Here is a 57,671-nt window from a genome sequence, read left to right as displayed (position 1 = left end):
CTGGGCCGCAAGTCCCTGAACGAGATCAAGGATGTGCTCGCTGCCCGTGGATTGACCCTTGGCATGAAGCTGGAAAACTGGCCTCCCATGGGCCTGGACAAGGCCTGATCCCCATCTGGCCCCGATATAAAGGTAATAAAAAATGCGTCATCGTCTCTCGAACCGCAAACTCAACCGCACCAGCAGCCATCGTGCTGCCTTGTTGCGCAACCTGTCCAATGCCCTGCTGAAGCACGAGGCCATAAAGACCACGCTGCCCAAGGCCAAGGAACTGCGCAAGGTGGTGGAGCCCCTCATCACCCTGGGCAAGAAACCCACCCTGGCCAACCGGCGTCTGGCCTTCTCCCGCCTGCGTGACCGGGACATGGTGGTGAAGCTGTTCGACGACCTGGGCCCCCGCTTCATGAGCCGTCCCGGCGGCTATTTGCGCATCCTCAAGTTCGGCTTCCGCCAGGGCGACAATGCCCCCATGGCCTTCGTCGAACTGGTGGACCGCGCACCTTCCGCCGAGGAAGCCCCCACCGCTGAATAAGCAACCAGACCAGGTGTGATAAAAAGCCGGCAACAGCCGGCTTTTTTATTGGTATTTCGCCATGCTCATACTGTTTACTGATTACGGTTGGCAGGACCCTTATGTGGGCCAGATCAAGGCTCGACTCGCCCAGGCCGCGCCCCATGTTCCCGTCATCGACCTGCTCCATGGGGTGCCGGACTTCAACGCCCATGCCGGCGCCCACCTGCTGGCCGCCCTCGTTGCGGGCTTTCCTCCCGGGGCCGTATTCCTGTGCGTGGTGGATCCGGGGGTGGGCGGTCCCAGGGAAGCGGTACTGCTGGAGGCGGATGGCCGTTGGTACGTCGGCCCGGACAACGGCCTCCTTTCCGTCGTCGCCATCAGGGCCGATGATGCCCGGGTCTGGCGGATCAACTGGCGGCCCGAGGGACTGAGTGCCACCTTTCATGGACGGGATTTGTTCGCGCCCATCGCTGCGGACATTGCATCAGACCGTTTCCCAGAGGCAAGACTCGTCCCAGCCAGTCTGGACGTTCAGTTTGATGCCGCCGACCTGCCACGCGTCCTCTACATCGACCATTACGGCAACGCCTGGACCGGCATCCGGGGCGGGCTGGCAGAAACGGACTGCAGCGTGGAGGTCAAGGGAAAGTCGCTGGGCTGGCGCTGCACCTTTTCGGAGGCCGCTAAGGGCGAGGCCTTTTGGTATGTCAACAGCGTTGGTTTGGTGGAGATCGCTGCCAACCGGGTCAGCGCGGCCGCCCTGCTGGGCCTGAAAGTGGGGGACCAGGTCAGGCTAGCAGGATCGCCCGAAAGTCATTTGCATTAGTGAGGGTGGGCCCGGTTACCAAGAGGTCACCCAGGGCGGCGAAGAAACCGTAGCCGTCGTTGTCATCCAGGCAGGCCCGGCCGTTCATCCCCAGGGCTTCGGCCCTGGCCAGGGTGTCCGGGGCCAGCAGAACGCCGGCGTTATCCTCCGTGCCGTCAATCCCGTCCGTGTCAGCCGCGAGAGCGTGGACTCCTGCCATGCCGTTCAATTCCAGGGCCAGGGCCAGCATGAACTCGGCGTTGCGCCCGCCCCGGCCCCGGCCGTGCACGGTCACCTGGGCCTCGCCACCTGACAGCAGTACCCGGGGAGGCGTGCCGGTCTGCTGGCGGGTCTGTGCTCTGGCCAGTACTGCGAACTCCCGCGCCAAGTTCCGGGCCTCGCCTGAGAAGTGGTCTCCCAGCACCACCGGATCCAGGCCCCGGGCTCGCAGATAGCCTGCTGCCCCTGTCAGGGCGGTGCCCCCATTGCCTATGACGCGGGAGTCAATCCTAGCAAAGCAGGCATGCCCGGCCTTGGGGGTGTCCTGTACGGCGCCGGAGTTGCCGAGTTCCAGGTAGGCCAGGACTGGGGTTGGCACGACGACATGCCATTGTTCCAGGACGGCCAGGGCATCGGCGAAGGTGGTGGCGTCTGCCGCGAAGGGCCCGGAGGCGATGACGCCCGGGTCGTCTCCCGCCACGTCGGAGAGTAGCAGGGCGGTTACAGACGCGATGCAGGCCTGGGCCATGCGCCCACCCAAAGTACGTGACAGGTGCTTGCGTACGCAGTTGATGTGGGCGATGGGGGCGCCCGAAAGCAACAAGCCCCGCATCGTGGCCTGAATGTCAGCCAGGGTGAGTTCCTCTACCGGCAGGGTCAGCAGGCTGGAGCCGCCGCCGGAGATGAGGGCCAGTACCCGGTCCTCCGGCCTCGCGTCCCGTACCAGATCCAGAGCCGTCTCGGCCGCGGCCAGGCCATCACGGTCAGGCAGGGGGTGGCCGGCCTCCACCACCCGGATGCGCCGGGTTGGCTTGCCGTGGCCGTGGCGGGTGATGGCGATGCCTGCCATGGAGACATCAGGGGGATAGTGGCGTTCCACGCAGGCGGCCATGTCGGCGGCGGCCTTGCCCCCAGCCACGACGATGAGTTTTCCTTCAGGGGGCGGAGGCAGGTGTGCCGGCAGGAGGGCCTCTGCCTTCACTGCCGCCAAGGCGGCATGAAAGGCGCCGATCAGAAGTTCACGGGGCGATGTTGCCTGCATGGCGACCCCACCTGGTGAAGACGCCACGTCCCCGCCGTCCCATGAACAGCCAGTACAGCAGGGGAATGACGAACAGGGTCAGGAGCGTGGACACCGCCAGGCCCCAGACGATGGCGGAGGCCACGGGCCCCCAGATGAGAGACTTGCCCCCCAGGCCCACAGCCAGGGACATGAGTCCGCCGATGGTTGTGGTGGTGGTGATTAGGATGGGCACCACCCGGCGGCGGGCGGCATATACGGCGGCATGGAGCACGCCCATGCCCGATCCCAAGCGGTCGTTGGCGGCGTCGATGAGAACGATGGCGGCGTTAACGGCGATACCCGTGAGGGCGACGATGCCGTAAAGGCCATAAAGGGAGAGGGGGTTGGCCGACACCAACAGGCCGAAGACCACGCCGGTGAAGGCCATGGGCACTGTGGCCAGGATCATCAAGGGTTGCCAGTAGCTGCGGAACAGGGCCGCCAGGATCACGTAGATGAGTCCAACACCCAGCAGGAACAGGCCCGGCATGGCGTCCAGGCTTTCCTGGATGTCATCCAGTTCGCCGGAAAAGTCGATGTTCACGCCGGGGTGGCGGGGTGCAATGCGGGACCACTCCGTTCTGATGAAGTCGTTGGCGGCCAGGGTGTCGGTGATGGCCTTGTCCAGGTCCGCTTCCACGGTGATGGCCCGGCGCAGGTCGTAGCGCTTGATGACCCCCTTGGCGATGCGGGCCTCGGCGGTGACCAGGCTGCCCAGGGTCGTGGTGGCGCCAGTGGCCAGGGCCACGGGGGCGTCCAGGGCCTGGGCCACGTCGCCGAAGCTGCGCTGGGGGCCCAGCACCCGGACTTCCACTCTCTCCCCCGCGTCCCTGGCCACGGCCACGATCTCGCCGTCGGTGTGGAGGCGGGCCAGGCGGGCTACCCGCGACGGGTCCATGCCCGTGGCCCGTACCGCGTCCGGGTCCACCCGCAGCACGAACTCACGGCGCCCCGGCAGGTCGTCGTCGGTCACGTCCCGGCTGCCGGGTACTCTGGCCACGATGCCCCGCAGATCATCCGCGGCCCGCCGCAGGGCCGGGTAGTCGTCGCCCCGCAGTCGTACCTTCACCGGCTTCTGGGACGGCGGGCCGCCGGACAGCATGGTGAAGCTGATTTGGCCCCCCAGTGGCAGGGCCTCGATGTCCCGGCGGATGCCCGCGATCACCGCGTCCGTGGTCCGCATGGCCCCCTCCCGGGGCAGCAGGGATACCACCACCTGGCCGTAGGCGTCGCCGTAGAAGGGCTCCGTCTCCGTGAACTTGAGGCCCGCATAACTGGCGGTGGCCCGCACTTCCTTTCCGTCCAGGCGGTTGGCCACGGCCTGCTCCAGCACCTGGGTGCGGGCCAGGGTCACGTCCAGGGCCGTGTCCGGCGGCATGTCCAGGTTCACGTAGAAGATGCGGATGGGGTCCATGGCGAAAAACTGCTGCTTTACCCAGCCCCCGGCCACGGCGTAGATGGCCAGGGCCAGGGCCAGCAGCAGGGCGATGGAGGTGGCCCAGGCATGGCGCAGGGAGAGCAGCAGCAGGCGGGCGTACTTGATCCGCAGGCCGAGGTTGAAGTGGGCGCGCCAGGCCGCCAGGCGGGAAGGACGGGAGAAGTCGGGCTTCAGCACCGCCACGTGGGCGGGCAGCATCCAGAAGGCCTCCACCAGGCTGATGGCCAGGGCGATGGTCACCACCAGGGGCACCACCATCATGAACTTGCCGACGATGCCAGGCAGCAGGATCAGGGGCAGGAAGGCGGCCATGGTGGTCATGACCGAACTGAGTACTGGCAGGCCCACGCTGCTGACGGCCCGGGTAGCGGCCGCCAGGGCCTCGGTACCCCGGTTCATGCGGTAATAGATGTCCTCCAGGATTACCACCGCGTCGTCCACCAGCATGCCCAATACGATGATGATGCCCAGCAGGACGGTCATGTTCAGGGTGAAGCCGAAGCTGGAGAGCATCCAGAACGTGCCTGCCAGGGAGAAGGGCACCCCCAGGCTGATGAGGGCGGCCATGCGGGTGCCCAGAAACAGCCAGGACACCAGGAACACCAGGGCCAGGCCCAGCAGGGCATTGTTCTGCATGACACCGATGGCCTGGCGGGTAGGAACCGTCTGGTCGTCCAGGAGGGACAGTACCAGGCCGGTGCCTTTCAGGACCTTGTTCTGGTCGGCCCGGTAGGCGATGATCCGTTCCACCAGTTCCAGGGTGTTGACCTGGGATTTCTTGTTGATGGCCAGCAGCACGCCGGGGTGGCTGTCGGTGGTGACCAGGGTGGTGGGCCTGGCCCGGGCCCGGGAAAGCTCCGCCAGGTCCTCCAGGGGCAGGCTCTCGCCCTTGGGTGAGGGCACCGTGAGCCTGGCCAGGTGGGGCGGCGAGACCTCCTGGCCGAACACCCGCAGCAGCCATTCCGTGTCACCCACCCGTACCCGGCCCGCCGGCGTGTCCTGGAACCAGCCGGCCACGGCGTCCGCTACCCGGGTAGCATCCAGGCCCCGGGCTGCCAGGGCCTCGGGCCGCAGGGTGACGCGTAGTTCCGGGTCCGCCAGGCCGGTGGCGAACACGGTATCCACCCCGGCCATGCGTTCCAGATCCACCTTGACCCGGCGGGCAGTGTCCCGCAGGGTTTCGTCGTAGGCAGGGCCTTCCACCAACAGCATTGCTGAAGGGAAGCCGTTGTTGGTGGTGATCTCCTGCACCAGGGGGTCGTCCACTTCCGGCGGCAGGTCCCGGTCCGTGGCGGCCTGGACTTCCCGGCGCAGGTCCGTCACCCGCTTGTCGAACACCCGGGGCGATATGTCCCGGAAACGCACCAGGATGGTGGATACCCCTTCCCGGCTGGTGCTGGAGATGAAGCGGATGTCGCCTATGCGGGCGATGGCGTCCTCCAGGGGCTGGGTGACCTTCTTCTCCACGTCCGCAGCCCCTGCACCGGGCAGGATCGCCGTTACCGCCAGCCAGTTGAAATTGATCTCCGGGTCCTGCTCCCGGGGCATGGCCCGGTAGGCCAGCACCCCCATGGTGAGCACTACCACGAAGGCGATGTTGGCCAGGGGATGGTTGCGGATGAGGGCTTCGTAGAAGCGCATCGTCAAGGCGGCCGGGGCTTTCTCAGCGGAGTTCGCCCGCACCGTTCACAACGATGGCGGCAGCCTTGCCCAGGCCGCCGGCCGGAGCAGGCCTGCCTTCCTGGGCCTCGGGCAGGGCTACGAAGCGGATCGTGTTGCCATCCGCCACGAAGACCCCCAGGCGGCCGTCACGGCGTACCACCACGTTCGCGGGCAGGTAGGGCTGGGGTGAGGTCCAGCGGACCTGGCCGCTGGTACCAGGGGCCGCCGACCGGGACTGGAACGCCAGCCGGGCCTCTGACAGCCGCGTGGCGCGGGCCTGGGCCGGGGAGATGCGCAACAGCCGGAGGGGATGGTTGCCCGAGGGAGACACGAAGGTGATGTGGCGGGCCTGGAACAGTCCCGCCACATCACCTTCCTGGACTTCCGCCCTGACCTGTATGCGGGAGCGGTCCAGCAACCTCACCAGGGGCGTGCCTGGCACGGCCATCTCGCCCACCTGGGCCAGGCGTTCAACCACCACGGCAGGGAAGGGGGCCCGCACCACGCACTTGTCCTCCTGGCGCTTCGACGTCTTCAAAACGGCCCGGTTCACGGCCACGCTGGCCCGGGCCGCGTCCAGTTCCGTGGCGCGGGTGTCCAGCAGTTCCCCGGAGATGAACTTTTCCCGGGCCAGTTGTGACGCCCGCCGGTGCTGTTGCTCCGCCAGGCGGACCTGGGCCTCGGCGGCTGCCAGGGAGGCCTGGGCGCTTTCGGTGGCCAGCATGTAGTCGCGGCAATCCAGTTCTGCCAGTACCGCGCCCTTTGAAAGGATCTGGCCCGGTTCAGGCGGCAGGCGCAGGATGGGCGCGGATATCTCCGCCGCCACCTGGCTCTCGTTGAGGCTCACCACCTGGGCCTGGGCGCTGCGGGTGGGGTAGACGGCGATCTCGGACAGGGGTTTTGCTTCCCAGGCCAGGGCAGGCAGAACCATGCCGAGAGACAGGAAGGCAGGGATCAGGATACGAAGGGTCTGCATGGATAAATGGTAGCAACTTGGCCCCCATTCATGATGACAGGCGTTAGAAGCGTTCTCCCGGCTGCAAAGGCCGCCATTGGCCCAAAGGCAGGTGGCCCAGGCTCACCTGGCCGATGCGGACCCGCTTAAGGCCCACCACCTTCAGGCCCACCAGCTCGCACATGCGGCGAATCTGGCGCTTGCGGCCCTCCCTCAGGATGAACTTGAGCTGGTCTTCGTTCTGCCAGCTGACCTTGGCGGGGCGTAACTGGCGACCGTCCAGCTCCAGGCCGTGGTTGAGCAGGGCCAGGCCCCGCTCCGAAAGTAGCCCTTCCACCCGTACCAGGTATTCCTTGTCCACCTGGGAGTCGTCGCCGATGAGCTGCTTGGCCACGCGGCCGTCCTGGGTGAGCACCAGCAGCCCGGTGGAGTCGATGTCCAGTCGTCCGGCGGGGGCCAGTCCCTTGAGCATGGCGGGGGAGAAGCGGGGGCCCCCACCTTCCTGCCACTGGCTCTCCGGGCGGATCAGTGTGACGGCGGGCTGATAGCCGGGCTCCGGCTGGCCGGAGACGAAGCCCACGGGCTTGTGCAGCAGGATCGTCACCCGTTGCTGCTGCTGTTTCTGGGCCTGCTGGGCCAGATGGATCTTGCAGTTGGGGTCCACCCGGGTGCCCAGCTCGGAAATGCGCTGGCCGTCCACGAACACCAGGCCTTGCTCGATGAAGGCGTCCGCCTCCCGGCGGGAGCAGATACCCCGCTCGGACATGAGCTTGGACAGGCGAATGAGTTCGGTCATGCTGGGTTTCCTGGTCCTGGAGTGGGCGCCGAAAGACTGGGCAGTGCCAGGGACTTCAAGCCGTTCGATGCACCCAGTCCGCACCCAGTCCGCCCCGCAGTCCCTCCAGGTAGGCGGCAGATTCCACTTCCGACAGGCGGGCCTTGGCCCGCAGGAGACGGGCCTCGCAGTGCACCCGCAGGTCGGGTTCGCAACAGGTGGTGGAATTGAGGAAACTGTCCAGGTAGGCCACCTGGTGACGGGCCATTTCCAGGTCCCGCTGCTGCTTGATGACGAGGCGCTCCTGGTACCATTCGCTGGCCAGCAGGTACTCCCTGGTGAACAGGGCGCGAATGTCCGGGTGGGCCAGGTCCTTACCCTCGTATTGGCCTTCGGCCATGATGTGCAGCAGGGCCTTGAGAGGGGGGCAGGCGTCTTCCACGGAGCCATCGGCCAGGTACCCCTGGGCCACCTTCTGGTGCATTTCGGCGATGTGCAACACGCCGTCGGCGAAGTCGTCCAGGTTCTGGGTCTCCGGTCGCAGCATGGCCTCGTCGAAGATGCCCACCGGGTCGTCGAACAGCTTGCCCAGGTAGGCGTGAAGGAAGCGGGCGGTGATGCGGTAGCCCAGGCGGCTGGCCGGCACGTGCAGGCCGTTGTGGTCGAAGTCCCGCACCTTTTCCAGGTAGCCCTTGTCGATGAGCCACTGGGCGCTGCGCTCCTTGGGTGACAGGCGGCACCAGATCTCCGGCACCAGGAAGCTGACGTCGTGGTCCACGCGCCTGTTGGCGCCGATGAAGCCTGCGGCGCTGGAGAAGCCGTCGTGGCCGCAGAGCATGAAGGACACCAGGGCGTTGTTCAGGTCCGCCGTATAGGTGAGGGCGTTGAAGGGGCCCTTGGTGAGGGCTCCCTCGGAACCCGCGCCGGTGGTGGAAGGGGATTTGCCAGACAGGCTGGCGATGAAGTCCATGAACAGTTCGGGCAGGTCCTGGTAGTGCAGGGGGCCGTAAACGGCCAGGGGGCGGATGCCGGGTCTGGCCGGATTGTTGCGGCGGCCGGGCAGCATGGCGTCCACGGGCCAGTGCACCGGGGCGTCGGCGGGCATGCGCCGGGCCAGGCGGGCGCCCATCTGGGCCACGTGGCTTTCCCGGGGTGCCAGCAGGTCCGGACGCTTCTGCAGGTAACGCACGTTGGGGCTGGGCTTGCCGTTCACCAGGCGGGCGTGGGCGGAAGAGACGAAGTAGCCGTCCTCCTGGGCCGCCTCCCGGATGAAGCGCTGCATCTCCGGGGTGTAGTGGTGGAAATTCACTACGTCCTCGGTGAGCTCGCTGGCGTCCTGGCGGGTGAGGGGCTCGAAGTTGGAGATGAAGTTGTCCGCTTCGGTGAGGTCCCGTTCCGTCTGGGCGTCCACGCCCCGCAGCTTGGCGTCGTCCGGGCGCTGGAACAGGCGGGCTTCGCAGTTGGCCACGATCTTCACCGCCGGTGCGTTGAGGCTGTTGGGCCGGGGGTGGGCCATGTGGCGCGCAGGCAGGGTGGTGGACACGGCAATGTCGTCCGCCAGCTGGATCTTGCCGGCACGCACGAAATCCTGGCGCAGCTTGTACACTCGCCAGGTGTTGTCCTCCAGGCGGCCCAGGCGCATGAAGCTGGCCACCAGCTCCCGGCGGTGATACTTAAGTTCATGGGCGGGGTGGTTATTCACCAGGTCAACGTGGAAGTGCTCGCGCCAGGCGTTTTCCCCTTCCTGGCCCCATTCCTCACGGTAGAAGCGCTTGATGACGAACACCAGGGCGCGGATGTGTTGGGGAATGGTGGTCAGCCAGGCGTTGTACTCCTGGGAGTATTCCTCGGATGGCGTCAGCAGGCGGATGACGGAGCCCAGGGTGCGGCTCATGTCCAGCAAGCCCCGCTGATCGGAGGTGTCGCCGGACTTGTAGCGGGTGGAGAAATCCCGCTGGAAGATGACTTCCACCTGGTCCAGATCCTCTTTCAGGTTCTGCACGTAGTAGGGACCGGACAGCAGGGCGCTCACCAGGGATTTGGAGATTTCCGACTTGCCGCCACCGGACACGGTGCAGGGCTTGTAGCAGAAGGTGCCTTCCGCCTCGGTGCCCACCAGGCGCCAGGAAGGGGCGTGGGGGTGCTTCTGCAGGTGCACCTTGAGGCCGCAGGGATAGAAGTAGGTGTACCCAGCCAGCAGCTTGAGGCTTTGGGCTTCGCCATTGGTCTGCCAGGTGGCACGCTGTTCCAGCAGGTCCAGGCGGGCATCCTCCGGCAGGAAGATGACCTGGCGCCAGTTCCGGTCCACGCCATAACCCTCGGGGCGGAAATCGATGAGGTCGGCATAGCTGGTCTGCAGCTCGGCATAGGTGTGGCCATCCGCCAGGTACTTGGAATCCAGGATGTAGCTGTCACCCAGGTTGAAGCGGGGGAAGGCCAGGGCGCCGCCGGAGTGTTCCTCCTCGCAGCCGCCGAACAGGTTGGTGGCGTAGGAGATCTGGGACTTGATCTCCTTCTTTGAATAGCCGAAGTAGTTGTCGGCAATGAGGGTGACGATGACGCCGTTCAAGTCCCGGCATACCACCTTGAAGGCGGAGCCGTCGTTGTATTTCTCGTTCTCGTCCTGCCAGCACATGCCGTCCCGGCGCTGGCGTTCCGTGGCCTGGTCCCAGTGGGGCAGGCCCACCGCCTTCTTGGTGAGCTCGATGAGGTGGGGGGCCAGGATCACGCAGCCCGTGTGGCCGGACCAGTGGTCCACATCCAGGCCCGCGTCGTTCTGGGGCAGGTAGGGGTCGCCGCCGTTGCCGAAGATGCGTTCCACGAAGTCCAGGTTGGATACCAGGCCACCGGGGGCGAAGAAGCGGGTTTCCATGCGCTTCTCCGGCATGACGCCGGGCACGGCAGGAGACACCAGGGGGCGCAGCAGCAGGGACACCCACATGTGGGCTTCCCGTTCCTGGCCGCTGGTGAAGGGCAGGCGGGTGAGGGCTTCCGGCGGGTTCATGGCCGCCTTGAACAGGGCGGCGAAGGTGGCCACGGGGACGACCTTCTTGTCCCAGGCGACGGGCAGGCCGCCATCCACCACGTGGAACACGCCCTCCGTGGTGCGGCGGTCCTTCTGGGGGTTGTGCAGCACGCCCTGCTTCACCCGGTAGGATGTGATCCAGGGGGATTCGAAACGGTCGTCCTCCACGGGCAGGGAGAGTTCCGCCGCCAGGCCGGGGCCGTCCAGCACGAAGCTCACGGCGGGCAGGGCCACATGATCGTCGTTGCCGTTGCGCAGCAGGTAGCCGTTGACGAAGTCCTGGATGCGCTGGTCGGCGGGGCAGCGGTAGTCCTGGAGCAGGCGCCGGTGCTGGCGGTAGTTGCGCAGCAGATCGTCGGCGATCTCCAGCCAGTGGTCCTCGTCACCTAGCCAGCCCGGCTGATCCAGGGCGGCCAGTTGCAGATTGATCTGGCGCAGCCGGCGCAGGCGCTCGGGCGCGATGGGTCGGTGTGCCCGCTGAAAGGCACGCGTCAGGTCATTTCTCATGGGAATTGAAGCTTGGATGCATACGACCCGGAATTTTCGCATTGAACGGCTGCCAGGGCAGCCAAAAAATGCGGGATTTCCGGGTCCGAAATGGGTAGGAACGGTCCGGACCGTATTTAGACCGCGTTATCTTGGGGCTTGGTCAGGGCCAGTTCGGCGGCGCGGATGACGGCCCGGGCCTTGTTGCGGGTCTCCGTCCACTCATTTTCCGGCACGGAGTCGGCGACGATGCCCGCTCCCGCCTGGACGTAGAGGGTGCCGTCCTTCACCACGGCGGTGCGGATGGCGATGGCCACGTCCATGTCGCCGTTGAAGCCCAGGTAGCCCACGGCACCGGCATAGATGCCCCGCTTGCTGGGCTCCAGTTCGTCGATGATCTCCATGGCCCGGATCTTGGGGGCGCCGGACACGGTGCCCGCCGGAAATGTCGCCCGCAGCACATCCATGGCCGTCAGGCCCGGTTTCAGCTTGCCTTCCACGTTGGAGACGATGTGCATTACGTGGGAGTAGCGTTCGACGGTCATGTTCTCCGTGACCCGCACGGAGCCAACCTGGGCCACCCGGCCCGTATCATTGCGGCCCAGGTCCATGAGCTGCACGTGCTCGGCACGTTCCTTGGGGTCCGCCAGGAGCTCCTGCTCCAGTCGCTGGTCCTCTTCCGGCGTGGCGCCCCGGGGGCGGGTGCCGGCGATGGGGCGGACGGTGACCAGTTGCTTGCCGTTGTCTCCCTCGACCTGGTGTTCCAGGCGGACCAGGATCTCAGGCGAGGAGCCGACGACATGGAAGCCGCCCATGTCGTAATAGAACATGTAGGGCGAGGGGTTCAGGCGGCGCAGGGCCCGGTACAGGGACAGGGGGTGGGCATGGAAGGGCCGGCTCATGCGCTGGGCCAGCACCACCTGCATGATGTCGCCCTCGGTGATGTAGTGCTTGGCCTTTTCCACGGCGGCCTTGAAGGCGGCCTCGCCGAACTCCGACATCGCCTCGTGGCTTTCGCCGGACTCAGCGGGAGGCGGCTTGACCGGGTTCTCCAGTTCCTGAGCCAGTTCGTTCAGGCGCATGTGGGCCCTCAGGTAGGCCTCGTCCTCCAGGGGGTCGGCATAGACGATGAGGGTGATGGTGCCCGTGAGGTTGTCCACCACCGCCAGCTCGTCCGTCAGCATGAGCAGAATGTCCGGCGTGTTCACGTCATCCGGCTTGAAGGTCCTGGCCAGCTTCTTCTCGATGTAGCGCACCGTGTCGTAGCCAAAGTAGCCGCACATGCCGCCGGGGAAGCGGGGCATGCCGGGCACCGGGGCTGCCTTGAAACGGCCCATGAAGCTTTCGATGAAGGCCAGGGGGTCGTCGCAGTCGGACTGCTCCACGGGCAGGCCGTTGGTTTCCACGCTGGCGAAATGGCCGTATACCCGCAGCACGGTCCTGGCCGGCAGGCCGATGAAGGAGTAGCGGCCGAAGCGCTCGCCCCCTTCCACGGATTCCAGCAGGTAGGTATAGGGCTGGTTGGCCAGCTTCAGGTAAAGGGACAGGGGGGTGTCCAGGTCCGCCGGCAACTGGCGGATGACCGGGATGCGGTTGAAGCCCTGGCGGGCCAGGCTGTTGAACTTGTCTTCGTTGAACATGAGGTACTCCGGAAAGCGTGAACGGGGAAACATGAAAGGGATTGGGCCTCAGCCACGCCATCGCATGGCGGGGCGTTCCGTTCTTCCGGTTTCCAGAGTGTTCAGGTTCATTTCCTGACGATCAGCTTCGCTGCCTCGGCCAGGCTTTCCACCACGGCATCCAAGTCAAGTTCGGTGACGGGCCGGCCCCGGTTGTAGCCGTAGGGCACGCAGAACACGTGGCTGCCGGCGGCCCGGGCGGCCTGGGTGTCATTGAGGGAGTCGCCGATCAGCAGCAGTTCATTGGGCTCGCAATCGAACACCGCGCAGGCATGCAGCAAGGGCAGGGGGGAGGGTTTCTTCTCCGGCAGGGTGTCGCCGGACAGGATGAGCTCGAAGTAATCGAACAGGCCCGTGTCCTTCAGCAGCGGGTGGGTGAAGCGTTCCGCCTTGTTGGTGATGCAGGCTACGTGGATGCCGCTGGCCTTCAGTGCCTTCAGGCCATCCTCCACGCCGGGGAAGGAGCGGCTCTTGCGGGATACCCAGGCGGCGTAGTGTTTTTCGTAGATGGGCAGGGCCTTGGCAAACAGTTCCGGGGCCGGATCCGCATGCATGTCCCGGGTGAGCACGCGCTTCACCAGGCGGGAGACGCCGTTGCCGATGTAGGTCTTGACCTCGGCCAGGTCGATGGGCGGCAGGCCCAGATCGGACGCCATGGCCATGGCGGCATCCGCCAGATCCGGCGCGGTGTCCAGCAGGGTGCCGTCCAGGTCGATGACGACGGCTTTGATGTAAAGGGGGAAGGGGGAAGGGGGAAGAGTGTTCCCCGGTTGCCCTTCCCCCTTGAGCGCCTCAGGCGCGGTCCCTTCTCCCTTCACGCTCATCATGCCTTGGCCAGTTCCGCGCGCATGGCGGCCACGACGCTGTCGTAACGGTTGGGGTCCGTATCCTTGGCGGCACCGAAGATGGCGGAGCCGGCCACGAAGGTGTCCACGCCGGCCTTGGCCACTTCACAGATATTGCCGGGGCCCACGCCGCCGTCGATCTCCAGGCGGCAGGTGTGGCCGCCGGCCTTGATCATCTGGCTCACCTTGCGGGCCTTGTCCAGCACGTAGGGGATGAACTTCTGGCCGCCGAAGCCGGGGTTCACGGACATGAGCAGCACCATGTCCAGCTTGGGCAGCATGTATTCCAGCACGTCCAGGGGGGTGGCGGGGTTGAACACCAGGCCGGCCTTGCTACCGCTTTCCTTGATCAGGCCGATGGTGCGGTCGATGTGCTCGGAGGCTTCCGGGTGGAAGGTGATGTAGGTGGCGCCGGCCTTGGCGAAGTCGGGGATGATGCGGTCCACGGGCTTGACCATCAGGTGCACGTCGATGGGAGCGGTGACACCGTGCTTGCGCAGGGCCTCGCACACCAGGGGGCCGATGGTCAGGTTGGGCACGTAGTGGTTGTCCATCACGTCGAAGTGGACGATGTCGGCGCCGGACTTGAGGACGTTGTCCACTTCCTCGCCCAGTTTGGCGAAGTTGGCGGAGAGGATGGAGGGGGCAATCTGATAGTCGGCCATGGCGGTTCCCTGAAACGGACAAAACCCCAATATTAACCGCGCCGGCCGGCGGAATACAGGCCAAGACCCCATTGGCATCAGGCTGGACAGGCGGGCCCGATTCGTGTGCAATCCGGACGGACGGGTCGGCAAGGCCCGGTCGCAACCCTTCCAACACACTCCATTCAGACCATTCCTTCGAGTTCCATGGCAGAGAGCAGGAAGTACCACATCACCGTCACGGCCCAGGCCACCTTCGTGCCTGACCAGTCGGATGAAGCCGCCGGGCGCTACGTGTTCTCCTACACTGTCCAGATCGCCAACACCGGCCAGGTGGCGGCCCAGTTGATCTCACGCCATTGGGTGATCAGCGATGCCCATGACAAGGTCCAGGAGGTTCGGGGCCTGGGCGTGGTGGGGGAACAGCCCTTCCTGCGCCCCGGGGAGAGTTTCGAGTACACCAGCGGCACTTCCATCGCCACGCCCGTGGGGGCCATGCGTGGGACCTACCAGATGGTGGCGGAGGACGGCAACCAGTTCGACGCGGAGATACCGGAGTTCATTCTGTCCATGCCCCGCGTGCTGCACTGATGTTCCGGTTTTACCCCTTTGTATTGCTGGCTTTCCTGGCGGGCTGCGCCCAAGTGGGGGTGCGTCCCTCACCACAGCCGGAGCCGGTGCCTGAACCCCTGCCCACCCGGCCCGAGCCCGTGTTCGATAAACCGGTGGTGCCCGCTCCGCCGAGCCCTCCAGTAACCCAGCCATCGCTCCCCGCCGAGCCGCCAGTGGAAGCTGTCAAGCCGCCGGTGACCGCCATGAGTTGGCTCAAGCCGGCATCCTGGGACCAGTTGCCGGGCTGGCAGAATGACGATGTGGCCCAGGCCTGGCCCGCCCTGGCGCAATCCTGCGCGGGCCTGCGCGCCAATGGCGCCTGGAGCGTGGTGTGCCAGGCAGTGAACGCCATGCCTTCCTCACCGGACGAGAAGACCGCCCGTACCTTCTTCCAGGCCGCCTTCCAGCCCTGGCAGGTGTTGCAGCCTGACGGCGGCGCCGAAGGCCTGGTGACGGGCTATTACGAGCCCCTGTTGCGGGGCAGCCGGCAGTTCAACCTCAAATACCGCTATCCCCTCTACGCCGCGCCGGACGACCTGCTGGTGGTGGATCTGGCCGCCCTCTATCCGGAACTCAAGAGCCTGCGCCTGCGGGGCCGTCTCCAGGGCAACAAGGTAGTGCCCTACTGGACCCGGGAGGAGATCGAGGCGGGGGCCGCTCCGGTTCGGGGCAAGGAACTGGCCTGGGTGGACGATCCGGTGGAACTCTTCTTCCTGCAGGTACAGGGCTCGGGACGCATCCAGCTGGAAAATGGCCAGATGATGCGGGTGGGTTACGGGGACCAGAACGGCCATCCCTACCGGTCCATCGGCAAATGGCTGGTGGAAAACGGCGAACTGACCCTGGACAAGGCCTCCATGCAGGGCATCAAGGACTGGGGGCGGCGCAATCCGGAGCGGCTTCCCGCCCTGCTGAATGCCAACCCCAGCTATGTCTTCTTCCGGGAGTTGAACAATCACGGCGCAGGCCCCTTCGGCTCCCTGGGGGTGCCCATCACGCCGGAGCGCAGTATTGCCGTGGACCCCCGCTTCATCCCCATGGGGGCCCCGGTCTGGCTGGCCACCACCCGGCCAAATTCCAGCGAGGCCATGAACCGGCTGGTACTGGCCCAGGACACGGGGGGCGCCATCCGGGGGAACGTGCGCGCCGACTTCTTCTGGGGCTTCGGCGACGAGGCGGGCAAACTGGCCGGGGCCATGAAGCAAAAGGGCCGCATGTGGGTGCTGCTGCCGAAGGACTACCCCATGACGGGTCAAAATGGCGCAAGTGGCAAAATCGGCCTAAAGTGAAACTCTAGTCAGTCCCTAGCGAGGCAGATCATGATCGACGGCGTGTCTTCAGCCGAGCAGAGCCAGGCCACCAGCCAGGTTCAGGCCAACCTGATCGCGGTGCGCAATGAAGCGCAGAACCAGCAGCAGCTGGCCAATGTGCTGCAACAGGAGTCCCAGCGGGCCCAGGATCAGGTCCAGGCCAGCTCCAATCCCGAAGGTGTGGGCCAGAACGTGGATACCTACGCCTGACCAGGTGGTTTCAGCTACTCCAGCTTGAATTCCACCCGCATATAAGCTTCGTAGCGTACCGGCTGTCCTTCCTTCATGGCCGGTTGGAAGCGTGCGTTCCGGAAGGCCTCCAGGGCGGCCTCGTCGAATACCCCCGGGGGACTGGCCTCCACTACTTCCACATCCCGGACCTGTCCCAGGTCGTCGATCTTCACCATCAGCTTCAGCGATCCCTCCTGGCCACGTTGGCGGGCCAAGTCCGGGTATTTTGGGGTAATGGAGCCAATGGCCTTGGGGTGACTGTCCACATGTCGCGCCAGATACCACGTGGTGTCCACAGGGGATGGAATCAACAGTGCTGGCCTGGGCGTCGGCGCCGGCAGGGGCTTGGCAAGGTTCGCGGCTGTTGTGTCCTGGACCGCGACCTTGACGGGCGTATCCGGCGCGCTGGCCGCTATTTCCGGTGTCTGGGCTTGGGCCGGAGGCGTCAACGGGGGCGCCGGCATCTGGATGGGGGCGGGCTTGGGTACGTTCAGTGCTTCACGCTGGGGCGGCGGGGTGTCGGGCGGCCTGGTTGCCACCGGAGTCACAACCGGCTTGGTCGGCGTTTCAGCCTGTACCGGCTCGGCCGGTGGGGGGGGCTCCGTGGTCGTCGAGGGCTGCAGGCGGGCGTTTATGACCAGGGTCTGGGGGCCGTCCGTGCCACGCCAGGGCTGCACGAAGGCCAACAGGGCCAGGTGGATGCTGGCCGACAGCACGAGGCTTTGGACCAGGGGCTGTCGGGGGAGCTCTGACCAGGCGGGCATGGCAGATCAGGGGGTTGGGCCGATGGCCCGGCAGGCAACCCCCACGCATCACTCCGCAGTCTTAAGCATGGCCTCCAGTTTGGCGGCCGGCACGTAGCCGGGTATGCGCTTGCCATTGGCCAGAATCATGGCTGGGGTGCCCTCCACGCGAAGACGGGCGCCCAATTCCAGGTTCTCGTCGATGGGGTCGTTGCAGGTGGCATTGCCCTCTGGGACCTTGCCTTTCAGCATGAGGTCCAGCCAGGCCTGGCTCTGGTCCTTGCTGCACCAGACCAGCTTGGCCTTGCGGGCGGCGTCCTTGTGGAAGGCCAGGGGGTAGAGGAAGGTGTAGATGGTTACGTTGTCAATCTTGCTGAATTCCACTTCCGCCTTCTTGCAGTAGGGGCAGTCCGGATCGGAGAACACGGCCACCTTGCGCTGGCCGTTGCCACGCACCACCTTGATGGCGTTTTTCAGGGGCAGGCTCTCCCATTTCACCTCGGTGAGCTTGTCCATGCGTTCCCGGGTGAGGTTGCGCTTGTTCTTCACGTCCAGCATGTCGCCTATCAGGAGGAACTGCCCCTGATCATCCGCGTACACCACCATGGGGCCCTGGTCGCCGTCGATGGTGACTTCCATCATGCCTTTCACGCCTGTTTTGCTGATCTGGGTGACTTTGGCGCCCGGCGCCAGGGTCTGCACGGCCTGGCGGATTTCCGTGTCGCCGGCTTGGCAGGCTGCCATGCCCAGGGTGAGGGTGGCGGCGAGAATCGTCGTGAGCAAGGGGAGTTTCATATGCGTTTCCATGGAAGTTTCAAAGGATTGCGTGGCGTGTGAGGGCCTGATTGAGGGGGTCGATGAACTGGGTCAGGCTCATGCCCGTATTGCGCAGGGCCTGGGTAAGTCCGTCCTGGCGGGCGAAAAGTTTCTTCAGACCACCGGTGGTGAACTGCATGGATACCACATCTTCCCGACGTCGGGAGGCGTAGGCGGTGAGGCGGCTGATCTCTCCCGGGTCGCCGCCGCTGGCCAGCATGGCCGCCAGGAGGCGGGAATCCCGGAAACCCAGGTTGACCCCCTGGCCCGCCAGGGGGTGGACCGTATGGGCGGCGTCCCCCAGCAATACCAAGCCGGGCCGCACCCATTCCTTGGCCCGCCGGCGTTTGAGCGGGAACCCGGCGGCGGGGGTGATGTTGGTGAGTTTTCCCAGGACGTGGCCGCCGGCCTCCGTCACTATTACCGCCAGTTCCGCCGGTGTCATGGCCTGTAATTCTGCCGCGTGGTCCGGCGGGGTGGACCAGACGATGCTGATGCGGTTGCCCGGCAGGGGCAGGTAGGCCAGGACGCCATCCGGACGGAACCATTGGTAGGCGCTGCCACGGTGGGGGCGCTCCGTGCCGAAATTGGCCACCACGCCTATGTGTTCGTAGTCCTCCAGGTCGAAGCCGATGCCCGCCTGCTGGCGCAGCCAGGAATTGGCCCCGTCCGCCGCCACCAGCAGGCGGGCCTTCAATACGGAGCCGTCCGCAAAATGCAGGACATGGCCATCCGCAGCGCCCCGGCCCCAGGAAACGGACTGCGGGGACATGGCAATGACCTGGAGGTGGGGGCTGTCCTGCCAGGACTGCCACAGGCTCCACTGCAGGCGGTCGTTCTCCGCGATCCAGGCCAGTTCGGGCAGGCCTGCGTCCAGGGCGTCGAAGGTCAGACGACCATCCGTGTCGCCATGGATGCGCATGCGGTGCACGGCCTGGGCACGGACCGGTTCGTTCCAGGCGCCGAGGGACTTGAGCCACTCCACATTGCCCGGGCTGTAGGCATAGATGCGGCTGTCCCAGGCTTCATCCGGCTCAGCGGGAGGGCGTGGCTCCACCAGCGCCACGCTGTAGGGACTGTGGCGCAGGGCAGCCGCCAGCGCCGCGCCGTTGAGGCCGCCCCCCAGGATGACGATGTCCGCGCTCCTCACCATGACTGGGCCCCGAACATCATCTTGCGGGCGAACAGGGTCTTCAGGGGGGGGAGCACGTCCAGGGCCCCCAGGGCCAGGCCACGGCCGATACGCAACAGTGGGTGGTCATTGGAGAAGCCGGCCACCAGCACGTCAGTCATGAGGCTGCCGCCGATGATGTCGAAGCGGCGCTGGCTCGCATAGCCGGCCAGGGGGGCAGAGCCCAGCTTCTCCCTCGGCAGGTCGGCGATGGCCTCGGCCAGTTTCCAGGCGTCCCGCAGGCCCAGGTTGAAACCCTGGCCCGCCACCGGATGCAGCACATGGGCGGCGTTGCCGATGCGTACCAGGCGGGCACTGGGGCTTTCCTTCGCCAGGCTGAGCTTGAGGGGAAAGGCCGCCCGGGGGCCCGTGCCGAGGAAACGCCCCTGGCGGTTGCCGAAGGCCGACTGGAGCTGGTTCAGGAACTCCGCGTCGGACAGCGCCAGGCGGTCTGCCACCTGGTCGGACGGGGTGGTCCACACCAGGGCATACACTTCCTGCAGGGGCAGCAGGGCGATGGGGCCTTCCGGGGTGAACCGCTCGTAGGCCCTGCGATCGTGGGGCTGGGACGTGCGTACGGTGCAAACCACGGCGGACTGGCCGTAGTCCTTGTCCTGGCGCAGGTCGGGGGGCAGGGCCTTGCCCCCTTCGGACAGCACCACCAGGTTGGCGGTGAGCAGGTGCTCGCTCCCGTCCCGCTCGTAGGCCACCATGCCATAGGCGGCGGTGGCGCCAGCCCGGGTGACCCGGGCGCCGGTGAGGACCCGGGCTCCCGAAGTGGTCATGCGACCGGACAAGGAGGCATAGAGGTCGCCGTATTCCGCCACATAGCCCAGGGCGGGTACGCCCATGTCAGTGGCCTCGAGTTGAGCCCGGCCGAAGCCGCCCCGCTGGGAAACATGAATGGTCTCGATGGGGGTCGCCCGCTCCGCCAGGGCTTCCCATACACCCAGGCGCTGCAGGATCAGGTGGCTGCCCTCGGACAGGGCGATGGCCCGGGGGTCCGGGGCTACCAGGCTGGTCCGGGCCTCCAGCACCACCACTTCCAGGCCGCAGCCCTCCAGACCCGCGGCCAGGGCTGCGCCCACGGGGCCGCCGCCCACGATGGCGACATCCGCATGAGTGGGCAATGATGAGCGAGGCCAGAAGTGGACGTCAGCGGGCATGCATGGCCTCCTCGATATCCTTGATCGTCTTGGGGGCGGCGGCAGTGAGCACGTTGCAGCCCCGGTCAGTGACCACCACGTCGTCCTCGATGCGGATGCCGATGTTATGGAAATGCTCGGGCACGTCGTCGGCGGGGCGGATATAGAAGCCAGGTTCAACGGTGAGGGCCATGCCCGGCTCCAGGGTACGCCACTGACCTGCCTGCTTGTATTCGCCCGCGTCATGCACGTCCAGGCCCAGCCAGTGGCCCGTGCGGTGCATGTAGAAGCGCTTGTAGGCCTCGGATTCCATGAGGCCGTCCACCTCGCCCTGGAGCAGCGCCAGATCCACCATGCCCTGGGTGAGGACCTTCAGGGCCGCCTCATGGGGAGAATTGAAGGTGTTGCCGGGCCTTACCGAGGCGATGGCCGCCAGCTGGGCCGAGAGGACGATCTCGTAGACATCCCTCTGGGGGGCGCTGAAGCGGCCGTTCACGGGAAAGGTACGGGTGATGTCCGCAGCGTAGCCGTGGTATTCCCCGGCGGCGTCGATGAGCAACAGGTCCCCGTCCTTAAGGGTCTGGTCGTTGCTGACGTAGTGCAGCACGCAGGCGTTGGCGCCCCCCGCCACGATGGAGGTATAGGCAGGGGCCTGGCAGCCGTGGCGGCGGAAGGTGTGCAGCAGTTCCGCCTCGATCTCCCATTCCCCCTTGCCTGGCTTGCAGGTCCGCATGGCGGCGACATGGGCCTTCACGGAGATGTCCGCGGCCCGCTGCATGAGGCCGATCTCGTGGTGGTCCTTCACCAGGCGCATGGCGTCCACCAGGGTATGGGCATCGGTGAGGGTGGCCGGGGCGCTGACCCCGGCCCGGGCGCGGCCCCGCACGGCGTTGATCCAGCCCATGACCCGGGCGTCCCAGGCGGGATCGGCGCCGAAGGCATAGGCCAGGCGGGGCTGGTTCTCCAGCAGCTTGGGCAGGCGCTTGTCCAATTCGGCGTAGGGGTAGGCGGCATCGAAGCCGAAGGCCTCCCTGGCGCCTTTCGGGCCCTGGCGGTAACCGTCCCAGATCTCCCGCTCCTCATTCTTTTCACGGCAGAACAAAATCTGCTTGGGGCGTCGGCTTGCGATCAGCACCACCACCGCCTCCGGCTCCGGGAAGGCGGTGAGGTAATAGAAATGGCTGTCGAAACGGTAGGGGTAGTGGGCATCCCGGTTGCGGATGGTCTCGGTTGCCGTGGCCAGGATGAGAACCCCTTCCCCCAGGGTCTCCAGCAGGCGGGCGCGGCGGGCCCGGTGGATGCCGATGTCAGGCTGCACGCTTCAGTTCCTCGTCGAGAGCGGATAGGCGCTGGGGCGTGCCCACGTCCTCCCAGCGGCCGGTGAAATGCTCGCCCGTAACCTGGCCCCGGACCATGGCGGCCTGCAGCAGGGGGGCGAGCTTGGCCCTGGTGAGAGGCGCGATGCCGGTGAACAGTTCCGGGCGATAGCAGCCGATGCCGGAGAAGGTGAGGCGGCCGATGGCGTGGGTGGGCGGCACGGCTACCTTGCCGTCTGCCAGCACGAAGTCGCCCTGGGGGTGGTGGGGCGGGTTGTCCACCAGGACAAGATGGGCCAGATGGGCGGGGTTGCGGGCCATCTCCGCCAGTATGCTGGCCAGACGGGCGTAGTCGTAGTCGACATAGACGTCGCCGTTGGTGACGACAAAGGGGGCGTTGCCCAGGAGGGCCTGGGCGGTGGCGATGCCGCCGGCGGTCTCCAGGGGCTCTGGTTCCCGCGACCAGGCGATGTCCACGCCCCAACGGTGTCCGTCGCCCAGGAAATCTTCGATCTGCTGCCCCAGGTGTGCGTGGTTGATGACCAGTGCCCTGAATCCCGCCGCTTTCAGCCGCTCCATCTGCCAGACGATGAGGGGTTTTCCGCCGGCCACGAGGAGGGGCTTGGGGGTGTGGTCCGTGAGGGGGCGCATGCGTTCCCCCAGGCCGGCGGCCAGGATCATGGCCCTGAAGCGGGATGGGGGATGGGGAATGGGGGAAGGGCGGGTCATCAGAAGGTGTAGCCCACTTCGGCGGCCTTGCCTTCGATCTGGTCCAGCAGGCGCAGGAAGTCCCCCAGGCCGTTGTAGCGCTGGCAGGCCCGGCGCAGGTAGTCCATCACCAGGGGCATGTCCTTGAGATAGCCGTGCTTGCCGTCCCGGTGGCAGAGGCGGGCAAAAATGCCCAGCACCTTGATATGGCGCTGCACGCCCATCCACTCGAAATCCCGGTAGAACTCGCCGAAATCGGCCTGCACCGGCAGGCGGGCCTTGCGGGCCGCCTCCCAGTAGCGCACGGTCCAGTCCAGCACCCGTTCCTCGTCCCAGCGTATGTAGGCGTCCTTGTAGACGGATACCAGGTCGTAGGTGATGGGGCCGTGGACCGCGTCCTGGAAGTCGATCACGCCCGGGTTCTCCCCTGGCGTCAGCATCAGGTTGCGGGAATGCCAGTCCCGGTGCACGTAGACCCGGGCCTGGGCCAGGTTGTTGGCCAGGATGCGCTGGAAGGCGTCCTCCAGGGTCTGGCGTTGCTCATCGTCGAGTTGCACCTGCAGATGCCGGGCCAGGAACCAGTCCGGGAACAGGTCCAGTTCCCGGCGCAGCAGGGCATGGTCGTAGGGGGGCAGTTCGCCCTCCCGGCTGGCCAGTTGGATCTTCACCAGGGCGGCGTTGGCGTCACGGTAGAGCTCGTCGGCATTGTCTTCGCCGAGCGCTGAAAGATAGGTGGTGCTGCCCAGGTCGGAGATCAGCAGGAAACCATCCCCCAGGTTTTCCGCCAGGATCTCCGGGGTATTGGCCCCCGCGGACCGGAACAGGCGGCCCACGTGGAGCCAGGAGCGGCAGTCTTCGTGGGTGGGGGGGGCATCCATGACGATGTGGCTGCCATGGTCGCTGAAGGCGCGGAAGTAGCGGCGGAAGCTGGCGTCGGCGGAAGCGGGTTCCAGGCGGTCCAGTTCGGCTTGCAGAACTTCGCGGAGTGCCCCCCGGGTCCAGTTGGTCAGACGTTGCAGACGATCCACAGCTATAATCCGCCGGTCAAAAAACGCGCCGATCTTATCACCCCCACATGCCGCCCGCCGTGCCGCACACCACGCCACCGTTCGCGCGTCTGTTCCTTTCCCTGTGCTTGGCGGCGGCGTGCCAGGAGGCCTTCGCGGCGGAGGAATCCATGCTGCTCAGGCCCAGTGGCGGTCTTTCCCCGCCCATGGCCAAGGTGGAACCCCTGGAAGGTCCTACCTTCCTGGAGGCGGATGCCGTCCAGGGGCATGTGGACAGGGAAATCCAGGCCAGCGGCCGGGTGGTCATCCATAACCTGCGGGAGCGGGTGGAAACGGACTGGCTCAGCTATGACCGGGCGGCCGACCAGGTCCATGCCAAGGGGGGTGTGCTCTTTGTCCATGGCCGGGACCGGGTGGAGGGCCAGGAGCTCAAGCTGAAGCTGACGGAGCGTCTGGGCGCCATGACGCAGGTGCGCTATGTGCTGCATGGGCAGGCCAAGCTGCCCGGTGGACGGGAACCCCTGGCCCGGGGACAGGCCAAGTCGCTGCAATTCCAGGGCGTGGGCCGCTACCAGATGGATGAGGCCACCTACACCACCTGCCCCGTGGACGGCGCCGACTGGATTTTGAAGACGGATGAGTTGAAGCTGGACTATATGACCAGCCTGGGGACTGCCCGACAGGTCCGGGTGGAATTCCTTGATACTCCCATCATCTACGCGCCCTGGATGGATTTTTCCCTGGACGACAAGCGCAAGTCCGGCTTTCTGGCGCCCTCCTACGGCGCGTCCAGCGAGCGGGGCCTGGAACTGGTGGTGCCCTGGTACTGGAATATCGCCCCCAACCGGGACGCCACCCTGGTCCCCCGGTTCATGTCCAAGCGCGGTATCCAGCTGGGGGGCGAGTTCCGCTATATGGAACCTGGCTACCGGGGTGATCTGGGCCTGGAGTACCTGCCCAAAGACCAGGTGGCCAACCGCAGCCGGTATCTGGGGCTCTGGCGGCACGCCCACCGGTTCGATCGCCATTGGTCCGCAGCCCTCGACGTGGAAGGCGTGTCCGACGACAACTATTTCGTCGACCTGTCCAACCAGATTGGCCAGACATCCCAGGTCAACCTGCCACGCCAGGCGGAACTCAACTACGACCTGGGTTGGCTGAAGGCCAGGGGGCTGGTGCAGGGTTTTCAGACCCTGCAGGACCCGGCCGCGCCCATCTTCGAGCCCTACCGTCGACTGCCCCAGTTGACCCTGACGGCGGGCCGCGATCGTTTTGGAGCCTATCCCCTGCGCTGGGATCTGGGCGGGGAGTTCGTGTACTTCGACCGGGCCGACAACGACGGGGTACAGGGCCGTCGTTTCCACGCCAATCCCAGCGTGAGCTTTCCTCTCACGACGCCCTACGCCACGGTGACGCCCAAACTGGGCTGGTATTTCACCCGCTACGATCTGGATGACGGCACTGTTCTTCGGCGCGACACCCTGAACCGTCTCACAGCCGGCAACCCCACGGGCACCATTCCCATGCCCGCGGGAGGTTTCTCCAGCACCACTCGCAGCATGCCCATGTTCAGCCTGGACTCCGGCCTGGTGCTGGAGCGGGATGACCGGTATTTCGGCAAGGGCTTCATCCAGACCCTGGAGCCCAGGGCCTACTATCTCTACGTCCCCTACCGTGACCAGAGCCGAATCCCGGTCTTCGATACCAGCCTGGGGGACCTGTCCATGGACCAGTTGTTCAGCGAGAACCAGTACATCGGCTCCGACCGCATCAACGACGCCAACCAACTGACCCTGGCTGTGACGTCCCGCTTCCTGGAGCAGGAAAATGGCGCGGAGCGGCTGGCCGTCACCCTGGGGCAGCGCTATTATTTTTCGGGCCAGAAGGTGGTCCTGCCCGGCCAGGTGGCCCGGGGGAGCAACAGCACGGACCTGCTGGCCCTGGTGACGGGGCAGTTGAATGACAATCTGCGCCTCTCCTCGGGCCTGCAGTTCAATACCGACGACGGCGCCCTGGCCAAGGCCAACTTCGGCGGCACCTGGCGGGACGGTCCCGGGCATGTGCTGAATGCGGACTACCGCTACACCAACGGCCGCTACGCCACGTCGGTGAGGCAGGTCGATCTCTCCGCCCAGTGGCCTTTGGCGCCCAAGTGGTATGGCCTGGGTCGCCTCAACTACTCCCTGCAGGACTCCCGCCTGGTGGAGGGGCTGGCAGGGGTGGAATACAACGCCGGCTGCTGGTCCCTGCGGGGCGTGGTCCAGCGCCTTGCCACCACCAACGCCGATGTGAGCAACGCCTTCTTCCTGCAACTGGAGTTGCGCGGCCTGACCAAGCTGGGACCCAATCCCCTGGATATTTTGAAACGGAGCATATCCGGCTATGCCAAGAGCGATGAATTCGACCTTCCTTGACCGGTTTCTGGGCGCGTCAGTGCTCGCCGCCGCCTGCTTGTATGGACCTGCCGGCGCGGCGCCCATCGAAATCGATCGCATCGTGGCGGTGGTCAACAATGGCGTGATCACCGAGTACGAACTGCGCAACCGGGTGGATCAGGTCATGCGTCAGCTGGCTGCCCAGAACCCCCAGTTGCCTCCCCGGCGCTTGATCGAGAAGCAGATGCTGGAGCGTATGGTCACCGAGAAGGCCCTGCTGCAGATAGCCGAGGACACCAATGTCCGCGTGGAAGGCACCCAGCTGGACCGGGCCATCGCGAATGTCGCCCAGCGTAACAACCTGGCGCCGGAGGCTTTTCGCAAGGCGCTGGAGTCGGAAGGCACAAATTTCGATGCCTTCCGGGAGCAGATCCGAACCGAGATGCTCGTCGCGCGCCTGCGCGAACGAGAGGTGGAGAGCCGAGTGGTGGTGACCGATGCGGAGATCGAAAACTACCTGGCCGGAAGCGCCCGCGACGCCAACCAGCAGGAGGAGTACAACCTGGGCCATATCCTCTTTCTGGCGCCGGAGGGATCCAGCCCGGAACAGTTGGGGGAACTGCGGGCCAAGGCGGAAAGGGCCCTGGCAGAACTCCAGGGCGGCACGGATTTCGCCCAGGTCTCGGCCGCCTACTCGGATGCCCAGAACGCCCTCCAGGGGGGTGGGCTGGGCTGGCGCAGCCCTGCACAGTTGCCCAGCCTTTTCATCGATGCGGCCAAACCCCTCAGGGTGGGGGAGATTTCCAGCATCCTTCGCAGTCCCAACGGTTTTCACATCCTCAAGTTGCTGGACAAGCGGGGCAAGGACGTGCAGTTGATCGTGCGCCAGACCCGGGCCCGTCACATCCTGGTGAAGACCAACGAGGTGGTGAGCCAGGCGGACGCCCGTAACCGCCTGGTCCAGCTCAAGGAGCGCGTCGAGAACGGCACGCCCTTCGAGGAACTGGCCAAGCTCCATTCCGACGACCTGTCGGCCAGCAAGGGGGGGGATCTGGGGTGGCTTAACCCGGGTGATACCGTGCCGGATTTCGAGCGGGCCATGGACGCCCTGCAGCCTGGCCAACTGTCCGATCCCGTGCGTTCCCCCTTCGGGTGGCACCTGATCCAGGTGCAGGAGCGGCGGGACCAGGACGTTAGCGAGGAGCGCAAGCGCCTGGAGGCGCGCCGCTCCATCCGCGCCCGCAAGACGGAGGAGGCCTTCGAGGACTGGGTACGCCAGGCCCGGGACCGGGCCTACGTGGAATTCCGCCTGGAGGAGTGAGAGGGGCCTAGCGGCGTCTGAACCAGCCTGTCAGGCTCAGGCGCTGGCGTCGGGCAGGCTGGACCTGGTGCCAGAAACGTTCCGACAGGAAGGCCACCAGGGTGCCGCCCAGCGGAGCGATTTCCAGGGGCGGTTCCTCTTCTCTTTCCCAGAACAGCAGGTGGCCGCCGTCCTCGTCGTGCCAGTCCGGCGGATTCAGGTAGAGGATGACGGTGAGGGTCCTGCGGTCATCGTCGCGAAATCGGTCCAGATGCCGCTGGTATCCGGCGCCTGGCGGATAGGCGGCGAAGTGCAGTTCCGCATCGGCCAGGCCCATGAACAATCCCCTGTTCACCGCCTGGCGCAGGGCTTCCAGCCTGGCGAGGACGCTTTTCAATGCCGGTCCCGCGTTGTCCTCCTCCACCCACAGCACATGGTCGCCGCGAATCTCGCCATCCACCCGGGCCTGGCCACTGCCCACGCCAGCGGCATGAAAGGCACCGGCAGCCAGGGCGCCCAGGCATTCTTCCCGCAGGGCGGCGGTTTCCACCGCCCCCAGGAACCCCTGGTCCACGTGCCAGCCGGGGCCGGCCAGGTCGTCCAGCAAATGGTCCAGTCCGGGGGCGTTCAATACTTGGTCCGCACGCGCCAGGTCAGCACGGTCTTGCCTTCGGCGGGCACCCGGATATCCCAGGTGGCGGAATGGGCGGCGTCCTTCTTGTGGGGATGGCTTTCCTGGAGCATCTGCCATTCCCCGGGCATGGGTTCCACCACCTTGACCGTCACGGACTCGCTCTTGGCGTTGCGGATTTCCATCTGGTAGGACGATTCGATCACGCCGCCCCGGGCGTTGAAGGCCGCCGCCAGTTTCTGGAAATCCGTCTGCTTCTTGTCGGCGGTGATATCGAAGGCTTCCCCCAGCCTCAGCTTGACCGCTTCACCCTTGGCCGTGTGGTCGATGCGGTCCTCGCCGACGAACTGGGCCCGGCCGGCGGAATCCTTCTTGTAGACCCGCACGATGCCCTTGGGCAGTGGGACGCCCAGGCCGCCGCCCGCCGCATTGCCTTTGTTGCTGAACTCCACGTAGACGCCGGGCTTGAGTTTCCGGCCCAGGTCGCCGTGCTGGCCGCTGTAGTACCAGTTGCCGCCATAGAGGCGATATTCCTTGGCGATCCTGACGTCCTGGGCCGAGAGCAGGGCCACCTGCTTGGTCTGGTTGTCCCCCAGGGTGGTGTGACGGCTCAGGGTGTAGAGGTGGTATTCGAACAAGCCCTCCTCCTGCATGTCGGGGGCGGCATCGGCCATGGCCAGGGCCTTGGCCATCATGGGCACGGGCCTGCGCTCGGGCGCGACCCGGTTCACCTCGCCGGCCACCAGTTGCAGACGGGCATTGGGGTAGGCGGTGCCGCTGGTGTTGGTGAGGGTGACCCAGCCGTTCAGGTCCATGCGGTCTTCCTCGTCCGACAACTCGGCCACGTAATCCGCTTTCCAGGATAGCCCCTCGGTCAGGTAGGACAATTCCAGGGTGCGTTCGGCGGTCTGGTAGGGGTTGGATGGCCCTTCCGTCTTGATGAGCATGGACAGGGTGGGACGGTCCTTGAGTTCGGCGGGCACCTTGGAGAAGGCCAGGCGGCCCGGAATGCCCGTCTCCACACGGTCGATAAACTGGAGCACCACGCCGCCGTTGGCTGCCAGCACCGTGGCGCTCTCCACGAATTCCGCGCCGGTGATGGGCTGGGTGCGGATGACCCGCACGGCATCTCCCACGGATTTTTCCAGCAGGCTCTGGGGGGAGAGCAGGTCGAAGTTGAAGTTTTGCTCAAGCAGGGTCAGCGGGCCGTTGTCCAGGGCATGGAGCAGGGCGGTCTCCGGCTGCATGCGGGCGGAGACTTCACGCCAGGCCAGCAGGTTCTCGCCATTGCCCAGCTTCACCTTGCGGGCATCCTTCACCAGGGCCAGGTCGCCGTTGTAAATGGTGACGGCCAAGGCGGTCTGGTCGGAGGCGGTGCTGCGGCGTTCTTCCAGCCCATGGGCCGCGAGGGAGGAGAGGGAGGCCAGGGCCAGCGTCAGGGTGGCAAGTGTGGTTTTCATGCATGAACTCCAGAAGGCAAGGATTCGATGGTCAGCAGCACATCAACGCCGTCGATGGGGTGGATGGCTGACGCAGGTAGGGCTTCGCCTGCCTGCCAGCGGGCAATGGCGTGGCGTTTGCCCGCGCCGGTCACCAGAAACAGGACATCGCGGGCTTGGGCCAGGCGTCTGGCGGCCAGGCTGACCCGTTCTGCTGGGGGTTTCGGGGCACCGTGCACGGGCAGGACTGGGGAGGCTTCAACGGAGATACCCCAGTCGTGGCCAGGGAACAGGCTTGCCGTGTGTCCGTCCTCTCCCAGGCCCAGCAGGACCAGATCGAAGGCATTGGTGCCAGCCAGGGACTCGGCGTAGTTCGTCGCCGCCAGCTCCGGCCCGAGTTCGGCGGGGATGGGATGAAACTGCTCCGGCGGGATGGAGGTGGACTGGAGCAGGCTGTCCTGGACCATGCGGCTGTTGCGTTCCGGGTCGTCGGGGGGCAGGCAGCGCTCATCCCCCAGCCAGACGTTCCACGCGCCCCAGTCATGGGTTTCCCTTGCCAGGGCCTGGTACAGCAGGCGGGGCGTCCCGCCCCCCGCCAGCACGATGTGGAACGCGCCGTGGCGGGCCAGGGCCCGGGACTCGGCCCGGTCCACCCAGGCCAATGCCTGGGCCAGCCAATCATGCATATCGACGGCTTGATGCCAGCGGGTTTCCATCAGGGAAGGAGCTTAAACGGATAAAATTGTTCAAATTTTAAGCCCCGACCATGATTCCGACCCTCGTATTCGACATAGAAACCATTCCCGACATTGCCGGACTGCGGCGTTTGCACGACGTGGGTCCCGAGGCCACGGACCACGAAGTCGGAGAGATGGCCTTCCTCATGCGTCGCCAGCAGACGGGCGGCTCCGATTTTCTGCCCCATTATCTGCAGCGGGTGGTGGCCATCTCCTGCGTGCTGCGGGAAGGAGACCGCTTCAGGGTGTTCTCCCTGGCCGAGCCTGATGCCGATGAGGGCCAGATCATCCAGCGATTCTTCGATGGCATCGAGAAGTACACGCCCCAGTTGGTGTCCTGGAACGGCGGCGGCTTCGACCTGCCCGTACTGCATTACCGCGCCATGCTCCATGGCGTCACCGCGCCAAAATACTGGGACTGGGGCGATGACGAACGGGACTTCAAGTACAACAACTACCTGAACCGCTACCACACGCGCCATATCGATCTGATGGATCTGCTGGCCATGTATTCCGGCCGGGCCAATGCGCCCCTGGATGCCTTCGCCAAGCTGCTGGGTTTTCCCGGCAAGCTGGGCATGGACGGCGGCGAGGTGTGGAATGCCTGGCAGCGGGGCGAGGCGGCGGCCATCCGGGACTATTGCGAGACGGACGTGGTGAACACCTGGCTGGTCTATCTGCGGTTTCTGAAGATGCGTGGCGTGTTGACCGCCGGTCAATACGACGAAGAGATTGCCCTGGTGCGCCAGAACCTGGAAGAGGTGGGGGCGGACCACTGGTTCCAGTTCCTGGAGGCCTGGCAAGCATGAGCGCCCCCGCTTCGACGCCCAGGGGCGACAGCCCCCCGACCGGGAGAATGAACCCGGTCGTCACCATCGAATCCCTGGATCATGAGGGCAAGGGGGTGGCCCGTCTTGAAGGCAAGACTCTGTTCGTGGACGGCGCCTTGCCGGGGGAGGTGTGCGAGGTCTCCAGCTATCGCAGGAAACCCAGTTTCGAACAGGCCCAGGCCAGCGCCATCCTCAAGGCCAGCCCCTTTCGGACGACCCCCCAGTGCCGCTGGTTCGGTATCTGCGGCGGCTGCTCCCACCAGCATCTGGACGAGGCCGCCCAGGTGGCGGCCAAGCAGCGGGTACTGGAGGACTGCCTTGCCCACATCGGCCAGCTCAGGCCGGAGTCCATGCTGCCGCCGGTGCATGGCCCCACCTGGGGCTACCGTACCCGGGCCCGGCTTTCGGTGCGCAATGTGCCCAAGAAGGGCGGCGTGCTGGTGGGGTTCCACGAGCGCCGCAGCAGCTACGTGGCGGACATGAGCAGCTGTGAAGTGCTGCCCCGCCGCATCTCGGACCTTTTGCCCCGTCTGCGGGAACTGGTGGCAAGCCTGTCCATCCGTGACCGCCTGCCCCAGATCGAACTGGCTGCGGGGGAGGACGTGGACGTGCTGGTGCTGCGCATACTGGAGCCCTTGTGCGCCGAGGACGAGGCACGGCTCAAGGCCTTTGCCGACGCGCACCTGGTGCAGTTCTGGCTGCAACCCAAGGGACCGGAAACCGCTTACCCCTTCTACCCCCTGGATGCGCCGGAGCTGATCTACCGCCTGCCGGAGTTCGGCCTGGTCATGCCCTTCAAGCCCACAGAGTTCACCCAGGTGAACCATGGCGTCAACCGCATGCTCATCCGCCGCGCCATGCGCCTGCTGGATCCACTGCCAGGGGAGCGCATCGCGGACTTATTCTGCGGCCTGGGCAATTTCAGCCTGCCTATCGCCCGCCGCGGTGCGACGGTGCTGGGCGTGGAGGGCAGCGAGAGCCTGGTGGCCCGGGCGGTGGAAAATGCCGCACGCAACGGCTTGGCCGCCAAGTCGGAGTTCCGCGTGGCTGATCTGTTCAAGATGACGCCGGAGACCTATGCCGCGCTGGGCCGTTTCGACAAGCTGCTCATCGACCCGCCCCGGGACGGGGCCATCGAGCTGGTGAAATCCCTGCCTGAGGGCGGGGCACCAACCAGGATCGTCTATGTCTCCTGCAGCCCGGCCACCCTGGCCCGGGATGCGGCCGTGCTGGTGCACCAGAAGGGCTACCGCCTGGTCTCCGCCGGCGTGGCCAACATGTTCCCCCACACCGCCCACGTGGAATCCATAGCCCTGTTTGAACGTTAGAGTGAACGATAGAGGCACGACATGAGCCACAAGCACGCCCACCTGATCCAGACCATATTCCATGACCCCATTAGCGGCAATATCCACTGGCGTGATGTGGAGACCCTGCTCACCCACCTGGGTGCGGAACTGGAGCCATTGAGCGGCGCCCGTTTCCGTGTGCGCCTCAACGGCATGGAGGATGTGCTGCACCGTCCCCACCACAGCAACGTGCTGGGCCGCCAGGACGTGAAGTATTTGCGGGAGTTTCTGGCCCGGTCCCGGGTTACCCCATCCCTGTACGACGAAAAAGGTTGACCCGGGTCACGGTGACGCCGCGGGCGGCTTGCCGCTACACTGTGACGGCCGCAACACTCTGACGCACTGATTGGACGCTATTCCACTGGAAGCGATGTTCGGCGCCCTGGCGCTGTTGCTTGTCCTTTCCGGATTCTTTTCCTCCTCCGAGACCAGCATGATGGCGGTGAACCGCTATCGCCTGCGCACCCTGGCCAAGGCCGGCAATCGTGGGGCAAGGCTGGCGGAGTGGCTCCTGGCCCAGACGGACAAGCTCCTGGGCGTGATCCTGCTGGGCAACAACCTGGTGAATGCCGCCGCGGCATCCCTGGTGACCATCATCGCCTTTCGCCTTTTCGGCCAGAACGAAATGGCCCTGACTCTGTCCACGTTGACGGTCACCTTCCTCATCCTTGTTTTCTCCGAGGTGACGCCAAAGGTGTTGGGAGCGTCCTATCCGGAACGCATCGCCCCCGCGGTGAGTTTCGTGCTCACACCGATGCTGAAGCTGTTTTACCCGGCAGTCTGGTTCGTCAACCTGTTCGTCCAGGCCCTGCTGCGCCTGATGCGCCTGAACCCCAAGGCCGCCGCCGCCAACAGCATGGGTGTGGAGGAACTGCGTACGCTTCTGGCGGAATCCGGTTCCTATCTTCCCGCCAAGCACCGGGACATCCTGGTGAACCTGTTCGACCTGGAGCAGATCACGGTGGATGACGTGATGCGTCCTCGCAGTCAGATCGAGGCCATCGACATGGCAGTGGAGCCCGACGTGCTGCTGCGCCAGTTGGCCACCAGCCATCATTCCCGCCTGCCCGTTTATGACGGTGAGCCCAACAACGTGATCGGGGTACTGCATGTGCGCAGGGCCCTGGCCCATTTGCGGGATGGAGACCTGGACCTGGAGGAGTTCCGCACCTGGCTCAGGGAGCCTTATTACGTGCCCTCCGGCGCCTCCCTGTACAACCAGCTGGCTCAGTTCCAGTCCAACCGCCAGAACATGGGCCTGGTGGTGGATGAGTACGGCGAGTTGCTGGGCCTGGTTACCGTGGAGGACATCCTGGAAGAAATCGTGGGCGAGTTTTCTGCCCTGCGTCCTGGCGAGTACAGCGCCACGGTGCGGGGGGAGGATGGCAGCTTCATGGTGGAGGGAGCGGCGTCCCTGCGGGAACTCAACCGCAAGCTCGGGCTGGACTTTCCCCTGGACGGACCGCGCACCTTGAATGGCCTGTTGCTGGAGCGCCTGGAAACCATGCCCGAACCCGGCGTCAGCGTCATGATCGACGGCCATGCTGTGGAGGTCATCCAGGTGCAGGACCGCATGGTGAAAACCGCCCGAGTCTTGCAGCGACGCCCGCCTTGACGAGGTGCCGGTATTCTTTACATTTACTGGCATGGGGCGCAATATCGAACGAGTCCTGATTTCAACTAGAGGTATGCCACTGGTATGGTTGCTGTGACCGTCGGCGCTAATTTGACTGGTTTATGTCGGGCCATGGTGGCCCAGGGACTGCTTTCCCAGGAGGAAGGCGAGAATCGGCAGAATCAGGCAAAATCGTCGGGACAGACGTTTCTTGCGCACCTGCTGCACAGCAAGCGCTTTCGCGCAGACCAGATAGCGGCCTTCGCCGCGGTCACCTTCGGTTTTCCGTTTTTCAACCTGGATGCCATAGACACGGGTGTCATACCCAAGGGTATCGTCGACCCCAAGCTGTTGACCAAGCATCGGGTACTGCCCATCGCCCAGCGTGGAAACCGGTTATTCATCGGGGTGTCCGACCCCAGCAATCTCCAGGCCCTGGACGACATCAAGTTCCAGTCCAACCTGACGGTGGAGCCCATCGTCGTGGAAGACGACAAGTTGGGAAAATTGCTGGAGGAGTTTGGTCAGGCCACTGAAGAGAGCATCCTCAAGACCATCGATACCGAGGACCTAAACCTCGAGTTCACTGACGACGAGTCCCAGGAAAAAGCCGACACGGCAGCGGCAGCGGACATCGACGACGCGCCGGTGGTGAAGTACCTGCAGAAGATCATGATGGACGCCATCAACAGCGGTGCGTCCGACATCCACTTCGAGCCTTACGAGAAGAACTATCGCATCCGCTATCGCCTGGACGGAAACCTCTACGAGGTGGCTCAGCCGCCTCTGGCCATCAAGGAGAAAATCGCCTCCCGCATCAAGGTGATCTCAAAACTGGATATCTCCGAGAAGCGCGTGCCCCAGGATGGTCGCCTGAAACTGGTCCTGTCCCGCAACAAGGCTGTGGACTTCCGGATTTCCACCCTCCCGACCCTGTATGGCGAAAAGATCGTCATGCGTATCCTGGATTCCAAGGCCGCTACGGCGGGTATCGAAAACCTGGGCTATGAACCGGATCAACTCAAATTGCTCATGGAGGCGGTGCAGCGCCCCTACGGCATGGTGCTGGTGACGGGCCCCACAGGTTCCGGCAAGACCGTCTCGCTGTATTCCTGCCTGAATATTCTGAACCAGCCGGGAGTGAATATTTCCACCGTTGAAGACCCGGTTGAAATCCAGCTGGCGGGCATCAACCAGGTCAACATCAACGAGAAGGCAGGGCTGGACTTCGCCTCGGCCCTGCGGGCATTTTTGCGCCAGGATCCGGACATCATCATGGTGGGTGAGATTCGCGATCTGGAAACGGCGGAAATCGCCATCAAGGCGGCCCAGACCGGCCACATGGTGCTCTCCACGCTGCATACCAACGATGCGCCCTCCACATTGACCCGCCTGGTCAACATGGGGGTGCCTTCGTATAACGTGGCAGCCTCGGTGAACCTCATCACGGCCCAGCGCCTGGGGCGTCGCCTCTGCCCAAGCTGCAAGAAGCCCATCGATATTCCGCCGGAAGCGCTCCTGAATGCAGGATTCACCGAGGCGGACCTGGATGGCAGCTGGCAGGCCTACGCGGCGGTGGGTTGTTCGGCCTGCAAGGACACCGGTTACAAGGGTCGCGTGGGCATCTATCAGGTCATGCCGGTGACCGAGGAACTCGGCCGCATCATCCTGAAGAACGGTACCGCCCTGGACATTGCCGATGAGGCGCGCAGGGAAGGGGTGCAGAACCTGCGTGAGGCGGGTTTGGTGAAGGTCAAGCAGGGTCTCACCTCTCTCGAAGAGGTGCTGGCCGTGACCAACGAGTAAGGGGACGGATCATATGGCGGTGGCCAAGGCAGCAGCCGTGAAGCAACTGCCCTTCCTGTGGGAGGGCACGGACAAGACTGGCAAGAAGGTGAAGGGCGAGATGATCGCCCCTGGCGAGGCTTTCGTGCGCCAGTCACTGCGCCGCCAGGGCATCAATGTGCTGAAGGTGCAGAAGCAGGGGCTTTTCGCTCGCACGAAAAAAATCACCGAGAAGGACATCGCCCTGTTTACCCGTCAGTTGGCCACCATGCTGAAAGCGGGTGTGCCCCTGCTGCAGGCCTTCGACATTACCGCCCGCAGCCATGCCAACCCATCCCTGCAGCGCTTGCTGGCGGAAATCAAGGCGGATGTGGAAACCGGCAGCAACATGAGCAACGCCTTTGGCAAGCATCCGCAATATTTCGACGGTCTCTACTGCAACCTGATCCACGCCGGGGAGCAGGCCGGCATCCTGGATGCTGTCCTCGACCGCCTGGCCACGTACAAGGAAAAGATGCTGGCCATCAAGGGCAAGATCAAGTCGGCCCTGTTCTATCCGGTCACGGTCATGGTGGTGGCGTTCGTCATCACCGCTGGCATCATGATTTTCGTGATCCCCTCCTTCAAGGGGCTCTATGCCAGTTCCGGGCAGGGGCTTCCGGCGCTGACCGAGTTCGTCATCGTCCTGTCGGATTTGTTCGTGAACTGGTGGTACGTCATTTTTGGCGCCATAGGCGTGGCAATCTATGCCTATATCTATGCCATGAAGCATTCGCCGACCTTCAGGGCCAAGGTGGATGTCATCATGCTCAAGCTGCCCGTTTTCGGTCCCTTGATCGAGAAGGCCACGGTGTCCCGCTGGGCACGGACCTTTTCTTCCATGTTTTCCGCGGGCGTGCCCATGGTAGAGTCCCTGGATTCGGTGGCCGGAGCTTCAGGCAACCACGTCTTCTCGGAAGCCACCCTCAGGATCAAGACCCAGGTGGCCACCGGAGCCGCCTTGGCAACCTCTCTACAGGCAGCGGGCGTTTTTCCCAACATGCTGATCCAGATGGTGGCGATCGGCGAGGAATCCGGCGCCTTGGACACCATGCTGTCCAAGGTCGCGGACTACTATGAGCGGGAAGTGGACGATGCCGTGGCCGGGATTTCCAGCCTGATGGAGCCTTTCATCATGGTGATCCTGGGCGGATTGATCGGCACGATCGTCATCGCCATGTACCTGCCCATATTCAAGATGGGATCCGTAGTCTGATGGGGCAGGGCGCGACGCCTGCCATAGAAATACCCGTCCATGCTTGACCTGCTCGCCCTGGATGCGGGGCTGTTTGTCGCGGTTGCTGCCTTGTTCGGTTTGACCTTGGGCAGCTTCCTCAATGTGGTGATCCATCGGCTGCCGAAAATGCTGGAGCGGGAATGGCGCGAGCAATGCGCCTGGCTCCAGGGCGTGGAGACGGAAGCTGGCAAGCCCTATAACCTGGTCCTGCCTGGGTCAAGCTGTCCTCAATGCGGCCACACCATCCGCTGGTATGAAAACATCCCCCTGCTGAGTTGGTTGGCACTGCGCGGGCGCTGTTCCCAATGCCATAACCCTATCCCCGTGCGGTACCCGTTGGTAGAGGCGCTGACGGGCATCCTGTTCGCCGCTGCTGCGTGGCAGTGGGGCCTGGGACAAGACGTGCTCTGGATCTGGACCTTGTTGGCCGCTTTGGTCGCCCTGGCCTTCATCGATTTTGATACCCAGCTATTGCCTGACAACATCACACTCCCCCTGGCATGGCTTGGGTTGCTGGCAAATCTGGAAGGGCGGTTCGTGCCCCTCGACGAGGCAGTGCTGGGTGCTGTCGCGGGTTATCTAAGCCTGTGGTCCGTATTCCACCTGTTCAGATTGCTGACGGGCAAGGAGGGCATAGGATTCGGCGATTTCAAGTTGCTGGCTGCCCTGGGGGCCTGGATGGGGTGGAAAATGCTGCTGCCCATCGTGCTGCTGGCCAGTGTGGCCGGGGCTGTCGTGGGGGTTGCCTTGATCTTGATGAAGGGGCAGTCGCGGGACAAGCCCATCCCCTTTGGACCCTGGCTGGTGATCGGTGGAGGGGTGTCCTTGTTCTGGGGGCCTCAACTGGTCCAATTATGGCTGGGGTGACGCGGCCCTTCTGTGTCGGCCTTACCGGTGGTGTGGGAGCGGGCAAAAGCACGGTCGCCGAAAGGTTTGCCAGTCATGGCGTTGCGGTGATTGATACGGATGTGATTTCCCGCGACTTGACCTCGGCCGGGGGTGCGGCCATGGCTGCCATACTTGCCGCCTTCGGACCGGACGTCGTGGACGCCGACGGCGCTCTGAACAGGCCGGCCATGCGCGCCAGAGTGTTTTCGAATCCTGCCGACAGGCAAGCCCTGGAAGCCATATTGCATCCCCTCATCAGGGAAAACGCCGCCCGTTCGCTTTTCCTTGCCCTGACGCCCTACGCGGTGCTGGTCGTACCCTTGCTGGCGGAAAATCTGACCGAATACCGGGGCCTGGTGGACCGCATCCTGGTGGTCGATTGTGATGAAAGGGAGCAGATCCGCAGGATCTCCACACGCCCCACCATGAACGAGGCAGATGCCAGGGCCATGCTCGCCGCCCAGAGCAGCCGGGCGACCCGTTTGGGGATCGCGGACGACGTCCTCGACAACCGCGGAGATTTGGCCATGCTGGCGGCTCAAACAGATAAGCTGCACCAGAAATATCTGGACATTGTTCAAGGCCGCAGCACCTAATCGTTCGGTACGCGTTGCATTAGATGGTTGCCTTCCGGCAAAATCTTTGCCCATTCAAGCTATTGCGCGTCTTTTTTAATCTTTCATATTGGACCAGGCCTGGTGACGATTTTCGAATTTCCCCTCAACGAGCGCATCCGCACCTGGCTGCGCTTAGAAGAGCTATTCGGAAAGGCCATGTTTTTCATTGAGGGGCAGGATGCGCGCATGCACCATGGAGGCATGCTGGCCATCTTTGAAATTGTGGATGTGACCACGCGTTCAGAACTGAAGAATGAGTTGATCCAGGAGCTTGAGCGCCAAAAAACCGGTCTGGAAGCCCTGCGGCGCAACCCGGCAGTCAATGTGAAGCGGCTGGACGAAGTATTGGGTGCCATTGACAAGGCGCTGTCAGGCTTGCTGGCAATGGTGGGCAAACTGGGCCAGCACGTGCGGGACAACGAATGGCTTAGCAGCATCAAGGGGAGGGCAGGAATTCCAGGCGGTACCTGCAGCTTTGATCTGCCCGTTTATCATTTTTGGCTCAGCCAGCCAGCCGAAGACCGGAAAGATGATCTTTCGACTTGGCTGTCACCCATGCTGCCCATCAAGCATGCGGTGGATGTGGTGCTGAGAATCCTGCGGGAGGGTGGCCATGTCAGCAGCCACACTGCCGTACAGGGATTGTTTCAGCTGATGCTGGCCGGACGCAGCGCCCACTTGTTGCGCATCGCCCTGGATGCACCCTGTGCCCCGGAGGTCAGTGCCAACAAGTATGCGGTCAACGTACGATTTCTGGTCCCGGACACTTTACAGAAGCCCAAACTGTGCGACCGGGACGTGGAGTTCGACCTGACTTTCTGCAACCTGTGAAATGGTCGCTTAGGTCAGGCCCCGTCCGGCTGCATCGCCGTCAATCCATGGAGGCCAGATTGGTGCCGCGCAGCAGGTCAAGCTGCATGGCCAGGGGTTTGGCCGTGGCGGCGAACTGGGCGCGATAACGGCCATCCAGGGGATATGAACTCGGCAACTTCAGGGCAAGAGGGTTCTGCTGGGTGTTGTTGACCCTGAATTCGTAGTGCAGGTGGGGGCCGGAAGCCAGTCCAGTGGAGCCCACATAGCCGATGACCTGTCCCTGGCTGATCCTGGCGCCCCGCTTGACGCCCTTGGCAAACCGGGACAGATGGCCATAGGCGGTGCTGTAGGGCGACTTGTGCTTGAGTACGACGATATTGCCGTAGCCGCCTTGCCGGCCGGCGAAGCCCACCACGGCGTCTGCCACCGCCCTTACAGGGGCGCCGGTGGGGGCCGCGTAATCGACACCCTTGTGGGCGCGCCAGATTTTCAGCACAGGGTGCAGACGTGCACGGGTGAAGCCGGAGGATATCCTGTTGAAGGGCATGGGTGACTTGAGGAAGGCACGCTTCAGGCTCTGGCCTTCCGGCGTGAAGTAGCCCTCCCTGCCGTTGGGATCCTTGAAATACACGGCCTGGTACCGTTTGCCCTGGTTGGTGAATTCGGCCGCGAGCAGGCGCCCCGTTTTCACCATCTGGCCCTGGTAATAAAAGCTTTCGTAGACCAGGGAGAAATGGTCGCCACGGCGCAGGTCTTTGTGGAAGTCAATGTCACCGGAGAAGACCTCTGCCATTTCAGAGGCGATGCTGTCGGGCACATCCGCGGCGTCGGTGGCGCCGAACAGTGAACTGACGATTTCGCCAGAACGCATGATGGGATGAGACTCCAGGGCAATGTTTTCTTCGCCGATGCGGAAGGAATCCCCGACCCGGCTGACCGTGATCAATGTCTGGTCGGAGAGCAGGTAACGGAACAGCAACAGCTGCCCGGAACTGGTGATCCGGCCAAGTACGGAGCGGCCGGGAATCAACCTTCCCAGTGCCTTGCTTTCCCGGGCGGCCTGCAGGAACTGGCGGCTGTCTTCATCGCCCACGCCCAGGCGGGTCAGCAGGGATGCCAGGGTGTCTCCACGGGCAATGCGTTCTTCACGCCAGAAATCGAAACTGCCATTGTCCAGAGCCTGGGCCTGGGGCAGGTCCACGGTTTCCACCACCGTGGTTTGCGGGGGGACGTCGAGAGGCGTATCGGGCGCAATACCGAAGGCCGCGACAACACCGAGAAAAGGCAAGGTGGCCAGGGAAAGCAGAACTCGCTTTCTCAGTACCGGTTTGGAGAAGTTCATCAACTGAATACCTTCTAAACAAAACCTTTTACAGGATACCAAAAAACGAGGCCGGACTCCAGCATAAGAATCTGACGCTAAAGGAGAACCCGGCTTGTTACGATATGGGCGGACATCGTTTATTGCCTGGACAGCGTTTTGCAGACCACCCCTGAACGTATCGTTTATTCACGCATCCGCGGCGAGGTGGAGCGGCAGCTTCAATACTGCGGAGCGCCGGAAGAAATTCACGAATTCCTCACCCAGCATTGGGCGCGCTTGATGACGGACATCTTCATGGCCAAGGGGAACCAGGATCCTGACTGGCAGGCCGGCTGGGACACCGTCAACGCTTTGCTGTGGAGTCTTGCCCCCAAGCAAGGTCGGGAGGAAACGACCCTGTTGCTGAAGACGCTACCCAACCTGCTGGCGCGCTTGCAAGAGGGATGCTCGGCCCTGGGTTTGCCAGGCCCGGAGCGGGATGCCTTCTTCGAGCGCTTGGCCATGCTGCACGCCGCCGTGGCGCGGGAGGGGTTGCATGACGGGATGGCCCTGAACCCGGATGAAGCCGGTGGTACAGCCCCCATGGACATGGCGGGCGAGCCCGAGGTGGATCTCTCCCGGTTGCCGCCGCCCCATCATGACAACGCCAACGCCGTGGCGGCGTTGGGTCCTGACTCGGCCGGACAGCCGTTGCCGGCCTTGGCCTTGGGTTGCCGCATCAGGCTGCGGGTAGGTCTGGAGGACAAGACATTGCTGTTGAACTGGCTCAGTCCCATGGGCGGCATGTACATGTTCACCAATGAGGAAGGGCTGGACGCCCTGACCCTTACCAGGGCGAGGCTGGAGGCAAAATTCAGGCTGGGAGAAGCCCAACTCATCGCCTAGAGAGAGACACGCGCCTGTAGTCCCAAGTCTTCTATGCGCATGGCAAGTTGCCGCATCCAGCTTTCCGTGACGTTGCCGAGGCGCGGCGCTTCCGCCTGCAGGGAGGGTCGGGCAAGGCCATAGAGCAGTACACCCTGCAAGGGAATTCCATCTTCCATTGCCCGGGCCAGCATGGCCAGATAGGCGCCGACATCTTCTTGCGTGGGTGGCGCCCCATCAAGGGAAAACATGCAGGTCTGCACCCAGGTAGGGCAGAGTCGCGCCACCTGGCCGAGGCGCTGGTAATGCCGCTCAGGATCCGTCTCCGAGTCATTCACAAGGCGCATGCCCGCCCGGGTGGCGCGATCGAACTTGAACCACACCTCGCCGTTGAGCTTTTCCATATGCTTGATGCCCGCCTGGACGTAAGTACGATGGGACAGGCTGCCGTTGGTGATGAGCACAAGCTTGACTCCCCGGTCCAGAAGGCCGAAATCTCCCAGGACCCGCCCGATTAGGCGAACCACGTCATCGAATTCCCCGGCGCTGGTGGGCTCGCCATTGCCGGATAGGGCCACGTCATTCAGCCTGCGCAGGCCTTCAGGAACGTGCTTGTCCAGGAAATCACCATGGACGATGCCCGAGAGCATGACGTGCAGTTCCTTTTCCAGTCGTGGCAGGTCGATGGGGGCCGGGGCGCCGCGTTTAAGGTCTGGCACCTGGCAATAGATGCAGCGCCAGTTGCAGGCATTGTTGACGTTCAGGTTGATACCCACCGACACCCCGCCTGCCCGCCGGGAAACGACAGGGTAGACGTACGTCATGCCGGCCACGGCACGGTCATGGTCAGTGGTGGAAAGCATGGAGACGGGCCTGTTCACGTGCTGATTCTGGCACACTCGGCCCATGCTTCATGACTTCGCGACTCGCCTGATCCACTGGCAACGCCGCTGCGGCCGCCACGACCTGCCCTGGCAGATCGATGCGGCCACTCCGGACCCGTACCCCATCTGGATCTCGGAGATCATGCTGCAGCAGACCCGGGTGGAAACGGTCATTCCTTACTACACCAGGTTCCTGGCTCGCTTTCCGGACATCGCCAGCCTGGCGGCCGCGGACGAGGAGGAGGTGCTGGCCTGCTGGTCCGGACTGGGTTACTACAGCCGGGCGCGCAACCTCCACGCGGCGGCCCGCCGCGTCATGGCCAGCCATGGCGGGAAGTTCCCATCGGGCCCCGAGGAGATTCTCGCCCTGCCTGGCGTAGGCCGTTCCACGGCGGCGGCCATAGCCGCCTTCGCCTTCAACCAGCGCCAGGCCATCCTGGATGGCAACGTCAAGCGGGTGCTGGCACGGATTTTCGGGGTGGACGGCTGGACCGGGCTGCGCCACGTGGAGGAGCGGCTGTGGCGACTGGCCGAAGCCCTCTTGCCCAGCCAGGACATACGCCTTTATACCCAGGGGTTGATGGACCTGGGCGCCACGCTTTGCACCCGTGGCAGGCCAAGGTGCGAGGCGTGTCCCTTCGCGGACGATTGCGTGGCCCACCGGGAAGGCAGGCAGGGGGAATTGCCAGGGCCGCGCCCGAAAAAGGCGCTGCCGGAGCGGGAGACGGCCATGCTGGTTTTGATCCATGCCGGCGAGATATTGTTGGAAAAGCGTCCCGCCACCGGCATCTGGGGGGGGTTATGGAGCCTGCCTGAATGCGCCAGGGACGACGATGTGGGCCGGGTGGCCCGTCGGCAGGGTTACCTGGTCGAGACCGTCGAGGCGCTGCCGGGCCTGGTGCACAGCTTCACTCACTTCCGGTTGACGATTTCGCCGTGGCTTCTGCATGTGCGGAAAGGTATGCGGGCCGAAGAACCCGGCCGCATCTGGCTGCCTCGGGCAGATGTGGGCGGCGCCGCCCTGCCAACGCCGGTGCGTCGCATCCTGGCGGGGTTGACCGGCCCGGCCTAGGAGTTCCTCGGCTTGGAAGGCCGTATGCTCCGGCCCGGGTGAAAGATCCCGGTGGACTCAGATGTCCACACCCTCGGACCAGATCAGGGCATTCACGTGGGCCAGGTTGACCTTGTCGGCATCCAGGCCGATGTTGGCGGCCAGGGTGGCGATGGACTCCTGGTCGAAGCGTTCGCAGGCCGTGGCCAGGTCCAGATAGGGGGCGTAGGGACCGTCGCCGTGCAACAGGGCGCTGGAAACCGACTCGGGTAGGTTCAGGTTCGCCAGGGCCTGGGACATGGGGACGTTGAGCAGGGCGTCCAGCACGGAAAAAATGCCGGTGATGAACAGCCCTCCCCTTTGGGATGGCTCCATGTGATCGCGGCCCAGGGCCTCGGTGAAATGGGCCCGGGCCAGGGCGTTGCGCAGCAAGGCCCGGTTGCGGGCCGCCGCGCGCACGCTGCTGAACAGCAGCAGGGTAAGCCAGCGGTAGGTCTGGTCGTAACCCAGCAGGGTAAGGGCGTGGCCGATGGAATTGATGGTGGTGCGCAAGCCGATGGCCGGGGAATTGATGTAGCGCAGCAGCTTGTAGGAGAGGGCCGGGTCCAGCTTGAAGCCTTCCTCCAGGACCCGTATCTCTGCCCGCTCCGTGACCTTGTTCAGCAGGTCCATCACGCGCATGACGTTGGCGTCCATGCGGCTCGCCTTGGAAGGCTCCACCTGGGTGAAGTAATAGCCCTGGAAATATTGAAACCCGAGTTTCTCGCAGGTTTCGAATGCCTCCGTGGTGTCCACCTGGGTGGCCACCAGCACATGGCCGCGGTGGGGTCCGCGCAACAGGTTGGCAACCCGCTCCGCCAGGGCCATGACATCGTAGCGGGAGGAGTCCAGGCGCACGTACCGGCAATGGGCCAGCAGGGGGCTGGGTGCGCCGTCGTCCGCCGCGTCGTCCAGGGCGAGCAGCAGTCCCTGGCGGGCGAGTTCTTCCGCCTTGGCCAATATGGCGGGGTCCACCTCGCCCTGCCCATGCAAGGCCAGGACGACTTTGTCCTTGGGCAACTGCTCCACCAGCGGGTTTAGCAGCAGTTCCGGCGATACGCCCAGGAAGGTCAACTTGTTGCCCAGGGCCTTCTGAAAATCCAGGTCGATGGCGCTGATCAGCAGGTGTTCGTCCTGGGCCTGCTGCAGTGTGCGCGCTCCCGGCAACACTTCGATGGGCACCCTGTCACGCCGCTTGAGTTCGTACCCCAGGATCTGATCCTGGCAGTCCAGCACGGGCTGGCGGGTCAAAAATCGTTGCAGGGTTTCCAAGCTGTTTTTGTGCGGCGCGCTGGCCGCCTCTGGGGCGTTGTTGGCGTGGGCTGAGGTCTGGCGCAGGTTCATGACGGATGGCGGGTTATGCACTCTTCTGCAGTCGTTCGAACAGACTGCTGACGGCCCTGTCGATCAGGGCCACGTTGTCGACGATCTTCGCAGTGCCGGCCTTGAGTTTTTCAACCAGGCCGGCCGCATTGATGGAAACGGCCCGTTCACCCAGACGGTTGGTGAACAGGTAGGTGCCACGCAGGGGGCTGACCCAGGCCAGCTTGGCCCGCAGGCTGGTGCCGTCCTCCAGGATGAATTCCAGCCAGGTGCCGCGCTTCAGCCGTTCCACCTGTTTCTCGAACTGTTCCTCGGTCCCGGTTTCCAGGGTGAGCCGGTCCTGGCCGACCACATCGCCAATGACGATTTCCTCCATTTCGCCCGGGCGGTCCGCAGGCGTGCTGATCTCCCGCAGTATCTGGGGGTCGGGCTCCACCTTGCCCGTGGGAGCGGGGATATCGTGGAGGACAGGGCTGTCGAAGGCAAAGGTCACGCTGGGCCTGGCCGGCTTCAATGGCATGCGCACCACCGTGGAGGGTTTGCCGGTGTCCCTGTTCCGCAGGTCGGCCTTGACCGCGTCCGCATGGTATTTCACCAGATTGGAGAAGAACCGGTCTCGCTCCTCCCGGGGCAAGGCCACGGCCTGAATGCCCGCGTCCAGATGCTTGAGCAGCCTTGGCAGCAAGTCCACAAGCTTGTGCTTCTCATCCTTGGTGGACTTGGGGATCAGGCTCCACAACAGGTCTTCGGTGGTGACCAGCGCCCGGTTCCATCGCTCGCCCTGATCCCCTTCCTGCAGGTACAGGGCGGCCAGATGGTCGGTCCAGGTATCCACCAGGAAAGCCTGGATGAACTCCGGAACCTCGTTGTCCAGCATGCGGGCCTGCACCGCTTCCAGGGACAGGGTGTGGGCCAGGGCCGCCTGTTCGTTGCTTTGCAGAATCTGGGCGCTCTGGCAGGCACGTTCATCCGCCAGGCGTTTTTCCTCGGCCAGGTAGTCCCGCAGGTTCTCGAGTACCTGGGAGAAGACCTCCACCTTGTCTTCATATTCGTTCAAAACCCGCTGGATGAGGGTGTCGATGGTCTTGTAGAAGGCGCTGTCGTGGCCTTCCTGTTCATTCCAGCCCAAGGCGGCGTCGGCCAGCGTATCGAGCAGCCTGCGGGCCGGGTGGGCCTTCTGACTGAAGAAGGCCTTGTCCAGCATGGCCACCTTCAACACCGGAATCTGCAGCCGGCCGATAAGGGCCTTCATGCCATCGGGCAGTCGCGGGTCGTCCAGGATGTAGTCGAACATGAGGGCCACGATGTCCAGGGTCATGGCATCCATGTGACCCATGTTGCCGGCAGCGCCCGTGTTCTTGATGGCCCGCAGCACATTGACCTGACCATTGGCCAGCACGGTGGGGTCCAGACCCGTCCCGGGCAGGCCGCCGATCTCACCCTGCTGGATCTGGGTCAGGCGCTGGACAAGCAGCTCGGAGTCGATTTCCCCCTCGTTGGCGGCTTCCGCCATGCCAGCCCCGGGCAGTGCGGGGAGGGATGGGAGACTCGGGCCACCTGGACCCCCCGGGCCTCCGCCGATACGCCCCATGGACATGAGCTGCTGCAACATGGCGAACATGTCCTGCTGGGGTTTCGCGGGGTTTGCTTCGGCATTTTCCACAGCATTCCCGACGGGGGCGCTGGCAGGTGCACCTGCGGATGCGTCCTGGGCACGCCTTACCTCAGGCCGGATGGAGGGCAAGATACCCCTGCCCACCAGCAGGCGGTTGATTTCGCCATAAACCTCCTGGAGTCGGGTGGGCAGGTGGGTGTTCACCCGGGTCACCAGCATGAGCTTGACCTTGTTGCCCGTGGGCAGGACCTTGATAGCGTCCATCATGGTCTCGCCGATAACCTCCGGGGCCAGGGGATTGGGCCCGGAACGCAGTTCCGGGTCGTCCAGGAGCAGGCCCATGCGTCGCTCCAGGCCAGGCAGTTCGTCGTGACAGGCCACGCGCAGAGCATGGCTGATGGTGGTGCTGGCCAGGGAAAGTTCCAGTTCCTCCGGTTCCACCAGGCTCAGTTCGGAAATGTCCAGTGCCGCGCGCTGCTTGTGGTCCAGGTGGCCACGCCGCCGGGCCTCGTTGAAATGTTCGAAGAGTTGGCGCCGGAATGTGCTCACCAGGGTTTCCCGCTGGGACTGTGCCTGATCCCGGGTATCCATGTAGAGGCAGTACATGACGTGGGAAGGGTTTCTACCCGCCATGTCCAGCAGTTCCGTGGCCGTGAGTCCCAGGATTTCGGAGAACACTTCGGACATGTCCACCACCGCCAGATCGCGTACTTCATCCAGCAGCGAAGGGGATGCCTTGACCCCTGCCAATTGCGCTTGTCCGTGGTTCCTCATCATCAATAAGCTGTCGAGCATTTCATCCATGGCCGGCCTCCAGCCCACGGCGCCGGCATCGAGCCATGCGTCATGGGTATGTCCAATCCCCATACTCTCGGTGCGATGGGGGTTAGCCAACCTGGACAGCACCATGATTCGGGCGTGCCCACAAGGCAAACCAGCCTCACCTAGCAGCCCCGCCGCCCTGGGGGCAGCCCTGTTGGGCCGACCCTTTAGGCCGGTAGCTTTGCGTCCCCACCTTTCGATGGAGTTGCCCTTGAGTAGGCGGAGTTGCAAAAACCAACACAACTCTGCGTCACATATCGGCAAGTTTAGTTAATTCTTTAATTTTTCGGCAGGACTTGTCCCGAACGGCTTCTTCTTACGCCTCGGTGGTCACGAATCCCGTTCCCCTGGGTGCCATCCGTTCTTGATTGTCAAGCCTTGCCCTTGTGTCAGGCATGGACCATGCTCGGCCCGGTTTTTGTTTGCCTGGCAGTGCAATTTCATGTCCGTACAACTGCAAATCCTTTCGCGTATCGCCCGGGAACTGGGGGTCGCGCCGGCCCGGGTCAACGCCGCCGTCGAACTTCTGGACGAGGGGGCCACCGTGCCCTTCGTCGCCCGCTATCGCAAGGAGGCCACGGGTGGCCTGGACGATACCCAGTTGCGCCATCTGGAGGAACGCCTGGGCTACCTGAGGGAACTGGAAAATCGGCGTGGCACCATCCTGGCCAGCATCGGGGAGCAGGGCAAACTCACGCCGGAACTGCGGGCGGAGATAGACGCCGCCGATACCAAGCAGCGCCTGGAGGACCTTTACCTGCCCTACAAGCCCAAGCGTCGAACCAAGGCCCAGATCGCCCGGGAGGCGGGCCTGGGGCCTTTGGCGGAGGCCCTCCTGACCGATCCACGCCTTGTCCCGGAAGAAGCGGCTCTTGCCTATCTGGATGCCGGCAAGGGCGTGCCCGACACGAAGGCTGCACTGGACGGCGCGCGCCAGATCCTCATGGAGCAGTTCGCCGAGGATGCCGGCCTCATCGAGAAGCTGCGAGCCTACCTCCAGGACCGTGGCCGTGTGGTTTCCCGGGTGCTGGAAGGCAAGCAGAACGAGGGCCAGAAGTTCCGCGACTGGTTCGAGTTCGACGAGGCATGGAAGGACATGCCCTCCCACCGGGCCCTGGCTCTGTTCCGTGGCCGGGGGGAAGGCGTCCTGGCGGTCACCGTCAAGCTGCCTGAGGAGTTGCAGGAGGGTTTTGCCGGTGCCAATCCCTGCGAAGGCATGATTGCCGCCCACCTTTGCTTGCGGGACCAGGGGCGGCCCGGCGACAAGTGGCTCCTGGACACGGTGCGCTGGACCTGGAAAGTGAAGCTGTCCCTGCACCTGGAACTGGACATGATGAACGCCTTGTTCGAGCGTGCCGAGGCGGAGGCCATCCGCGTCTTCGCCGCCAACCTCAAGGACCTGCTGCTGGCCGCGCCCGCGGGCCAGAAGGCGGTCGTCGGCCTGGACCCGGGCATCCGCACCGGGGTGAAGGTAGCCGTGGTGGACCGCACGGGCAAGCTGCTAGATACGGCCACCATCTACCCTCACGAGCCTCGCAACGATTGGGAAGGCGCCCTAAACACCCTGGGCCGGCTGGTGGCCCAGCACGAGGCCCAACTCGTCAGTATCGGCAACGGCACCGCCAGCCGGGAGACGGACAAGCTGGTGTCGGACCTCATGGGCCGCTATCCCCAGTTGGGCATCACCAAGGTGACGGTGTCCGAGGCGGGCGCCTCGGTGTATTCCGCCTCGGAAACGGCAGCCCGGGAATTTCCCGACCTGGACGTGAGCCTGCGGGGCGCCGTGTCCATCGCCCGGCGCCTCCAGGACCCCCTGGCAGAGCTGGTGAAGATCGAGCCCAAGGCCATCGGCGTGGGCCAGTATCAGCACGACGTGGGCCAGACCAAGCTGTCCCATGCCCTGGAGGCTGTGGTGGTGGATTGCGTGAACGCCGTGGGGGTGGACGTGAACACCGCCTCGGTGGCCCTGCTGGCCCGGGTTTCCGGCCTCAACACCAGCCTGGCCCAGCAGATCGTGGCCCACCGGGATGCCCACGGCCCCTTCCCGGACCGGGAGGCCTTGAAGCAGGTGCCCCGTCTTGGGCCCAAGACCTATGAGCAGGCCGCCGGCTTCCTGAGGGTGCCCGGCGGCGCCAACCCCCTGGACGCCTCGGCCGTGCACCCGGAGTCCTACCCTGTGGTGGGGCGCATCCTGGCGGACCTGGGCAAGGATATCCGCGGCGTGATCGGCAACACGGACGTGCTCCAGCGACTCAAGCCCGAGACCTACACCGACGAGCGTTTCGGCCTGCCCACGGTGAAGGACATCCTCAGGGAACTGGAAAAGCCGGGCCGGGACCCCCGTCCCGAGTTCCGCACCGCCACTTACCAGGAAGGGGTGAACGACCTGAAGGACCTGCAGCCGGGCATGCTGCTGGAGGGCACGGTCACCAACGTCACCAACTTCGGCGCCTTTGTCGACATCGGCGTGCACCAGGACGGACTGGTTCACATCTCCGCCCTGTCGGAACGTTTCGTCAAGGACCCCCGGGAGGTGGTGAAGGCGGGGGATATCGTCAAGGTGAAGGTGCTGGAGGTGGACATTCCGCGCAAGCGTGTCGCGCTCACCATGCGCCTCAGGGACGAGGCCAAGCCTCGCGAGCAGCCCCAGCGGGGCGGCCCGGCCTACAGGCCAGGCCAGTTGAAGCAGCAGTCCCCGGCCGCCGGCGCCCTGGCGGATGCCCTGAACCGGGCCATGGGACAACGCTGATGTCATCCAAATCTTCGATCTGTGCCTATGCTGGAAGTGAAGCATGGGGTGCCGGAAATGGTTTTCGTGATGACCCGTGCATGTAGATGGAGCTGAGCATGACCACACGTAACGAGTATGTGGAAAACCTGAAGACGCGCCTGGATGAATGGAATGCCGATCTGGCCAAATGGGAAGCCAAGGCCCGCACGGCCAGGACGGACATGCGCATCGAGTACGAAATGCAACTGGAAGCCTTGCGCAAGCATCGGGAAGTCGCCACGGAGAAGCTTGGTGAGGTCCAGGCTGCCGCCGGGGAGGCCTGGAAGGACCTCTCAGCCGGTGCCGACGAGGCATGGGGACTGATGCGTGAGGCCTTTGACAAGGCGCGGACCCATTTCCAGAAGTAGCGCCAGCTGAACGCTGGCGTGGCATGAGACCCGGGGGAGGGGGATGGCGTGATGCCTGGACGCGGGGGTGAGTCAATGACTGCCACCGATGCCATCAAGAAGGTGGCCGTGGATCAGTTGCGTCCCGGGATGTACATCCATGACCTTAACTGCGCGTGGATGGACCATCCCTTCGTGACCAACCGTTTCCGGGTCAATGACGAGAAACGGGTGCGGGAGATCCAGTCCCTGGGCATTCATGAGGTGTACATCGACACCCTGAAGGGCCTGGACGTGGAGGATGCACCTACCCAGGCGGAAGTCGACTCCCTCATCGCCCGGGACATGGAGGCCATCGTCCAGGCTCCAGCCACTGAAGTGCGCCATGCGCCGCTGCAGCAGGAACTGGAGCAGGCCCGCAAGCTCCACGTGGAAGCCCACCGGGTGGTGAAGGACATGCTCCATGACATCCGCCTGGGACGGCAGATCGAACTGGAACAGGTGGAGCCCCTGGTGGAAAAGATGGTGGATTCCATCTTCCGCAATCAGGATGCCCTGCTGCCCCTGGCCCGGCTCAAGGACCATGACAATTACACCTTCCAGCACTCGGTGTCCGTGTGTGCCCTGCTGGTGTCCTTCGCCCGAGGGCTGGGGCTGGCGCGGGACGTCATCAGAGAAGTGGCCATCGGCGGCCTGCTGCATGACGTGGGCAAGGCCAAGGTGCCTGACTCCATCCTCAACAAGCCGGCCAAGCTCACCGAGGCGGAATTCGCCAAGATGAAGTCCCACGTGGTGCAGAGCATCATCATTCTGCAGCACACGCCGGGCATCAGCCAGATAGCCCTGGACGTGGCGGGGCAGCACCACGAGCGCTATGACGGCAGCGGCTATCCCAACAGGCTCAGCGGCGAGGGCATATCCCTGTATGGCCGCATGGGCGCCATCGTGGACGTCTACGATGCCCTGACCTCTGACCGGGTCTACCACAAGGGAATGGCGCCCACTGCCGCCCTGGGGCGGCTGCTGGAATGGAGCAAGTTCCATTTCGACCCGGAACTGGTGCGGGCCTTTGTGCGGTGCGTGGGCATCTACCCCACCGGTTCCCTGGTGCGCCTGGAAAGTGGGCGCCTGGGCGTGGTGCTGGAGCAGCACAAGGACAAGCCCATGCTGCCCAAGGTGAAGGTCATCTTCCATAGTGTCCACCAGCGTTACCTGCTGCCCGAGATCCATGACCTGGCCTCCCCCGCCTGTCAGGACAGGATCGTGGGCCATGAGGAGTACGAGGCCTGGAACATCGACCCCCGGCGCTGGGTGGCTTCGCTGACCTGAAGGGTTCACGCCATGAACATGAATGGCAGTCTGTTGCGGCTACTGGCCTTGGTGGTGACGGGGTTCCTCGCCTCCGGGACATGGGCCGCCTCGTTGACCTCCGGGCCCATGCTGGGGCACGTCACCAGCAGGACCGCCAGCCTTTGGTTGCAGGCCGACGGCCAGGCCGAAGCGCGGGTGGAATACTGGCCTGAGATGGAGGCCGGAACCCGGGCCATCTCCCCGCCCTTGCGGCTGGACCAGGCCACGGACTTCAGTGGCGTGGTCCAGCTCACGGACCTGCGGCCCGGTACCCGCTACCGCTACGGCGTATTCCTGGACGGTGCCCACGTGCTCGAGGGGGAATATCTGTTATTCAGGACCCAGCCGGCCTGGAAGTGGCGGGGGCCGCCGCCCGACTTCACCGTCTACATGGGTTCCTGCGCCTATTTGAACGACCCCGACTGGGACTGGCAGGGAACGCCCTACGGCGGCGGCGAGGCCATCTTCAAGTCCATCGCCGCCTCGGCGACCGGTGCCTCCCGGCCCGGCTTCATGCTATGGCTGGGGGACAACCTCTATTTCCGCGAGGCGGACCTGGAAAGCCCCTGGGGCATGAATGCCCGCTACCGCACCAACCGTGCCCATCCTGCCCTGCAGGGCCTGCTGCGCGCCCTGCCAAACTACGCCGTGTGGGATGACCACGACTTCGGCCCCAACAACGCCAACCGGAGTTTCGTCCTCAAGGAGACCAGTGCCGAATTGTTCCGGCGCTACTGGGCCAACCCGAGCTATGGACTGACGGAGACCCCGGGCATCTTCACCACCTTCAGCCTCGGCGACGCGGATTTTTTCCTGCTTGACGATCGCAGCTACCGGGCCAGCGACGACACCGTGGAGCCCGACAACGAAGTGAGCTGGTGGCAGACCGTCAAGGAGTTCGTCATCGGCAGCAACGAAGTCACCCGCATCCTGGGGCGGCGTTACGGTGGCAGCGTGCCGTTGTGGCTGGGAGAAAACAAAACCCTGTTCGGTGCGGCCCAGATGGACTGGCTCAAGCAGGCCCTGATCAACTCCAGGGCCCGGTTCAAGATCGTGGTCAGTGGCAGCCAGCTGTTCAATGACAGCAATGGCTTCGAGGGGTGGCATCATTTCGCCGGCGAACGGGAAGGCTTCCTGGAATGGCTGGGGCTGCAGAAGCTCGAAGGGCTGCTGTTCCTTTCCGGTGACCGGCACCACACTGAGCTGATCCGGCGGGTGCGCAAGGATGCCTACCCCCTCCTTGAGCTCACCTGCTCGCCCCTGACCGCCGCAGCCCGGGTGCCCGAGGCCGAGAAGGACAACCCCCAGCGGGTGGAGGGCACCCTGGTGGGGCAACGCAACTTCTGCAGCCTTGACGTGGCAGGACCCGAGGAGGCGCGCACGCTGGTGCTGCGCGCCCATGACCAGAATGGCAGGCTGCTGTGGGAAAAAAGGATCGAAAGCAAGGAGTTGCGGTATCCCAAGGGGGAGTCTCCGGACGCCGACACGAAATAGTCCGGCACATCAGCAGGGTCTTATTGCCTGGTGGTGGCCACCGCCACGCCCACCTCCACCTCCAGGCCCACCAGGTCGGGCTCGGTGAGCCCCAGGCGGACAGCACAGGCGTCCCTCCAGCCCTTCTCCCACTCCTGGTCATCGTCCTGTAGCGCCTGCCTGCACATATGGCAGGCGAAGTTCAACAGCGCCACCAGGCGTGCCGGTACACCAAAAGGATCTGCGGCCTTCTGCTCGTGGTGGTGGCGGATGGCCTGGGCGATCTCCCCGGGCAGTTGCCAGTTACGCGCCACCATCTCTCCCACCAGGCCGTGGTCCGAGTTCTGGGCACGGTCCAGGGCCGGGATTTCCCTCCATAAATCCTGGGCAAGAGCCTCGCCATAGGCGGGAAAGCGCTTGGCCAGCAAGGCCAGGCCGCAGTCGTGGAACATGCCCAGGGTGTATGCCTGGTCGGGAGAGATGCCTCTGGGGCGCAGCAGCCGGGTGGCAGCCATGGCGTATTGAGCGATTTGACCGCTGCGTCGCCAGAGGGCCTCCAGGGCAGCGTCCTGGGTGCCGCCACCGAAAGCAGCGCGCAGGGAGATGCCCCGCAGGATGGCCAGGGTAGGGGGGATGCCAAGCAGGGTAACCGCCCGGTCCACGGTATCCACCCTGGCATGGAGACCGAACACGGGGGAGCCCACCACCCGGAACACCGCGCCGCTGAGGGCACCATCCTGGCGTATGAGCCTGGCCACGTCAGCGGTGGATACATCCGGGTTCCGCAGCATGGCTTGTATCTTGAGCAAGGCTTCAGGCAGGGGGGGGATCTTGATGCCACTGGCCAGGATGGCCTGTATGCGGGGGGTGTCAGCGGTTTCGCTCATGGTGGAATTAAGCCTGGCCTGGGGCGAATATAGCACCGGAAAGCGTCATCACCCGGCGCCTGCCGGATTGCCGTCGGGCCCGATGTCCCACGGGCCCCGCAACCCGCGGTGTTGTCGGGTTGGGAAGGAGCTATCGGCAGAAATTGGCACTTTGGGCAACGCCTTCATGGAGCGAGTATGGGAAAATGCCGGCTGGATTGAATCCAGCCTCCTTGCCGCTCAGCTTACGGACAGCCAAGAACTACGGATAGCCAAGCACAAGCCATGACCATCGAAACCATTCCCCTGATCCCGCCCACCCTTTGCCTGCGACCTGATTCCACCCAGTTGGAAGCCCTGCGCAAGTTGCTGGAACAGGGCGTCAATCATGCGCCGGTGTGCGATGGGGAAATCTGGGTGGGCCTGGTGACCATACGGGACCTGATGGGGGAGGTGCTGCCCGTGAGCGCACGCATGGAGCACGGGCTGGACGACCTGAGCTTCGTGGGGGACGCCGCCGCCATGCTCTCCGCCCACCTCAGGGACATGGAGCGGCGCACCGTGGCGGAGCTGATCCGCCGCGACGTGCCTACCCTGCGCCGGGACCATCGCTTGATGGAAACCGCGCTGCTGCTCTATCAGCAGGCCACGCCCCTGCCTGTACTGGGTGTCGATGGCCGACTCCAGGGCATGCTTTCCGCCCGGGCCCTCATGCAATACCTGGCCGACAAAGCGGGGGTCTGACGTGGCGCCCGGCGCACACGCCGCCTCCCAGGTGGTCCTGGGCCTTTCTCCCCTGGCCGTGTCCCTCGGCATCTTCGTGCTGACCTACGCGGTCATTGTCACCGAGCGCATCAACCGGTCCGTGGTGGCCCTGCTGGGGGCCGGTCTCATGGTCCTGTCCGGCGTGCTGCACCAGACCGAGGCCTTCCGGGGCATCGACCTGAACACCATCAGCCTGCTCACCGGCATGATGGTCATCGTCGCGGTCACCCAGCATAGCGGCGTGTTCCAGTACGTGGCCATCAAGGCCACCAAGACGGTGAAGGCGGACCCCTGGGGCCTGCTGGTAATGCTGAGCCTGGTGACGGCCCTGTTCTCCGCCCTGCTGGACAACGTCACCACGGTGCTGCTCATCGCCCCGGTGACCCTGCTGATCACCGACGCCCTGCGCATCTCCCCCTATCCCTACCTGTTCTCGGTGATCTTCGCCTCCAACATCGGCGGCACCGCCACCCTCATCGGCGACCCGCCCAACATCATGATCGGCTCGGCGGCCAAGCTCACCTTCAACGACTTCCTCGTGAACCTGGCGCCGGTGGCGGTGGTGATCCTGCTGCTCACACTGATCCCCATCTATCTCATCTGGGGCCGCAAACTTTCCGCCACGGCGGAGAACCGGGCCATGGTCATGGCCTTCGACGAAAAGGAGTCCATCACCGACCCCCGCCTGCTTAAACAGGCCCTGTTCGTCATCGCCCTGGTGATCCTGGGGTTCGTCATGGCCCACGGCATCGGCCAGGAGCCGGGCACCATCGCCATGTTCGGCGCCGCCCTGCTGCTCTTGCTGCGGGTCTACGACAAGCACGCCGAGGAGCAGTCCCACGCCATCCACCACACCTTCGGCGAGGTGGAGTGGGTCACCATCTTCTTCTTCGTGGGCCTGTTCGTGGTGGTGGCGGGCATCGAAAAGGCGGGGGCCCTGGAAATCCTGGCCCACGAGATCGTGGCCTGGACGGGAGGCGACTTTGGCATCACCGCCTACGCCATTCTCTGGGTTTCCGCCGTGCTTTCGGCCGTGGTGGACAATATCCCCTTCGTGGCCACCATGATCCCGGTGATCCAGAGCATGGGCACGGTGTTCACGCCGGAACAGATCAACACCCTGTGGTGGTCCCTGGCCCTGGGGGCCTGCCTGGGGGGCAACGGTTCCCTGGTGGGGGCCTCCGCCAACCTGGTGGTGGCCGGTTTCGCCGAGCGGGCGGGGCAGCCAATACGTTTCCTGCCTTTCATGGTGATGGCCTTCCCCCTAATGCTGGCCAGCATCGCCGTCAGCCACCTTTACCTGTGGGTCCGTTACCTGTGATGCACGAAGAAATGAATGCCCTCCGGGCTGGGCTGCGCCCTGTCCACTACCCCCGCGGGGGGGCAAGTAGACTCGGGACGGTCTTTCTTTTACTTGAGAGCACCCCTTGCCCAATCCAGTTGCTTTGACCCGATTCCTTCCATGCTCCTTCATCTAGGCCGCGCGGCCGGCAGGCGACCCTGGCGGGTGATGCTGCTGGCGGTGCTGGTGGTGTTACTCAGCGCCGTCTACAGCCTGGACGTCATGCAACGCCTGACCCTCTCTCCTGGCTGGGAAGTGCCCGGCAGCGGTTCCACCGAGTCGGCCAATCTGCTGCGGAAAAACCTGGGACGGGACGACACTCCCGTCATCCTGCTTTTCCGTCCGGCCGGCAAGCTGGACGAGGTGCCCGGTCCCGTGGTGGACACCCCCGCCTATCGTGACGCGGTGGAACAGGTGCTGGTCCGCATCGGCACCAATCCCGACGTGAGCAGCATCGCCAGCTACCCCATGACCGGCGACGCTCGCCTTCGTAACGGGGACGGACGCCTCTCCTATGCCATCGTGCAGCTGGACCGCGGCAGCAACGAGGGCGTGGAGGCCTTCCTGCGCCTGCGCCAGCAGGTGAAGAGCGACGAACTCGAAGTGCTGCTGGGGGGCGAACTGGCCACCTACGTGGATATTCGCGAACAGTTGGAAAAGGACATCTGGCGCGCCGAGGTGGCCAGCTTCATCGCCCTGGCCTTTCTTCTGGTCTGGGTCTTCGGTTCCGCCACGGCGGCCATGCTGCCCCTGGTGGTGGGGGGGGTCACCATCGTCCTTTCCGTGACCCTGCTGAAGCTGTTCACCCTCTTCGTGGACATCTCCGTCTACGCCGCCAACGTGGTATCCATGCTGGGGTTGGGCCTGGCCATCGATTACGGCCTGTTCATCGTCTCTCGCTACCGTGAGGAACTGGAGGGCAGCGGTGGCGATGAGCTGTCCAGCCTGGACGCTACCCTGGCCACGGCAGGTCGCACCGTGGCCTACAGCGGCCTCACGGTGGCGGCCAGCCTGTTCTGCCTGCTCATGCTGCCCCAGCGCTTCTTCCAGAACATGGGTCTGGCTGGGGGGATCTCAGTGGCCGCCGCCATGCTCACCTCCACCCTCATCCTGCCCGCCCTGCTGGGCCTGTTGGGACGGCGGGTGAACAGCCTGGCCCTGCCGGTGCTGGCCCGGCGCATCACCCGTCCCGATGATGTCGGCGGCTGGTACCGCTTCAGCCAGTTCGTCATGCGTCATGCAGGCATCATCCTGGCGGGAGCCCTGGCCCTGCTGCTGGCCATGGGCCAGCCGGTGCTGCACATGGATATCGGCCCCGCCGACAGCCGTTCCCTGCCGGTGACGGCCCAGAGCCGCCAGGTGCAGGAGATACTGGACCACCAGTTCCCCCACGCCGGTCTGTCGCCCCTGGTGCTGGCGGTGCACACTCGGGGGCCGGCCCACGCGCCCCGGGCCCTGGCCGGCCTCGATGACCTGACCCGACAACTCCAGGCCCTGCCCGGTGTCACCCGGGTCCAGGGCCTGGTCAGCGTGGACCCCAACCTGGCGTTGTCCGACTACGAAATGCTGTACCAGTATCCGGAGCAGTTCCCCCTGGCCACGGAGACCCTGGACACCTATGCCAAGGGGGAATACACGCAGATGGTGGTGGACTACCGCATGCCCTCCAACTCCGCCGAGGCCCGGGAACTGGTGCAGCGCATCCGCGGCCTCATCCTCCATGACGGGCTGGAGTCGATGCACGTGGGGGGGTTTCCCGCATTCCACCTGGATTACCTGCATTCCCTGGCCACCTGGGTGCCCTGGGTCATCCTGGCCATCGTGTCGGTGATCTTCGTGCTGCTCTTCCTCATGCTGGGCAGCCTGCTGATTCCCATCAAGGCCGTGCTCACCAACCTGCTGTCCCTGTCCGCCACCTTCGGTGCCCTTGTGTGGATATTCCAGGACGGGAATTTGGCCTGGCTCTTTGACTTTACCCCCCAGGGCAGCATGGACGGCACCATCCTGGTACT

The 57,671-nt window shown here is 64.6% G+C and carries 49 protein-coding genes and 1 riboswitch (2 of these 50 only partly in view); of the genes, 26 read left to right on the top strand and 23 right to left on the bottom strand.

The features are described 5' to 3' along the window. The 3 genes from rpoA to H6935_07215 all read left to right on the top strand — a co-directional run. On the top strand, positions 1-108 hold the 3' end of the coding sequence (gene rpoA, locus H6935_07225) for a DNA-directed RNA polymerase subunit alpha (protein ID MCP5278139.1). The gene continues 894 nt to the left of window position 1, outside the view; the window shows 108 of its 1,002 coding nt (coding positions 895-1,002); its start codon lies beyond the left edge, outside the window; its stop codon occupies positions 106-108. 34 nt (positions 109-142) lie between these two features. Beyond that, the gene (rplQ, locus tag H6935_07220; GenBank protein ID MCP5278138.1) at positions 143-532 is read left to right on the top strand and encodes a 50S ribosomal protein L17; all 390 of its coding nucleotides are present in this window, start codon (positions 143-145) and stop codon (positions 530-532) included. A gap of 61 nt (positions 533-593) precedes the next feature. After that, complete coding sequence (locus tag H6935_07215; protein ID MCP5278137.1) at positions 594-1,340, top strand: SAM-dependent chlorinase/fluorinase; 747 nt, start codon at positions 594-596, stop codon at positions 1,338-1,340. Here the strand turns inward: H6935_07215 and H6935_07210 are convergent. The 8 genes from H6935_07210 to rpe form a co-directional block, all read right to left on the bottom strand. Further along, positions 1,303-2,580, bottom strand: coding sequence for a glycerate kinase (locus H6935_07210; GenBank protein MCP5278136.1), 1,278 nt, complete (start codon positions 2,578-2,580; stop codon positions 1,303-1,305). The two genes, H6935_07215 and H6935_07210, sit on opposite strands and share 38 nt — an antisense overlap. Continuing rightward, complete coding sequence (locus H6935_07205; protein ID MCP5278135.1) at positions 2,558-5,680, bottom strand: efflux RND transporter permease subunit; 3,123 nt, start codon at positions 5,678-5,680, stop codon at positions 2,558-2,560. The genes H6935_07210 and H6935_07205 overlap by 23 nt, the downstream gene beginning before the upstream one ends. Positions 5,681-5,702: 22 nt before the next feature. Beyond that, on the bottom strand, positions 5,703-6,677 hold the full coding sequence (locus H6935_07200; protein MCP5278134.1) for an efflux RND transporter periplasmic adaptor subunit: 975 nt from the start codon (positions 6,675-6,677) through the stop codon (positions 5,703-5,705). Between the two features lie 43 nt (positions 6,678-6,720). After that, on the bottom strand, positions 6,721-7,452 hold the full coding sequence (locus H6935_07195; protein ID MCP5278133.1) for an rRNA pseudouridine synthase: 732 nt from the start codon (positions 7,450-7,452) through the stop codon (positions 6,721-6,723). 55 nt (positions 7,453-7,507) lie between these two features. Further along, complete coding sequence (locus tag H6935_07190; GenBank protein ID MCP5278132.1) at positions 7,508-10,951, bottom strand: hypothetical protein; 3,444 nt, start codon at positions 10,949-10,951, stop codon at positions 7,508-7,510. A gap of 128 nt (positions 10,952-11,079) precedes the next feature. Beyond that, positions 11,080-12,582, bottom strand: a complete 1,503-nt coding sequence (locus tag H6935_07185) for an anthranilate synthase component I (protein MCP5278131.1) — start codon at positions 12,580-12,582, stop codon at positions 11,080-11,082. Between the two features lie 107 nt (positions 12,583-12,689). Further along, on the bottom strand, positions 12,690-13,445 hold the full coding sequence (locus H6935_07180) for a phosphoglycolate phosphatase (GenBank protein ID MCP5278130.1): 756 nt from the start codon (positions 13,443-13,445) through the stop codon (positions 12,690-12,692). Continuing rightward, entirely contained in the window at positions 13,445-14,131 is a 687-nt protein-coding gene (gene rpe, locus H6935_07175; GenBank protein ID MCP5278129.1) for a ribulose-phosphate 3-epimerase, read from the bottom strand. Before rpe ends, H6935_07180 begins: the two co-directional genes overlap by 1 nt. Positions 14,132-14,317: 186 nt before the next feature. Here rpe and apaG point away from each other — a divergent pair, with 186 nt between their 5' ends. The 3 genes from apaG to H6935_07160 are packed head-to-tail and all read left to right on the top strand — an operon-like array spanning position 14,318 to position 16,242. Further along, positions 14,318-14,701: a Co2+/Mg2+ efflux protein ApaG gene (apaG, locus tag H6935_07170; protein MCP5278128.1), complete on the top strand. Its 384-nt coding sequence runs from the start codon at positions 14,318-14,320 to the stop codon at positions 14,699-14,701. After that, positions 14,701-16,011, top strand: a complete 1,311-nt coding sequence (locus H6935_07165; protein ID MCP5278127.1) for a murein transglycosylase A — start codon at positions 14,701-14,703, stop codon at positions 16,009-16,011. Before apaG ends, H6935_07165 begins: the two co-directional genes overlap by 1 nt. Before the next feature lie 30 nt (positions 16,012-16,041). After that, positions 16,042-16,242 carry a hypothetical protein gene (locus H6935_07160; protein ID MCP5278126.1) on the top strand — a complete coding sequence of 67 codons (201 nt, stop codon included), beginning with the start codon at positions 16,042-16,044 and terminating at the stop codon, positions 16,240-16,242. A 14-nt stretch (positions 16,243-16,256) separates the two neighbouring features. Here H6935_07160 and H6935_07155 read toward each other — a convergent pair whose 3' ends face one another. The 7 genes from H6935_07155 to H6935_07125 are packed head-to-tail and all read right to left on the bottom strand — an operon-like array spanning position 16,257 to position 23,190. Then, positions 16,257-17,027 (bottom strand): TonB family protein, encoded by a 771-nt coding sequence (locus H6935_07155; protein ID MCP5278125.1) that lies wholly within the window; start codon positions 17,025-17,027, stop codon positions 16,257-16,259. A 48-nt stretch (positions 17,028-17,075) separates the two neighbouring features. Further along, positions 17,076-17,801: a DsbC family protein gene (locus H6935_07150; GenBank protein ID MCP5278124.1), complete on the bottom strand. Its 726-nt coding sequence runs from the start codon at positions 17,799-17,801 to the stop codon at positions 17,076-17,078. 19 nt (positions 17,802-17,820) lie between these two features. Continuing rightward, positions 17,821-18,975, bottom strand: coding sequence for an FAD-dependent monooxygenase (locus tag H6935_07145; protein ID MCP5278123.1), 1,155 nt, complete (start codon positions 18,973-18,975; stop codon positions 17,821-17,823). Beyond that, on the bottom strand, positions 18,969-20,159 hold the full coding sequence (locus H6935_07140) for an FAD-dependent monooxygenase (GenBank protein ID MCP5278122.1): 1,191 nt from the start codon (positions 20,157-20,159) through the stop codon (positions 18,969-18,971). The genes H6935_07145 and H6935_07140 overlap by 7 nt, the downstream gene beginning before the upstream one ends. Next, a complete protein-coding gene (locus tag H6935_07135; protein ID MCP5278121.1) occupies positions 20,149-21,456 on the bottom strand; it encodes an aminopeptidase P N-terminal domain-containing protein in 1,308 nt (435 codons plus the stop codon). The genes H6935_07140 and H6935_07135 overlap by 11 nt, the downstream gene beginning before the upstream one ends. Further along, positions 21,446-22,135, bottom strand: a complete 690-nt coding sequence (locus H6935_07130) for a nucleotidyltransferase family protein (GenBank protein ID MCP5278120.1) — start codon at positions 22,133-22,135, stop codon at positions 21,446-21,448. The genes H6935_07135 and H6935_07130 overlap by 11 nt, the downstream gene beginning before the upstream one ends. A 47-nt stretch (positions 22,136-22,182) precedes the next feature. Further along, positions 22,183-23,190, bottom strand: a complete 1,008-nt coding sequence (locus H6935_07125; GenBank protein MCP5278119.1) for a phosphotransferase — start codon at positions 23,188-23,190, stop codon at positions 22,183-22,185. Between the two features lie 47 nt (positions 23,191-23,237). On the opposite strand from H6935_07125, the gene H6935_07120 reads away from it, so the two are divergent. Both H6935_07120 and H6935_07115 read left to right on the top strand, forming a co-directional pair. Continuing rightward, complete coding sequence (locus H6935_07120) at positions 23,238-25,583, top strand: LPS-assembly protein LptD (GenBank protein ID MCP5278118.1); 2,346 nt, start codon at positions 23,238-23,240, stop codon at positions 25,581-25,583. After that, positions 25,564-26,865: a peptidylprolyl isomerase gene (locus H6935_07115; GenBank protein ID MCP5278117.1), complete on the top strand. Its 1,302-nt coding sequence runs from the start codon at positions 25,564-25,566 to the stop codon at positions 26,863-26,865. The genes H6935_07120 and H6935_07115 overlap by 20 nt, the downstream gene beginning before the upstream one ends. Positions 26,866-26,872: 7 nt before the next feature. Here the strand turns inward: H6935_07115 and H6935_07110 are convergent, their stop codons facing one another. The 3 genes from H6935_07110 to pgl are packed head-to-tail and all read right to left on the bottom strand — an operon-like array spanning position 26,873 to position 29,600. Continuing rightward, positions 26,873-27,475 carry a 2OG-Fe(II) oxygenase gene (locus H6935_07110; GenBank protein MCP5278116.1) on the bottom strand — a complete coding sequence of 201 codons (603 nt, stop codon included), beginning with the start codon at positions 27,473-27,475 and terminating at the stop codon, positions 26,873-26,875. After that, complete coding sequence (locus H6935_07105; GenBank protein MCP5278115.1) at positions 27,472-28,935, bottom strand: DUF4139 domain-containing protein; 1,464 nt, start codon at positions 28,933-28,935, stop codon at positions 27,472-27,474. The genes H6935_07110 and H6935_07105 overlap by 4 nt, the downstream gene beginning before the upstream one ends. Beyond that, complete coding sequence (gene pgl, locus H6935_07100; GenBank protein ID MCP5278114.1) at positions 28,932-29,600, bottom strand: 6-phosphogluconolactonase; 669 nt, start codon at positions 29,598-29,600, stop codon at positions 28,932-28,934. Before pgl ends, H6935_07105 begins: the two co-directional genes overlap by 4 nt. Positions 29,601-29,680: 80 nt before the next feature. Between pgl and H6935_07095 the strand changes: the two genes are divergently transcribed. From H6935_07095 to zapD, 9 genes are all read left to right on the top strand, one after another. Then, a complete protein-coding gene (locus tag H6935_07095) occupies positions 29,681-30,460 on the top strand; it encodes a 3'-5' exonuclease (protein MCP5278113.1) in 780 nt (259 codons plus the stop codon). A 47-nt stretch (positions 30,461-30,507) separates the two neighbouring features. Next, positions 30,508-31,809, top strand: coding sequence for a 23S rRNA (uracil(1939)-C(5))-methyltransferase RlmD (rlmD, locus tag H6935_07090; GenBank protein ID MCP5278112.1), 1,302 nt, complete (start codon positions 30,508-30,510; stop codon positions 31,807-31,809). 21 nt (positions 31,810-31,830) lie between these two features. Then, positions 31,831-32,106 carry a type II toxin-antitoxin system HicA family toxin gene (locus tag H6935_07085; GenBank protein MCP5278111.1) on the top strand — a complete coding sequence of 92 codons (276 nt, stop codon included), beginning with the start codon at positions 31,831-31,833 and terminating at the stop codon, positions 32,104-32,106. A gap of 94 nt (positions 32,107-32,200) precedes the next feature. Further along, complete coding sequence (locus H6935_07080; protein ID MCP5278110.1) at positions 32,201-33,445, top strand: HlyC/CorC family transporter; 1,245 nt, start codon at positions 32,201-32,203, stop codon at positions 33,443-33,445. An 84-nt stretch (positions 33,446-33,529) separates the two neighbouring features. Then, a complete protein-coding gene (pilB, locus tag H6935_07075; protein ID MCP5278109.1) occupies positions 33,530-35,251 on the top strand; it encodes a type IV-A pilus assembly ATPase PilB in 1,722 nt (573 codons plus the stop codon). Between the two features lie 13 nt (positions 35,252-35,264). Continuing rightward, positions 35,265-36,485: a type II secretion system F family protein gene (locus H6935_07070; GenBank protein MCP5278108.1), complete on the top strand. Its 1,221-nt coding sequence runs from the start codon at positions 35,265-35,267 to the stop codon at positions 36,483-36,485. A gap of 39 nt (positions 36,486-36,524) precedes the next feature. Next, positions 36,525-37,373, top strand: coding sequence for a prepilin peptidase (locus H6935_07065; protein MCP5278107.1), 849 nt, complete (start codon positions 36,525-36,527; stop codon positions 37,371-37,373). Further along, entirely contained in the window at positions 37,361-37,990 is a 630-nt protein-coding gene (locus H6935_07060; GenBank protein ID MCP5278106.1) for a dephospho-CoA kinase, read from the top strand. The genes H6935_07065 and H6935_07060 overlap by 13 nt, the downstream gene beginning before the upstream one ends. A gap of 102 nt (positions 37,991-38,092) precedes the next feature. Further along, positions 38,093-38,842, top strand: a complete 750-nt coding sequence (gene zapD / locus H6935_07055; GenBank protein ID MCP5278105.1) for a cell division protein ZapD — start codon at positions 38,093-38,095, stop codon at positions 38,840-38,842. A gap of 40 nt (positions 38,843-38,882) precedes the next feature. Here the strand turns inward: zapD and H6935_07050 are convergent, their stop codons facing one another. Further along, positions 38,883-40,166 (bottom strand): peptidoglycan DD-metalloendopeptidase family protein, encoded by a 1,284-nt coding sequence (locus H6935_07050; GenBank protein MCP5278104.1) that lies wholly within the window; start codon positions 40,164-40,166, stop codon positions 38,883-38,885. A gap of 138 nt (positions 40,167-40,304) precedes the next feature. Between H6935_07050 and H6935_07045 the strand changes: the two genes are divergently transcribed. Continuing rightward, positions 40,305-41,033: a DUF1631 family protein gene (locus H6935_07045; protein MCP5278103.1), complete on the top strand. Its 729-nt coding sequence runs from the start codon at positions 40,305-40,307 to the stop codon at positions 41,031-41,033. Here H6935_07045 and H6935_07040 read toward each other — a convergent pair. After that, positions 41,030-41,875 carry a radical SAM protein gene (locus H6935_07040; GenBank protein MCP5278102.1) on the bottom strand — a complete coding sequence of 282 codons (846 nt, stop codon included), beginning with the start codon at positions 41,873-41,875 and terminating at the stop codon, positions 41,030-41,032. The two genes, H6935_07045 and H6935_07040, sit on opposite strands and share 4 nt — an antisense overlap. A 43-nt stretch (positions 41,876-41,918) precedes the next feature. Here H6935_07040 and mutY point away from each other — a divergent pair, with 43 nt between their 5' ends. After that, entirely contained in the window at positions 41,919-42,968 is a 1,050-nt protein-coding gene (gene mutY, locus H6935_07035; GenBank protein ID MCP5278101.1) for an A/G-specific adenine glycosylase, read from the top strand. A gap of 57 nt (positions 42,969-43,025) precedes the next feature. Here mutY and H6935_07030 read toward each other — a convergent pair whose 3' ends face one another. After that, positions 43,026-44,330, bottom strand: a complete 1,305-nt coding sequence (locus tag H6935_07030) for an HDOD domain-containing protein (protein ID MCP5278100.1) — start codon at positions 44,328-44,330, stop codon at positions 43,026-43,028. A gap of 13 nt (positions 44,331-44,343) precedes the next feature. After that, positions 44,344-46,728: a DUF1631 domain-containing protein gene (locus H6935_07025; protein MCP5278099.1), complete on the bottom strand. Its 2,385-nt coding sequence runs from the start codon at positions 46,726-46,728 to the stop codon at positions 44,344-44,346. A gap of 139 nt (positions 46,729-46,867) precedes the next feature. Further along, positions 46,868-46,966: riboswitch (cyclic di-GMP riboswitch) on the bottom strand. Between the two features lie 222 nt (positions 46,967-47,188). Here H6935_07025 and H6935_07020 point away from each other — a divergent pair. The 4 genes from H6935_07020 (at position 47,189) to H6935_07005 (ending at position 52,707) form a co-directional block, all read left to right on the top strand. Then, positions 47,189-49,495 (top strand): RNA-binding transcriptional accessory protein, encoded by a 2,307-nt coding sequence (locus H6935_07020; GenBank protein MCP5278098.1) that lies wholly within the window; start codon positions 47,189-47,191, stop codon positions 49,493-49,495. Between the two features lie 98 nt (positions 49,496-49,593). Further along, positions 49,594-49,884 (top strand): hypothetical protein, encoded by a 291-nt coding sequence (locus H6935_07015; GenBank protein MCP5278097.1) that lies wholly within the window; start codon positions 49,594-49,596, stop codon positions 49,882-49,884. 75 nt (positions 49,885-49,959) lie between these two features. After that, on the top strand, positions 49,960-51,192 hold the full coding sequence (locus H6935_07010) for an HD-GYP domain-containing protein (GenBank protein ID MCP5278096.1): 1,233 nt from the start codon (positions 49,960-49,962) through the stop codon (positions 51,190-51,192). A gap of 12 nt (positions 51,193-51,204) precedes the next feature. Further along, positions 51,205-52,707 (top strand): alkaline phosphatase family protein, encoded by a 1,503-nt coding sequence (locus H6935_07005; protein ID MCP5278095.1) that lies wholly within the window; start codon positions 51,205-51,207, stop codon positions 52,705-52,707. Between the two features lie 20 nt (positions 52,708-52,727). Here the strand turns inward: H6935_07005 and H6935_07000 are convergent, their stop codons facing one another. Continuing rightward, positions 52,728-53,573: an HDOD domain-containing protein gene (locus H6935_07000; GenBank protein MCP5278094.1), complete on the bottom strand. Its 846-nt coding sequence runs from the start codon at positions 53,571-53,573 to the stop codon at positions 52,728-52,730. Positions 53,574-53,837: 264 nt separating this feature from the next. On the opposite strand from H6935_07000, the gene H6935_06995 reads away from it, so the two are divergent. The 3 genes from H6935_06995 to H6935_06985 form a co-directional block, all read left to right on the top strand. Then, positions 53,838-54,296, top strand: a complete 459-nt coding sequence (locus H6935_06995; GenBank protein MCP5278093.1) for a CBS domain-containing protein — start codon at positions 53,838-53,840, stop codon at positions 54,294-54,296. Next, entirely contained in the window at positions 54,226-55,638 is a 1,413-nt protein-coding gene (locus tag H6935_06990; GenBank protein MCP5278092.1) for an ArsB/NhaD family transporter, read from the top strand. The genes H6935_06995 and H6935_06990 overlap by 71 nt, the downstream gene beginning before the upstream one ends. 141 nt (positions 55,639-55,779) lie before the next feature. After that, positions 55,780-57,671 carry the 5' portion of an MMPL family transporter gene (locus tag H6935_06985; GenBank protein ID MCP5278091.1) on the top strand. The gene runs 412 nt beyond the window's last position, so only the first 1,892 of its 2,304 coding nucleotides appear in the window; its start codon is at positions 55,780-55,782; its stop codon lies off the right edge, out of view.

Origin of the sequence: Thiobacillus sp. (assembly GCA_024235835.1) — a bacterium.
In the GTDB taxonomy this organism is placed as follows: Bacteria; Pseudomonadota; Gammaproteobacteria; order Burkholderiales; family Thiobacillaceae; genus PFJX01.
This window is presented reverse-complemented; position numbering and strand designations above follow the sequence as displayed.

Excerpts from the sequence above, each read along its gene's own strand:
- rplQ (MCP5278138.1), top strand. The coding sequence starts at position 143 with ATGCGTCATCGTCTCTCGAACCGCAAACTCAACCGCACCAGCAGCCAT.
- H6935_07215 (MCP5278137.1), top strand. The coding sequence starts at position 594 with ATGCTCATACTGTTTACTGATTACGGTTGGCAGGACCCTTATGTGGGC.
- H6935_07210 (MCP5278136.1), bottom strand. The coding sequence starts at position 2,580 with ATGCAGGCAACATCGCCCCGTGAACTTCTGATCGGCGCCTTTCATGCC.
- H6935_07205 (MCP5278135.1), bottom strand. The coding sequence starts at position 5,680 with ATGCGCTTCTACGAAGCCCTCATCCGCAACCATCCCCTGGCCAACATC.
- H6935_07200 (MCP5278134.1), bottom strand. The coding sequence starts at position 6,677 with ATGCAGACCCTTCGTATCCTGATCCCTGCCTTCCTGTCTCTCGGCATG.
- H6935_07195 (MCP5278133.1), bottom strand. The coding sequence starts at position 7,452 with ATGACCGAACTCATTCGCCTGTCCAAGCTCATGTCCGAGCGGGGTATC.
- H6935_07185 (MCP5278131.1), bottom strand. The coding sequence starts at position 12,582 with ATGTTCAACGAAGACAAGTTCAACAGCCTGGCCCGCCAGGGCTTCAAC.
- H6935_07180 (MCP5278130.1), bottom strand. The coding sequence starts at position 13,445 with ATGAGCGTGAAGGGAGAAGGGACCGCGCCTGAGGCGCTCAAGGGGGAA.
- rpe (MCP5278129.1), bottom strand. The coding sequence starts at position 14,131 with ATGGCCGACTATCAGATTGCCCCCTCCATCCTCTCCGCCAACTTCGCC.
- apaG (MCP5278128.1), top strand. The coding sequence starts at position 14,318 with ATGGCAGAGAGCAGGAAGTACCACATCACCGTCACGGCCCAGGCCACC.
- H6935_07165 (MCP5278127.1), top strand. The coding sequence starts at position 14,701 with ATGTTCCGGTTTTACCCCTTTGTATTGCTGGCTTTCCTGGCGGGCTGC.
- H6935_07160 (MCP5278126.1), top strand. The coding sequence starts at position 16,042 with ATGATCGACGGCGTGTCTTCAGCCGAGCAGAGCCAGGCCACCAGCCAG.
- H6935_07155 (MCP5278125.1), bottom strand. The coding sequence starts at position 17,027 with ATGCCCGCCTGGTCAGAGCTCCCCCGACAGCCCCTGGTCCAAAGCCTC.
- H6935_07150 (MCP5278124.1), bottom strand. The coding sequence starts at position 17,801 with ATGAAACTCCCCTTGCTCACGACGATTCTCGCCGCCACCCTCACCCTG.
- H6935_07145 (MCP5278123.1), bottom strand. The coding sequence starts at position 18,975 with ATGGTGAGGAGCGCGGACATCGTCATCCTGGGGGGCGGCCTCAACGGC.
- H6935_07140 (MCP5278122.1), bottom strand. The coding sequence starts at position 20,159 with ATGCCCGCTGACGTCCACTTCTGGCCTCGCTCATCATTGCCCACTCAT.
- H6935_07130 (MCP5278120.1), bottom strand. The coding sequence starts at position 22,135 with ATGATCCTGGCCGCCGGCCTGGGGGAACGCATGCGCCCCCTCACGGAC.
- H6935_07120 (MCP5278118.1), top strand. The coding sequence starts at position 23,238 with ATGCCGCCCGCCGTGCCGCACACCACGCCACCGTTCGCGCGTCTGTTC.
- H6935_07115 (MCP5278117.1), top strand. The coding sequence starts at position 25,564 with ATGAATTCGACCTTCCTTGACCGGTTTCTGGGCGCGTCAGTGCTCGCC.
- H6935_07105 (MCP5278115.1), bottom strand. The coding sequence starts at position 28,935 with ATGAAAACCACACTTGCCACCCTGACGCTGGCCCTGGCCTCCCTCTCC.
- pgl (MCP5278114.1), bottom strand. The coding sequence starts at position 29,600 with ATGCATGATTGGCTGGCCCAGGCATTGGCCTGGGTGGACCGGGCCGAG.
- H6935_07095 (MCP5278113.1), top strand. The coding sequence starts at position 29,681 with ATGATTCCGACCCTCGTATTCGACATAGAAACCATTCCCGACATTGCC.
- rlmD (MCP5278112.1), top strand. The coding sequence starts at position 30,508 with ATGAACCCGGTCGTCACCATCGAATCCCTGGATCATGAGGGCAAGGGG.
- H6935_07085 (MCP5278111.1), top strand. The coding sequence starts at position 31,831 with ATGAGCCACAAGCACGCCCACCTGATCCAGACCATATTCCATGACCCC.
- H6935_07080 (MCP5278110.1), top strand. The coding sequence starts at position 32,201 with ATGTTCGGCGCCCTGGCGCTGTTGCTTGTCCTTTCCGGATTCTTTTCC.
- pilB (MCP5278109.1), top strand. The coding sequence starts at position 33,530 with ATGGTTGCTGTGACCGTCGGCGCTAATTTGACTGGTTTATGTCGGGCC.
- H6935_07070 (MCP5278108.1), top strand. The coding sequence starts at position 35,265 with ATGGCGGTGGCCAAGGCAGCAGCCGTGAAGCAACTGCCCTTCCTGTGG.
- H6935_07065 (MCP5278107.1), top strand. The coding sequence starts at position 36,525 with ATGCTTGACCTGCTCGCCCTGGATGCGGGGCTGTTTGTCGCGGTTGCT.
- H6935_07060 (MCP5278106.1), top strand. The coding sequence starts at position 37,361 with ATGGCTGGGGTGACGCGGCCCTTCTGTGTCGGCCTTACCGGTGGTGTG.
- H6935_07050 (MCP5278104.1), bottom strand. The coding sequence starts at position 40,166 with ATGAACTTCTCCAAACCGGTACTGAGAAAGCGAGTTCTGCTTTCCCTG.
- H6935_07040 (MCP5278102.1), bottom strand. The coding sequence starts at position 41,875 with ATGCTTTCCACCACTGACCATGACCGTGCCGTGGCCGGCATGACGTAC.
- mutY (MCP5278101.1), top strand. The coding sequence starts at position 41,919 with ATGCTTCATGACTTCGCGACTCGCCTGATCCACTGGCAACGCCGCTGC.
- H6935_07030 (MCP5278100.1), bottom strand. The coding sequence starts at position 44,330 with ATGAACCTGCGCCAGACCTCAGCCCACGCCAACAACGCCCCAGAGGCG.
- H6935_07025 (MCP5278099.1), bottom strand. The coding sequence starts at position 46,728 with ATGGATGAAATGCTCGACAGCTTATTGATGATGAGGAACCACGGACAA.
- H6935_07020 (MCP5278098.1), top strand. The coding sequence starts at position 47,189 with ATGTCCGTACAACTGCAAATCCTTTCGCGTATCGCCCGGGAACTGGGG.
- H6935_07015 (MCP5278097.1), top strand. The coding sequence starts at position 49,594 with ATGACCACACGTAACGAGTATGTGGAAAACCTGAAGACGCGCCTGGAT.
- H6935_07010 (MCP5278096.1), top strand. The coding sequence starts at position 49,960 with ATGACTGCCACCGATGCCATCAAGAAGGTGGCCGTGGATCAGTTGCGT.
- H6935_07005 (MCP5278095.1), top strand. The coding sequence starts at position 51,205 with ATGAACATGAATGGCAGTCTGTTGCGGCTACTGGCCTTGGTGGTGACG.
- H6935_07000 (MCP5278094.1), bottom strand. The coding sequence starts at position 53,573 with ATGAGCGAAACCGCTGACACCCCCCGCATACAGGCCATCCTGGCCAGT.
- H6935_06995 (MCP5278093.1), top strand. The coding sequence starts at position 53,838 with ATGACCATCGAAACCATTCCCCTGATCCCGCCCACCCTTTGCCTGCGA.
- H6935_06990 (MCP5278092.1), top strand. The coding sequence starts at position 54,226 with ATGGCCGACTCCAGGGCATGCTTTCCGCCCGGGCCCTCATGCAATACC.